Annotated in this window: 42 protein-coding genes (1 of these 42 running past the window's edge); 34 read left to right on the forward strand and 8 right to left on the reverse strand. The window is 29.8% G+C overall.

Annotated elements, in window-relative coordinates:
* On the reverse strand, window positions 1-1,290 hold the 5' portion of the coding sequence (locus AALI31_RS06425) for an aldehyde dehydrogenase family protein (protein WP_489885705.1). It extends 99 nt beyond the left edge of the window; only the first 1,290 of its 1,389 coding nucleotides appear in the window; the start codon lies at window positions 1,288-1,290; its stop codon lies beyond the left edge, outside the window.
* Window positions 1,291-1,424: 134 nt separating this feature from the next.
* On the opposite strand from AALI31_RS06425, the gene AALI31_RS06430 reads away from it, so the two are divergent.
* The 7 genes from AALI31_RS06430 (at window position 1,425) to AALI31_RS06460 (ending at window position 8,322) form a co-directional block, all read left to right on the forward strand.
* Window positions 1,425-3,230 (forward strand): glycoside hydrolase family 10-like protein, encoded by a 1,806-nt coding sequence (locus tag AALI31_RS06430; protein ID WP_489885706.1) that lies wholly within the window; start codon window positions 1,425-1,427, stop codon window positions 3,228-3,230.
* Window positions 3,231-3,340: 110 nt separating this feature from the next.
* A complete protein-coding gene (locus AALI31_RS06435) occupies window positions 3,341-3,523 on the forward strand; it encodes a hypothetical protein (protein ID WP_489885707.1) in 183 nt (60 codons plus the stop codon).
* A 2-nt stretch (window positions 3,524-3,525) separates the two neighbouring features.
* Entirely contained in the window at window positions 3,526-4,008 is a 483-nt protein-coding gene (locus AALI31_RS06440; protein ID WP_489885708.1) for a hypothetical protein, read from the forward strand.
* A gap of 177 nt (window positions 4,009-4,185) precedes the next feature.
* A complete protein-coding gene (gene nagB, locus AALI31_RS06445) occupies window positions 4,186-4,926 on the forward strand; it encodes a glucosamine-6-phosphate deaminase (protein ID WP_489885709.1) in 741 nt (246 codons plus the stop codon).
* A 92-nt stretch (window positions 4,927-5,018) separates the two neighbouring features.
* On the forward strand, window positions 5,019-5,417 hold the full coding sequence (locus AALI31_RS06450; protein ID WP_489885710.1) for a hypothetical protein: 399 nt from the start codon (window positions 5,019-5,021) through the stop codon (window positions 5,415-5,417).
* 161 nt (window positions 5,418-5,578) lie between these two features.
* Window positions 5,579-6,787, forward strand: coding sequence for an Ig-like domain-containing protein (locus AALI31_RS06455; RefSeq protein ID WP_489885711.1), 1,209 nt, complete (start codon window positions 5,579-5,581; stop codon window positions 6,785-6,787).
* A gap of 44 nt (window positions 6,788-6,831) precedes the next feature.
* Window positions 6,832-8,322, forward strand: coding sequence for a beta-propeller domain-containing protein (locus AALI31_RS06460; protein WP_489885712.1), 1,491 nt, complete (start codon window positions 6,832-6,834; stop codon window positions 8,320-8,322).
* 31 nt (window positions 8,323-8,353) lie between these two features.
* Here AALI31_RS06460 and speE read toward each other — a convergent pair whose 3' ends face one another.
* Together speE and speD are read right to left on the reverse strand one after the other, a co-directional pair.
* Window positions 8,354-9,211 (reverse strand): polyamine aminopropyltransferase, encoded by an 858-nt coding sequence (speE, locus tag AALI31_RS06465; protein WP_489885713.1) that lies wholly within the window; start codon window positions 9,209-9,211, stop codon window positions 8,354-8,356.
* Between the two features lie 18 nt (window positions 9,212-9,229).
* The gene (speD, locus tag AALI31_RS06470; RefSeq protein WP_489885751.1) at window positions 9,230-9,634 is read right to left on the reverse strand and encodes an adenosylmethionine decarboxylase; all 405 of its coding nucleotides are present in this window, start codon (window positions 9,632-9,634) and stop codon (window positions 9,230-9,232) included.
* Window positions 9,635-9,958: 324 nt separating this feature from the next.
* On the opposite strand from speD, the gene AALI31_RS06475 reads away from it, so the two are divergent.
* Both AALI31_RS06475 and AALI31_RS06480 read left to right on the forward strand, forming a co-directional pair.
* Window positions 9,959-10,834, forward strand: a complete 876-nt coding sequence (locus tag AALI31_RS06475) for a tRNA 2-thiocytidine biosynthesis TtcA family protein (protein WP_489885714.1) — start codon at window positions 9,959-9,961, stop codon at window positions 10,832-10,834.
* 812 nt (window positions 10,835-11,646) lie between these two features.
* Window positions 11,647-12,171 (forward strand): TetR/AcrR family transcriptional regulator, encoded by a 525-nt coding sequence (locus tag AALI31_RS06480; RefSeq protein WP_489885715.1) that lies wholly within the window; start codon window positions 11,647-11,649, stop codon window positions 12,169-12,171.
* 9 nt (window positions 12,172-12,180) lie between these two features.
* Here the strand turns inward: AALI31_RS06480 and AALI31_RS06485 are convergent, their stop codons facing one another.
* Window positions 12,181-12,963, reverse strand: coding sequence for a DUF2238 domain-containing protein (locus tag AALI31_RS06485; RefSeq protein ID WP_489885716.1), 783 nt, complete (start codon window positions 12,961-12,963; stop codon window positions 12,181-12,183).
* Between the two features lie 260 nt (window positions 12,964-13,223).
* Here AALI31_RS06485 and AALI31_RS06490 point away from each other — a divergent pair, with 260 nt between their 5' ends.
* From AALI31_RS06490 to AALI31_RS06570, 17 genes are all read left to right on the forward strand, one after another.
* Entirely contained in the window at window positions 13,224-14,873 is a 1,650-nt protein-coding gene (locus tag AALI31_RS06490; protein ID WP_489885717.1) for a glutamine--tRNA ligase/YqeY domain fusion protein, read from the forward strand.
* Window positions 14,874-15,013: 140 nt separating this feature from the next.
* A complete protein-coding gene (locus tag AALI31_RS06495; protein ID WP_489885718.1) occupies window positions 15,014-17,200 on the forward strand; it encodes an N-acetylmuramoyl-L-alanine amidase in 2,187 nt (728 codons plus the stop codon).
* Between the two features lie 166 nt (window positions 17,201-17,366).
* Window positions 17,367-18,431, forward strand: a complete 1,065-nt coding sequence (locus AALI31_RS06500) for a S24 family peptidase (protein ID WP_489885719.1) — start codon at window positions 17,367-17,369, stop codon at window positions 18,429-18,431.
* Window positions 18,432-18,518: 87 nt separating this feature from the next.
* On the forward strand, window positions 18,519-18,692 hold the full coding sequence (locus AALI31_RS06505) for a hypothetical protein (protein WP_489885720.1): 174 nt from the start codon (window positions 18,519-18,521) through the stop codon (window positions 18,690-18,692).
* Between the two features lie 49 nt (window positions 18,693-18,741).
* The gene (locus AALI31_RS06510; protein ID WP_489885721.1) at window positions 18,742-18,927 is read left to right on the forward strand and encodes a DUF4250 domain-containing protein; all 186 of its coding nucleotides are present in this window, start codon (window positions 18,742-18,744) and stop codon (window positions 18,925-18,927) included.
* Window positions 18,928-18,953: 26 nt separating this feature from the next.
* Window positions 18,954-21,182 (forward strand): heavy metal translocating P-type ATPase, encoded by a 2,229-nt coding sequence (locus AALI31_RS06515; RefSeq protein ID WP_489885722.1) that lies wholly within the window; start codon window positions 18,954-18,956, stop codon window positions 21,180-21,182.
* Between the two features lie 51 nt (window positions 21,183-21,233).
* Window positions 21,234-21,431 (forward strand): heavy-metal-associated domain-containing protein, encoded by a 198-nt coding sequence (locus AALI31_RS06520; protein ID WP_489885723.1) that lies wholly within the window; start codon window positions 21,234-21,236, stop codon window positions 21,429-21,431.
* 113 nt (window positions 21,432-21,544) lie between these two features.
* On the forward strand, window positions 21,545-23,737 hold the full coding sequence (locus tag AALI31_RS06525; protein WP_489885724.1) for a molybdenum ABC transporter substrate-binding protein: 2,193 nt from the start codon (window positions 21,545-21,547) through the stop codon (window positions 23,735-23,737).
* Between the two features lie 147 nt (window positions 23,738-23,884).
* On the forward strand, window positions 23,885-24,112 hold the full coding sequence (locus AALI31_RS06530; RefSeq protein WP_489885725.1) for a hypothetical protein: 228 nt from the start codon (window positions 23,885-23,887) through the stop codon (window positions 24,110-24,112).
* A 29-nt stretch (window positions 24,113-24,141) separates the two neighbouring features.
* On the forward strand, window positions 24,142-24,363 hold the full coding sequence (locus AALI31_RS06535) for a hypothetical protein (RefSeq protein WP_489885726.1): 222 nt from the start codon (window positions 24,142-24,144) through the stop codon (window positions 24,361-24,363).
* 167 nt (window positions 24,364-24,530) lie between these two features.
* Window positions 24,531-27,641: an isoleucine--tRNA ligase gene (ileS, locus tag AALI31_RS06540; protein ID WP_489885727.1), complete on the forward strand. Its 3,111-nt coding sequence runs from the start codon at window positions 24,531-24,533 to the stop codon at window positions 27,639-27,641.
* A 44-nt stretch (window positions 27,642-27,685) separates the two neighbouring features.
* Entirely contained in the window at window positions 27,686-28,684 is a 999-nt protein-coding gene (locus tag AALI31_RS06545) for a LacI family DNA-binding transcriptional regulator (protein WP_489885728.1), read from the forward strand.
* 310 nt (window positions 28,685-28,994) lie between these two features.
* The gene (locus AALI31_RS06550) at window positions 28,995-29,567 is read left to right on the forward strand and encodes a nucleoside recognition domain-containing protein (protein ID WP_489885729.1); all 573 of its coding nucleotides are present in this window, start codon (window positions 28,995-28,997) and stop codon (window positions 29,565-29,567) included.
* A 16-nt stretch (window positions 29,568-29,583) separates the two neighbouring features.
* The gene (locus AALI31_RS06555; RefSeq protein WP_489885730.1) at window positions 29,584-30,108 is read left to right on the forward strand and encodes a spore maturation protein; all 525 of its coding nucleotides are present in this window, start codon (window positions 29,584-29,586) and stop codon (window positions 30,106-30,108) included.
* Window positions 30,109-30,192: 84 nt separating this feature from the next.
* Window positions 30,193-30,390: a hypothetical protein gene (locus AALI31_RS06560; RefSeq protein WP_489885731.1), complete on the forward strand. Its 198-nt coding sequence runs from the start codon at window positions 30,193-30,195 to the stop codon at window positions 30,388-30,390.
* A 1-nt stretch (window position 30,391) separates the two neighbouring features.
* On the forward strand, window positions 30,392-31,030 hold the full coding sequence (locus AALI31_RS06565; protein WP_489885732.1) for a hypothetical protein: 639 nt from the start codon (window positions 30,392-30,394) through the stop codon (window positions 31,028-31,030).
* Between the two features lie 15 nt (window positions 31,031-31,045).
* Window positions 31,046-31,174: a hypothetical protein gene (locus AALI31_RS06570; protein ID WP_489885733.1), complete on the forward strand. Its 129-nt coding sequence runs from the start codon at window positions 31,046-31,048 to the stop codon at window positions 31,172-31,174.
* A 26-nt stretch (window positions 31,175-31,200) separates the two neighbouring features.
* Here AALI31_RS06570 and folE read toward each other — a convergent pair whose 3' ends face one another.
* Together folE and AALI31_RS06580 are read right to left on the reverse strand one after the other, a co-directional pair.
* Window positions 31,201-31,713 (reverse strand): GTP cyclohydrolase I, encoded by a 513-nt coding sequence (gene folE / locus AALI31_RS06575; RefSeq protein WP_489885734.1) that lies wholly within the window; start codon window positions 31,711-31,713, stop codon window positions 31,201-31,203.
* Window positions 31,714-31,726: 13 nt separating this feature from the next.
* Window positions 31,727-32,059, reverse strand: a complete 333-nt coding sequence (locus AALI31_RS06580; protein ID WP_489885735.1) for a 6-pyruvoyl trahydropterin synthase family protein — start codon at window positions 32,057-32,059, stop codon at window positions 31,727-31,729.
* 99 nt (window positions 32,060-32,158) lie between these two features.
* On the opposite strand from AALI31_RS06580, the gene AALI31_RS06585 reads away from it, so the two are divergent.
* Both AALI31_RS06585 and lgt read left to right on the forward strand, forming a co-directional pair.
* Window positions 32,159-33,400 (forward strand): aminopeptidase P family protein, encoded by a 1,242-nt coding sequence (locus AALI31_RS06585; protein ID WP_489885736.1) that lies wholly within the window; start codon window positions 32,159-32,161, stop codon window positions 33,398-33,400.
* A 23-nt stretch (window positions 33,401-33,423) separates the two neighbouring features.
* Window positions 33,424-34,227 carry a prolipoprotein diacylglyceryl transferase gene (lgt, locus tag AALI31_RS06590; RefSeq protein WP_489885737.1) on the forward strand — a complete coding sequence of 268 codons (804 nt, stop codon included), beginning with the start codon at window positions 33,424-33,426 and terminating at the stop codon, window positions 34,225-34,227.
* A 190-nt stretch (window positions 34,228-34,417) separates the two neighbouring features.
* Here the strand turns inward: lgt and AALI31_RS06595 are convergent, their stop codons facing one another.
* A complete protein-coding gene (locus tag AALI31_RS06595) occupies window positions 34,418-34,654 on the reverse strand; it encodes a hypothetical protein (RefSeq protein ID WP_489885738.1) in 237 nt (78 codons plus the stop codon).
* A gap of 23 nt (window positions 34,655-34,677) precedes the next feature.
* Window positions 34,678-34,962, reverse strand: coding sequence for a hypothetical protein (locus AALI31_RS06600; RefSeq protein WP_489885739.1), 285 nt, complete (start codon window positions 34,960-34,962; stop codon window positions 34,678-34,680).
* A gap of 232 nt (window positions 34,963-35,194) precedes the next feature.
* Here AALI31_RS06600 and AALI31_RS06605 point away from each other — a divergent pair, with 232 nt between their 5' ends.
* From AALI31_RS06605 to AALI31_RS06630, 6 genes are all read left to right on the forward strand, one after another.
* On the forward strand, window positions 35,195-36,298 hold the full coding sequence (locus AALI31_RS06605; protein ID WP_489885752.1) for a S1 RNA-binding domain-containing protein: 1,104 nt from the start codon (window positions 35,195-35,197) through the stop codon (window positions 36,296-36,298).
* Window positions 36,299-36,314: 16 nt separating this feature from the next.
* On the forward strand, window positions 36,315-37,769 hold the full coding sequence (locus AALI31_RS06610) for an aminoacyl-histidine dipeptidase (protein WP_489885740.1): 1,455 nt from the start codon (window positions 36,315-36,317) through the stop codon (window positions 37,767-37,769).
* Between the two features lie 47 nt (window positions 37,770-37,816).
* Entirely contained in the window at window positions 37,817-38,614 is a 798-nt protein-coding gene (locus AALI31_RS06615; protein ID WP_489885741.1) for a rhomboid family intramembrane serine protease, read from the forward strand.
* 99 nt (window positions 38,615-38,713) lie between these two features.
* Window positions 38,714-39,181, forward strand: a complete 468-nt coding sequence (locus tag AALI31_RS06620) for a TspO/MBR family protein (RefSeq protein ID WP_489885742.1) — start codon at window positions 38,714-38,716, stop codon at window positions 39,179-39,181.
* Between the two features lie 29 nt (window positions 39,182-39,210).
* Complete coding sequence (locus tag AALI31_RS06625) at window positions 39,211-40,377, forward strand: amidohydrolase (RefSeq protein WP_489885743.1); 1,167 nt, start codon at window positions 39,211-39,213, stop codon at window positions 40,375-40,377.
* A gap of 80 nt (window positions 40,378-40,457) precedes the next feature.
* Window positions 40,458-41,486, forward strand: a complete 1,029-nt coding sequence (locus AALI31_RS06630) for an acyltransferase family protein (RefSeq protein WP_489885744.1) — start codon at window positions 40,458-40,460, stop codon at window positions 41,484-41,486.
* The last annotated feature ends 265 nt before the right edge of the window (window positions 41,487-41,751 follow it).

The following is a 41,751-nucleotide window of genomic DNA, read 5'->3' on the forward strand; positions in this document are numbered from 1 at the left end:
ACCTTTCTTATTGGTAAACGTATTAAATGAGTGAATACCATGATAATTTCCGATGCCACTGTTTCTAAATCCTCCAAACGGTATATTTTGTTCTGTCATATGAATAACGGTATCGTTTATACACCCTCCTCCAAAAGGTACATCAAGGCATTTGTTTATGAGGATTTTGTTTTTTGAAAATAAATATAAAGCCAGTGGAGCAGGGGATTGTTTTAAGGAATATATAACGTCATCGATTATTTCATAGGATTTTATGTCCAGTATTGGCCCAAAGATTTCTTGTTCTAGTTCGTGAAGATAAGTCCCATCTGTATCGATTATTGTTGGAGAAATCTTCAAAGTATCTTTATCATAATTTCCCCCGTAAATTACTCTGGACTTTAGGGTATCTATTATTTTTACAAGTCTATTAAAGTGTTCTTCATTTATTATTTTTGAGTAGTGTGGGAAGTTTAATACATTTTTGGAATACATGTTAGTCGTGGTTTCAGTTATCAATTCTATGAATCTATCCTTTATACTTTTGTGGACTAAAATGTAGTCTGGGGCTAAACATGTCTGACCTGCATTTAAAAATTTACCATGTACGATTCTCTTGCAACATAGCTTTAGATTTGCATCTTTGTGAACTATACATGGATTCTTTCCACCGAGTTCCAGAGTTACTGGAATAAGTTTTTCTCCTGCCTTTGAATATAAGTATTTCCCAAAATTTGAATTTCCAGTTGCAAATATGTGATCGAAATCTAGGGAAAGTAGAAAATCTAGAGTATCTTTATCACCGTCAACACATTTTACGTAGCATCTTTCAAATGTATCAAATAATATTTTTTCTATCACTTTATTCGTATTCTTAGATAAAGGATGAAGTTTAAGGATGCAAGTGTTTCCAGAAGCTAAGGCACCTATTAAAGGAAGTAATGATAAGAGTATTGGGTAATTCCAAGAAGATATTATTAGGCATACTCCGAAAGGTTTTTTGTATATGTAGCCTTTGCTTTTAAAATTTATTAAAGAGGTCCTAACCCTTTTTGGTTTGCATAGGGATTTTAAATTTTTGATGAAAAAATTTATCTCTTTTATACACGGACCAATCTCACATGACAAAGTATCTTCATGTGATTTTTCCAAATCCTCGTAAAGGGCAGTATATAATTCATTTTGGTTTTTTATCAATGAGTTTTTTAATTTACACAGTTGGAGCAATCTAAAACCAACTGGCATGGTTGCATCTGAATAAAAGAATTCTTTTTGAGATTTTAATATGTCTTCTAAGCTCAAAATGAACACCTCACATTTTCTTGTAGTTTTATTTAATTTTACTTTATACCCAAAACAATTGAAAGATATTGTTAATCTGAATAATTGTTATCGATTTAGAAAAAACTAAGTTTACGAATTTTTGTCATTGATTGGAGAGAATTATGAAGAACGTATTTAAAAAATGTATAGTGGGTGTTTTAGTATTTTTTATTTTAATGTTTAATTGTACATATGCTTTGGGAAATTTCAATGAGGTAGATGATTCTTACGAAGACATTCTATATAAGTTTGATAAAATAAGCGATAATGGGGATGTAATTTATGATAAACATAATCCTATTACGGTTAATGGTAAAAAGATAAAATTAAAAAAACATTATGATTCTAACAAAGAAATGTTTAGAGGAACTTGGGTATCGACTATTTCAAATATAAACTTTCCTAAAAATAGAGGAGCTTCTTTTGAGGAGCTTGTAGAGGAGTTTAACTCTATTTTAGATAGGGTTAAAGAGTTGAATTTAAATGCAATATTTTTTCAAGTTAGCCCAGAGCTAGATGCTTTTTATAAATCTGATTTTAGACCTTGGTCTAAATATTTAACTGGGCAACAGGGACTCGAGCCTAAATACTTAAAAGAAGGGAAGGATTTTTTAAAATATGCGATAAGTGAAACAAGAAAGAGAGGAATCGAATTTCATGCTTGGTTTAATCCGTATAGGGTAACTAAGGAACCGAATTTAGGTAAGAGCAAAGATGAAATAATAAATATGCTTTCTGAGGATAACTTTGCAAAGCAAAATAGAGAATGCGTTTATTTATTCTCAGGAAAATTGTTTTTAGACCCTGGGTCTAGAAAAGTTATAGAATTTATAAAAAATACAATACATGAATTTATATGTAATTATGATGTTGATGGAATACATTTTGATGATTATTTTTATCCTTATGGGACTCAAACAGTGAATGGAGTTAATTATAAATTTGGAGATATGGGTGAAGATATCAATACTTTTAAATCTGATTCCAGAGGCATAGGGGATATAAACGATTGGAGGAGAGATAATGTAAATCTCTTGGTAAAGGAAGTAAGTTCAATAATATCGCATTTTAATTACCTTAATGAAAAGAGTGTGCAGTGGGGGATATCTCCATTTGGAATTTACGCACATAAGGGAGATGAGATAAAGAATGGAGTGAAAACGGGGAATCTATCTATAGGTTCTAATACTCCAAATGGATCCCTCTCTAGTTATAGGGATATTTACGCAGATACATTAAATTGGATCGATAATGAGTTGATAGATTATGTAGTTCCACAAGTGTATTGGACCTTTGGAAGGGAAGAGGCACCTTATGAAGAACTTATAAATTTTTGGAATGAGGTTGTTGGGGATAAGAGATGTCATCTTTATATAGGTCACGGAAACTACAATATCCGAGAGAGCAAAGATAAAAATTGGAAGAATCCTTATGAGATTTCTAATCAAGTTAAGTTTAATTCAGAGTATGAAAGCATACTAGGAAGTGCTTTCTTTAGTGTTGAGGATTTGTATACTCACAATGACGGAAACGTTGGAGATAGTTATAAAAAATATATAAAGCATCTGGAGGAAAATATTTTAAATCATAAGGCTCTTATTCCTCCTAAAAGTTGGTTGGATTTAAAAGATACATCAGAAGTTTCCGATTTTAAAGTTTTGAGTAGTGAGGGTAAATATTATTTATTTTTTAGAGACAAGATAGGAAATGATAGTAAATTTTATGTTGTGTATGGTTTCAACAATGAGAAAGATATAAATTTAGAGGATGGCAAAAATATTTTGGGGGTTTACGGAAGAGATTATAGTACGGAAAACCAAAATGTTATTTTAGAAAATTTATCTAAGGATATAAAAGTTTTTGTTGTTACGATTAAAGATTTTTCTGGTGTAGAAACTGATGGAGTTAAATATGTTTTCAAAATTTGAAATTAATGGTAGAATATGTTTCACAATAAATTAAACTTTTATTAATGATTTAGTAAGAAATATAATTTGTTATTAATAAGTTCTATTTTTGGAAGCATAGAAACTATAAAATGAGAAATGAAACAAACTTGTTTTTAAAGAATGTTCGTAGCGGATTAGGTATTATGTTAATGTCGTTGAGAGTGGGGTTGGCATTTGGAAATTCTGAAGACGTAAAAGCTGTTGGTGTTAAATCAGGTGTAACAACTGGAGGAGGATCAGGGAATACTGGTCCACACATACTAGCACTTTAAGTTTGAGAGTTGGAAGTGGAGGAGGTCTTACGATAGTAGGAGGATCATCTTCTGGAGGAGGATCGGGAAATGCTGGTCCACAAACTAGCACTTTAAGTTTGAGAGTTGGAAGTGGAGGAGGTCTTACGATAGTAGGAGGATCATCTTCTGGAGGAGGATTGGGAAATGCTGGTCCACAAACTAGCACTTTAAGTTTGAGAGTTGGAAGTGGGGGAGGTCTTACGATAGTAGGAGGATCATCTTCTGGAGGAGGATCAGGAAATGATGTTCCACAAACTAGTAGGTTAAGTTTATGGGTGCAGCGAGGAGGAGGACTTGATCTAAATACAGGGGGAGGTTCTTTTACAGGAGGAGCTCCTCTGACCGTAGATTCAGTGACTTTAAACACAAATGGTAGACCTGGTGGACCTGCAGGTGTTGTAGGGATGAAATTAGGAGGTCCTGGTAAACCTCTTGAATTAACGATTGGTGATAAATGGAGTTAGGTCAATTTAAATTTGTAGTCAAGCGATTTTGAAATATTGATATTGAGTTTTGTGATTTTATATTCAATAAGTATTTGAACTGTGGATTCTCAAAAAGATTCAGCTCCTTATTAAAAACGTAATACTGTGATAAAATACAACTTGAAATAAAATTATTGAGTTATTAAGGAGGAAGCTATGAGGGTTATAGTTTTAGAAAATTCTGATGAGGTTTGTAAGAAGGCTAGTGATATTATAGGAGAGACTATCGATAACAAGAAAGACGCATTTCTAGGATTAGCAACTGGTGGAAGTGCCGAGAAGGTTTATGATTATTTAGTTAGGGATTATGAAAGTGGAAGATTAGATTTTTCTGGGTGCTCTACCATTAACTTAGATGAATATGTTGGACTTTCTTCATCTCATCCACAGAGTTATAGAAGGTATATGGATGATAGATTTTTCAACCGAATTAATATAGATAAGAAAAATACTTATGTACCGATTACGACTGGTGATATAAAAAGCGAAATCTTAAGAATTAGGAAATTGATAGAGGAAAAAGGAGGTACAGATATACAGTTATTAGGCGTTGGAGGTAATGGTCACATCGCTTTTAATGAACCAGGTGATAAGTTAAATGCAAATGTAAGTGTTGTAGATTTAAATGAAGAAACTATAAAAGCGAATTCTAGATATTTCGATAGTATAGATGATGTACCTAAGCAAGCAGTGAGTTTAGGTATAGGAGATATTTTAAAATCTAAAAAGATAGTTTTAGTAGCTTTTGGAGAGGAAAAGAAACGTGCTATATCAGAACTACTCACAAATGATTACATCACTACTAAGTATCCTTGTACTTTTCTTAAAGCTCATAAGGATGTAACGATAATAATTGATAAAATTATAGCACATGGAATTAATTTATTAGGCTCGTAGGATATTAATAAAAATATTTTTAGAAATATGGTTTAAACTTTCTGGAAGTGTAAATAATTAACATATAAATATTTATTGGGGGTTAATTTTAAATGTTTTTATCATTATTTACAGATAGGGAGAGAGAGTTATTTTATACGCTCGCTTTGCATTTGGTTGAAAGTGATGGTGTAATGACAGGAGAGGAAGAAACCCTTCTCGAAAGTTTTAAATTCGAGAGTAATGGTCAGATCCTGGAAAAGGTAAATGAAACTCCTAATGAAATTATAAATGAGCTTAGTTCAAGTGGGGCTAAGATAAGGAACTGTATTTTGCTCGAGCTTGTGTCTATTGCATTGGTAGATAATCGTTATACTGAAAATGAAAGATCCATAATTTCAAAAGTTGTAGAGAATTTTGGCATCTCAGATGATAAGTTTGAGGAGATTTTTGATTGGGTCGTAGGAATTAAGGAAATGTATTCTAAAATTGTAGAATTAGTTGAGATATAAGGATAGCTTATTGCTATCTTTTTTCTTTTTTGCAAATATTTATATAAAAATTATAGTTAATTACTCATAAATTACTAAAATTTGAGCAAAATAGAATTAAGATGAAATGGACAATTAAGGATTTTCTAGATATTTTACAAATTTGGAGGGAAAGATAATTTATGGGTGTTTTTATAAAGAGAAAAATTACATTTGGAGTATTTGTTATTTTAAATCTTATTTTAGGATTTGTATTTGCCCTTAAAGTTTTAGCCATAGAAGCTTTTGATGTGGATAAATCTTTTGATTTAGAAAGGTTTTCATTTCAGGAAGTGGTCGATTCAGTAAGAGAAGGTGTGGATTTGCAAGGAAGTATCTTAATAGATAGGATAACTAATAATAAAAATACAATTACTGGAAGAAGTATTAAAAACTCCATTATTAAACTTTCAATAGGTGGTACGGAGTATGTATCAAGTACAAATGATGATGGGAGTTTTACTCTATTGCTAGAAGAAGGATTGTTAGTTGATGTGGATCAAATAAATATATGTGTTTACAATCATCTGCAAGAGGAATTATCGAATGAATCTTTTATAGTACATGATGTACTACCTCCTGTAGACCCTATAATAGATAAAGTGGTTGACAATTCAGATAAAACTATAACAGGTTTTGGTGAGCCTAATTCTTTTGTGAAGATATACATTTTAGATAAGGAATTCACTGGCTGCGTTTCTCAAAGTGGAAATTTTGAAATAGATGTTCAGGATTCTTTGGAACATGCTGATAGCTTTAGAATAGTTTCGTATGATTATTTTAACAATTGCTCTAACTTTATTACTAAACCAGTAAATGATGTGATACCACCTAATAAACCAGATATAAGCATTGTCAATTGTAACAATAATTTTGTACATGGATCTGGGGAAGCTAATTGTGATGTGGTTGTAAGTTTTGATAGCAGTAAGTATAAGTCTAAGATAGATGATAATGGGAGCTTTTATATTTATGATGATGAGGGGTATATGAGTGACACTGACCTTATAAAAGTAAGAGTTGTGGATTCATATGGCAATAATTCAGAAGAAGTATTGCTCAAAGTACAAAAACAAAATGTTGGAAAGGTGGTTTTGAAAGGAGTGGACATGGACAATAAAACCATTAGAGATGCTATGATAAAGGTAAGGGAAGTTGGGGATTATTATTCTGGTAATGATGATAAGGTTTTTAATTTAAGCAGTGATGGGAATTTACTCATTGATGATTTGCCATTTGGAAATTATGAACTTACTATAAGATATAGGACAGATGAACATAGGCTTGAGGAGAATGTGTTAAATATAAATTTGAACGAGGATAATTCAGAGATTGAGATTTTAATAGATTAAATTTTCATATTTGTAGATGGAACTTAGAGGAAGTGATTGTGCATATGCGTGTAAGGTATTTATTTTTCATAATTTTATTTACATCCATATTTTTGAGGTGTTACCACGGTACATATTCATATGCTTATGAGTCGAAGAAGCAAAAGAGTGTTTGTGTTTTTGATGATGGGTACATTTATAGATTCGGGGACTCAGAGATAAATATTGTAGAGATTAACGATTGTAGTGATATGAAGGTCAAGAATATAGTTTTGGAGGAGATTCTAAGTGATTGCAATATTTATGTAAGTGGGAATAATCTTTTTTTAAGTGGAATGAAGAGCGAAGGGGACGAAAGCTTTTTAATCATATCCATCTATGACATATGTGATAAACAAAATCCTGTTAAAACAAATGAATTTCAGGTAAGAAGCGATTATTATATTTCTAAAAATAGGGATAGCTTTATTTATTTAGCTGCTTACGAAGGAGAGAAGAGCAACATTATTTGTCTAGATTTAAGTGAGAATAGAGTTCACTTAAAGACTCAAGAGTTTTATAGTGAAAAGCCGAGCTTGATATATACATCTTCTGATGATTTATACATTATATGTGGGGACGATGTGGCAGACAGGGAATTTACTACAATTTATAAATTTCATGCAAATAAAGACATACTAACTTATGTTGATAAGGTATCTTTAGATGGGGAAGTTTTAAGTGAGAAATTTATTGATGAGTATTTAGACAATTTAAGAATCTTTGCTTTATCCGGTAGTGAAGGAAGTAAAATGTATGTATTTGATGAGGATCTAAAGCTTATAAACTGTGTAGATAAGCTTTTTAATGTTGAAAGTGTGAGTAATGTATACTTTGATGAAAACATGTTTTATATTTCTGGTTTTTCAAAGAAGGGATATTTTATATCTTATAATTTAGATGATTTAACTGAGGTTTCTAAAATAGAGTTACCGGTTTGTATAAATCACATTTATGGATTGGACGAAAATAGGATAATCATAGTAGGAAATGAAACTAGGTTTAATACGTATAAAAATTTATACACTGATAAAGTTTATGAACTAATGAAAAATATAGGATTAAAGATCTTGCTTTTAGAAGATGTTAAAACAAGCGATATGAAAATTTCAAGTTACTATTTAATCAAAGGCAAGTATGTTTACTCCTCTTCGTTTTTAGATGAAAGCCAGCTAATATATTTAAAAGATGAAGAGAGTTTAGTATTGCCTATTGATATTAGTGATTATAGTACAGAAGTTGATATGGGTAGTGCTATGGAGGTAAGCTATAGTTTTTATGAAAATTTAATATCTAATTTTAAGAAAATATTCAATGGGATTTATATTCTTAATTTTAGTAAGCATAATGGAATAGATTTAAATTCTACTATTAATAATTATAAAAACTTTAATTCTACGGAGCCTGAAGAAGTATATTATACTCACGTATACGATGGGAACATATTTATGTTTACAAGCAATCAGGTGAAGGCATTTGATTTAGAGGGTATGTTCTTGGGAGTGGCGACTTTTTAAAAAATAAAGGGGAGACTTAAGTGTCTTCCCTTTAGGTGTTTTTTGAAGAATTTATAATTTCTTTAACATAATTTGGTAACGCAAAGCTTGCGATATGAATTTCGGCATTGTAATATTTTGTTTTTATATTATTCTTATTCCATAAAGATAAGGATTCATTTATAGGATTAATAGATTTGGATGCAAATCCAAATAACCAATGTCCAGATGGATAGGTTGGTATGAAGGCTTGATAATATTCAAGTATAGGAAATATTTTATTTATTTTAGAACAAGACCTGGACAATTCCTTTATATTAAATGGATAATAAGGACTTTCACTTTGGTTTATGAGAATACCATCTTTTCTCAATACCATATAACAATTTTTATAAAACTCGACACTGAACAATCCTTCTCCTGGTCCTATAGGATCGGTAGAATCTACTATTATGAGATCATAACATTCATCATTTAAACTTTTAACAAAACTTATACCATCTTCAAAAATCAGTGTTACCCTAGAATCGGTTTTAAGAGACTTAGAAACATTAGGAAAGAATTTTAAAGAAGCATTTACCACTTCCTGATCTATTTCTACCATAGTGATTGATTCAATTGATTTATATTTACAAAGTTCACGTACAGTTCCTCCATCTCCGGCACCGATAACTAATACATTCTTGATATTTGGATTACAAGCCATTGGAATGTGAGTTATCATATCATGATATATAAATTCGTCCTTTTCAGTAATCATCATTATATTATCAATAACCAGGTAATTTCCAAATAAACTATTGTTAAAAACATCTATTGTTTGGAAAGAACTTTTCTTATGAAATAAGTGTTTATCTATTTTATATGAAATTTTAACGGTTTCATCATATTTCTCTGTGAACCAATCCATTAATTATCCTCCATTATTTTAATCATTAGGTTTATGTGTTATGGTTGATATATCTAAATTAGCATGTTTTGAGATTTTCTGAGTAAGTCCTCTTGGAATCTCAGTAGACTCGCTTAAATCGGCTAAAAGTTTTTCTTCAAGATAGTCAAATCCTATCCAAGGATCTATATTTCCACAGGTAAACAAATCGACAGCAGCGTAGCCGTATTCAGGCCATGTGTGTATAGTTAAATGCGACTCGGAGATGATAACTGCACCGCTTACACCATAAGGGTTAAAGTGATGGAAGCAACTTTCAACTATTGTAGCTCCCATTTTAATAGCAGCTTCTTTCATGTGAGTTTCTATAAACTTTGGATCTTTTAATAGATCATTATTACAATTATAGTATTCAACTAAAATATGACGACCTAATGCGTTAATAATGTGCACTTCACACCCTCCCTTAAACAATAAAAGTTTACTTGAAAAATACCTAAAGTTTAGTATAATTAAACTCTATAACATAAAAATTTAAGTCACTATAATATTTAACCAGAGCCAATTAAATACAATAATGACTTATAAAACTCAATCGACAGTATAGTGCAACAAACTTTAACTTGCAACACATCTGACTTAAAATATATAATAAATTCATTTGGTAGTCAATATAAAAACGGACTATTTGTAAATTAATATTAGTAAAATTCATTTTCATGTACATATTGGGTAAATTTTGTTTAACTAACATTAGGAGGAAATATTATGGATGGAGAGGAGACCATTGCTTCTCATTGTGAATCGCATGTTCCTTATGAAGGAAAAAAATCTTTAAAGGATATTGAAAGTAGCATAATAAAAAGATATAGAAAAAGGATTTGGACGAAGTTTACAAGATCGATAAATGAGTATGGTCTAATTAATGATGGAGATAAAATAGCTGTTGCTATTTCTGGAGGTAAGGATTCCCTTCTCATGGCTAAGTTATTTCAGGAACTTAAAAAGCATGGGAAGAACAATTTTGAACTTGAATTTATATCAATGGATCCAGGATATCATGTTCACATAAGGAAGCTTTTGGAGGAAAATTGCGACTATTTGAATATTCCGGTAAAGATTTTTGATTCAGGCGTTTTTTTAATTGTGGATAAAATAGCTAAGGAATATCCTTGCTATATGTGTGCACGTATGAGAAGAGGGTTTTTGTATGATAAAGCAAGGAAACTCGGGTGTAATAAATTGGCTCTAGGTCATCATTTTAATGATGTTATTGAGACAACCCTTTTGAATATTTTTTACTCGGGTAATTTTAAAACTATGCTCCCGAAACTAAGGGCAGATAATTTTGAAGATATTGAATTAATTAGACCAATGTACTATATAGAGGAGCAATCGATTGTTGCATTTATAAAAAATTCTGGTATACTCGCTTTAAATTGTGCTTGTATGGTTGCTGCTAAAAGAATAGGTAATAAAAGATATGAAATAAAGGATCTGATAGTTGAAATGAAGAAAAAATACAAACATATAGATAAGTCTATCTTTTCAGCAGCCTGTAATGTAAATATGGATGGTATACTTGGTTGGGTAAAAGATGGCAAGAAAATTTCGTATTTAGATGAATATATCAAACATATATAAATCAATTATGAGATTTGTTGATGCAGGAAGTTTTATGTAAGAATAAATAAGCGAACAGTATTTACATATCCGAACTACATCAAGGTCTTCAGTGTAGACTCCAGGGTTTTTGATACATAATGAGTTAAATTATAAATTGGAAGAGAATTGCTTTTACTTGGGTCGTTATCTATCAGAGTTGTGTGTGTAAGATGTGAATTTATACTGACTTCTAAGATTTCTTGCCATTTGCTTTAGTTTTTTTGATATCTTTTGCTGAGGACTCCGATTATGGTAAATCAAATAGAAGAGTGAATAGAAAAATGAAGTAAGCCATTTCTAGTATAATCTCTTGAATAAATAGCAGTCCTTTAGATGCATATCTTGATATTGCAGTCATTTTATAATCGAGTGGTACGTCCAACAACTCTTTTCGATAAAATCTTCCTTTGTTTGTAACAAAGGAAGATTACGATATAGAATTCACCATAGTTACTAGGTTCTTTTAATTAAAAAAAGTATTAAATTATGAAGAAAACAGATTATTATAAAGTATATTAAATTATTGTTCTGCAATAGAAGTTTGTTAAAAGTTTTAAAAAATGGTAAAGTTATTTCTAAAATACTAAAATAGTTATATAATAGTGTAATGTATAGAGATATTTTTACAAATTATAATTCATAATCAAATTTAAGGATATGAAGTTCTTTGTTTTAAGAAAGTATTCGTTTTAATTTGTAATATTATCTAATGTTGGAAAGAAATACGTAGAGAAAGTTATTCTAAGAGAAAGGAGATAACTATTTAAAGATTTTTAAATAGTTTGTGCGGGATGCCTAAATCGGTTTTATGTGACAAAAAGGAAATTTATGAAAGAGTCAAGAGTTTGTTTCTCGTGAATGGTTACTCAGGTGTTGATATAAAAACTATTGCATGTGAGTGTAAAATGGCCGTTGGAACTTTCTATAATTATTATGAAAATAAGGAAGAGATTTTTTGTGAAGTTATAAATGATAGTTGGAATTTATTTTTTGAAACGCTTAAGAGGAAGAAAGTGTTGGAGGAATTCATAGAAACTCTTTACTTCTATATCAGAGACAATAAAGGATTTGGATTAACATTTAAAAGTATACCGATTGATAAAGCAGTTAATGTAAATAAGTTATATGACAAAATAGTAGATGATGTATCTGGATATATTGTAAATTTTATAAATGATGATTATAAAAACATAGGAAGAAGAATTGTTTTATCATTGTTTATGTCAGTAATATTATTTACAAACTCCTGTGAATTTAACGATCAAGATAATTTAAAATTTATCAACAGTTTGTTTTTGAGTTATCAAAAACAATAAAACAGGCTTTTATTTAGCCTGTTTTTTATTTTTTAAGAAATAATATACAAAGCAAAATCCTACAGCTCCAATTGTGTTTGCAATAATATCAGACATAGTATCTAACAAACTATTGTTTTGTGTGTTTAAATTTAATAGTGCGTCAATTGTGAATTCGTATATTTCCCACATGGTTCCACAGGTAATTGAAAAACAAAACATTAGTAAGATTACAAGTGAAGGACAAGAAGAGAAGATATTTTGATTTAATTTAGATGTGAAATACCTTGTAAATGGTAGTGCTAGTACTGATGACACAATACCAAATACTAAATGCAGAAAAAAATCATATTCATATATGATGTAGTAAAATTTTAATGTAGTACCTAAGAATATACATATAAAAATATGAAACTGAAGTATGTTTATCTCCATATTTTTAAATTCTAGAGGGAGAATCCTAACGGATACAATGCTTAGAGTCGTTGCTAAGATAAGTGATAATCCACCATATAATAACTGTACGTTTGCCACAAGTAAGGGAATCACTATTAATATTATCGACAATACTAAATTTATAGATTCTGGAATCGTGAAGGAAGATTTTTTGTAGGAGAATACTAATATTCTTGAGATTATTACGAAAAAAGCAAAGATAAAAAGTAAAATAGAAGGTATGAAATAGAAAATGATCTGCTTACTCGTTAAGTTTTCATAATGTGTGTATTGTAAAAGTATTTTTCCCATTATCATAGAGAATACTGATAAAATAATGGGAACTATAGTTATTAAATTAATTGTAAATTTTTTCATTTAACTCCTCCTATGTCGTAATATGATCCAAATATTTAAAGACTACATTATAAATTAGGAACAATTTTCTTGCAATAACTATTTTGGTTTGGGAGTTAGATTGTTAAAGGTATTATTGAAAAAGTGTGTGTGGTATTTTAAGTTATTTAAAAATTAAATAATTTATGATAGAATGTTGCTTAGTATCTGATGAGGTTTAAATTCATATTTTAAGTATTTTTTATATAACTTAAACAGTAAGGGTTAGAGGAGGATTTTATATGCAAGATAAGCTTAAACCATCTAATTTTATAAGAAATATTGTATTAAATGATATTAAATCTGGAAAGCACAATTCAATAGTAACTCGGTTTCCTCCAGAACCTAATGGGTATTTACATATTGGTCATGCAAAATCTCTAGAAATAAATTTTGCTTTAGCTAGGGAATTTGGAGGAAAGTTTAATTTGAGGTTTGATGATACAAATCCGTTAAAAGAGGATATTGAGTATATCGAATCTATAAAGGAAGATATTAAGTGGCTTGGATATGTATGGGATAATATCATGTATGCGTCAGATTATTTTGAAATTATGTATGATAGAGCAGAGCTGCTGATAAATAAAGGGTTAGCTTATGTTTGTGACTTAACTGGAGAGGAGATTAAGAGGTTTAGGGGTACGCTTCAGGAACCTGGAGTTGCATCTCCATATAGAAATAGGAAAGTTGAGGATAATTTACGCTTATTTAGAGATATGAGAGATGGTAAATTTAGAGATGGAGAAAAGGTTCTAAGGGCAAAAATAGATATGTCTTCCAGTAATATTAATATGAGAGATCCTATTATTTATAGAATATCTCATGTGTCTCATCATAATACGGGGATTAGATGGTGTGTTTATCCTATGTATGATTTTGCACACCCTCTAGAGGATGCTATTGAGGGTATTACTCATTCCATATGTACACTAGAGTTTGAGGATCATAGACCTTTGTATGATTGGTTTGTTCATAACTGTGAAATGAAAAATACACCGAGACAGATTGAGTTTGCAAGATTAAGTTTAACCAATACTGTAATGAGTAAAAGGAAATTAAAGTCGTTAGTTGATTCTGGAATTGTTGATGGATGGGATGATCCACGCATGCCCACTATAGCAGGGTTTAGAAGGAGAGGATTTACTCCTGAATCTATTAGGAATTTCTGCAGTGCTATCGGTGTGGCCAAATCAAATAGCATAGTTGATTATCAAATGCTCGAATATTTTTTGAGAGAGGATCTAAATCCAAAGTGTAGTAGGATTATGGCGGTCATAGATCCTATAAGAGTCGTTATAACAAATTATAAAGAGGGCGAGGTTGAGGAGTTATTCATTGAAAATAATAAGGATGATGAGTCTATGGGCAGAAGAAGAATAACTTTTTCAAAATACATCTATATAGATAGGGAAGATTTTATGGAAAATCCTCCTTCAAAGTATTTTAGATTATTTAAAGGAAACGAGGTTAGACTTAAAGGAGCGTATTTTATAAAATGCCATGATGTTATAAAAGATAAAGATGGAAATATTTTAGAAATTCATTGCACTTATGATCCAGAGACTAAGAGTGGAAGTGGGTTTTCTGGACGGAAGGTAAAGGGGACTATACACTTTGTTGATTCTACTAGTGCTATAAAAGCCCAGTTTAGACTGTTTGAGCCACTTATTTTGGAAAATTGTGGTGATGAGTTTTTAAATAACGTAAACGAGAATTCTCTAAGAGTATTTAATGGATTCATAGAGGACAATGCTAAAGGTAGTAATGCTTATGATAAATATCAAGTATTTAGGCATGGATATTTTTCGGTTGATCCTAAGTATACAACAGATGATTTGTTGGTATTTAACAGAGTAGCGTCACTTAAAAGCTCTTTTAAAATTAATAATTAGATTTTGCAAAAGTAACTTTTAGAAGTATACTTTTTTCAAAACTGTAAAACATATATGAGATTAATTTCTTTATGTAGGTGATTGGTTTGAAAAAAATTCTTGAGTTGCTTTTGCTTTTTTTATGTGTATCAATCTATACAATGTTTTGTTCTCAAAGTGTCTTATGCAAAGAAATTAAATATGAGATGAGAGGAATACATCTGAATTTAAATGATTTTGATTTTATTTCCAGCGAGTTTAGTGTAGAGGAATTTAAAAATTATATTGTAAATAGCTATAACTTGGCCAAGGAAAATGGATTTAACACTATATTTGTAGATATGTCTGGATTTATTGATTTGTACACCACAGAAAAATTTAACGAGAAGCATGAAAATTTAGTTTCTTACATCGTCAAAGAGGGATTTAAACGTTGCTTGGATATACATGCATGTTTTTCAGACTTTTCATTAAAGGATTTAGGAGATGAAAACAATATAGAAATGTATTTAGCATCATTACCTGAAGGAGCATTTATAAAGGATAATATAGAGTGGATAGTTAAATTCGATGATAGGTATTATTTAGATTTAGGTATCCGTGAAGTTAGAGATCATTTTATCAATTTGATAGTGGATTTGTCAAATAAATTCAAGTTTGACGGAGTTTATTTGGATAATATAGGATATCCTGAGAATATTAACAAGTATGTTTTTAATGATTCTTATGGTTATGTAAATTACAATGAAGATAAACTTTCTAAGGAAGTTTGGAGACGACAAAATGTAAATGATTTCTTAAAAATATTAGGTGAGAAATTTAAAAGTTATAAAAATGAGCTCAAATTTGGCGTAGGTGCTAATTATATTTGGAGAACAATTGAAGATGATGTAAATGGAATAAACTACAAAGGGTATTCTGATTATGATAAGGGATCATTTGATTCTCTAAATATTGGAAAAATGAATTATGTAAATTACATGGTTATTAAAATAGGGGATGACATAAAAAATAAAGATGATATTGAAGATATTGTTTGTTGGTGGGAAAAAAAATTTAGGACTTATTCAGTTGATGTGTTTATACAAGGTGATGAAAATATAAGAGATGTTATAGAAAAAGTGCGGGAGAATTTTTTTGTTAACGGCTTTATGGTTAAAAATTATGACAATATACATAGCATAGCTGATTTATTGTATAAAAAATCTATGATTCCAAGATATAAATCTTTTGATAGTTATTACACAGTTAGTGATATACATATTGTTCCAAAACTGCGAGGAGAAGATTTAGAGTTTAGTATTTTGAATGATGGATTTGAAAATACCAAAGGGTTTGTTGTATATAAGTTTCCTTACGATAATTTAGACTTGACAGATGGGAATTATATAGATTCAATAATTCCAAGTCAGGGAAAGTTAACAAAATTGAATTTTAAAAAAAGTGATGGAGTTTATGCAATTACTAAATTTAATTATAATTCCATTGAGAGTATGGTTAATTCAGTGTTTGTTGTGGGGGATGATATCGGTTTAGTGGAAGGAAAACTTTTACCAAATAAAGTGAAAGTTGTTAATGAAGAGGTAGAAATAAATCTAAGTTCTAGTATCAAGGGCAATGAATTTAAATTTTCAGTTGAGAAGGATGGAGAAATTCTTATTCATAATGAATTTTCAAGTGAAGTAACTTTTAAGTTTGTGCCTGAAAAGAGTGGAATTTATAGAATAAATATTTCTGTTGTTAACAAGGATAATAATAGTAATGTTGTGAACTCTTATTTAAATATTGAAGTTAAGGATTATTACGATGTGGTTTTAGATGCAGGTCATGGTGGGGATGAGTATGGTGCAAGAACCCAAGATGGAGTTTTAGAGAAGGATATTAATCTATCTATATGTAACCATGTTACAAATCTTTTCAAAGATGTGAAGAAAATTAACGTTAAAAATGTAAGGGTAAATGATATAAAAATTGATCTAAGTGATAGAGTTAAAATTTGCTCGTTCCTAGGAGGGGATATATTTTTATCCATACATCAAAATGCTTTTGACAATGAAAGTGTTAATGGAGTTGAAACATATTACTATATAAAAGAGAGTTTTAGTCGTAGGTTAAGTGAAATTGTGCAAAATAATTTAGTTAGCGAGACGAACGCTTTTGATAGGGGAATTAAAAATTCGAATTTTGTCGTTTTACGAGAGAATATAGTACCATCTATCCTTATAGAGTGTGGATTTATAACAAATATTCATGAATTAGATAATTTAATTGAAGAGGAGTACCAAAAGAGTATTTCTAAGGGAATATTTAATGCTGTTAATAGATTTTTAGAGTTAGAGGAGATTTGAGGAGTATTTTTATTAATACTCCTTTTGTATTACTTTACGAAAAATTTAAATTATTTTGTCATAATTTGAAATAATAAAATATACTTTTTTGTTTACAGGCATTATAATACTTAATTAAGTGGTGAAATTAATCAAAGACGATATGGCACAAAAGGAGTTTTCATAAATGGTAGTAGTTTCATTAGATATGTTTTTAAACAACACTCAAGATGCGTTTGTTAAATATAAAAATGATAAGTTCTGTTTAATTAAAGGAAATAGAGATTCTGGAAAAACGATTTCTGCAATTTTTAAAGCATTGTACTTGAAAAGGAATTATTGTTTTGATAGAAATGATAAAATACTATTTATAACTTCTGAGTTAGAAAGTAGAAATGTAGTAGATATTTTTAACTACATAAACAAAAGTGATTTATATATTTCGATAATTCCCTCAGACGATATTGAGGTGCACATACTTACATATAGTCAGTTTATGAAATATAAAATGGGATACTTTTATACTCATGTAATAATTGATAGAATAGAAGATCTTTCTACTGAAGATGTTAAACACGTATTTTCGTTCTTTAAAAATACATCTTACTCAAAAGTGTATTTGATACAAGATTCTACGGAAAATATTCAAGGTGTTTTGGAATCTTTAGAATACCTGAGAGAGATGATAAAATTAAGAGAAGGAATATTTGGTTTTAGGTATGTTATAGATTATGGTGACAGAGATGAGTTCACTCAGATATCTATGATGCCAGATATCAAATATCTAAATTACCTATACAAAGAGTATATAGATTTTGATACGAAGGATTTAAAAGGATATTATGTGAAAGATAATCAGTTATATGTAGATAGAGGTACCTTTTTATACAACGTTAGTAATGAAAGCATGGAGGTTGATTCGATATTTGATAACTTCGTAAATGAAAATTCTATTTGCGTTTTGAGAGATTGGGTTAAATGCGATATAAGCTCTTTAAAGTTCGTGGAAATAAGCGATGAAGGAATGGGGAAGTATGATTTGTCTAGAGGGGATATTGTTTTGATTGACACGTCAGTCATAACGAATAATCAAGATGTTGTTGTAATACTTAGACATGGACGTCCGTACGCTAGAAAAATTATGCAATCCGGTAATAGTGTAAAATTCGTATCAGATGAGAGCATATTTAGTGATATATACCTTGATGATGATGTTAGCATTTTAGGTAAAGTTGTTGGATACATAAGATGAATTTTAGATTTAAATAATAATTAATATTAATATTTAGATATTTGTGGTATAATTGTCCAAAAATTTAGAAAGTTTGAGGTGTTTCTAATGAAGTATTTTAAATTGGGATTGTTGGCTGTGACTGTTTCGCTTGTGGCTTTGGTTATTGCTCTTGATAAAAAATACAATAAGGAATGTGGTTCGGATTGTTGTGATGACAAAGGTGAAAGCTCAGAGAAGGATTTTTCAGAAGGAATTGTTGTTGAGGAGTCTGTGTTGTAAGATTATAATTGGTATTTAAATTTTTGAAAAATTTTAGGTTGGTGATAGTGTGGATATACTAAAGATGGATAAGAATATGTTCTTGAGCATTGTTAATATGAAACTTAGAGACGAGTTTAAAGATGATGAGGATTTGTGTTCTTATTATGGCATTGAAATTAGAGAATTTTACAATAGGTTAAGTGAGTTTTGTCTTGCTTATGACAAAGGTACAAACCAGATTAAAAATCTGTAGTAGTTAATTTATGAAGGGAGGTTATTATGAAAATAACTTTAAAGATAAAGGGAATGACCTGTGCTTCATGTTCTTCGTCTATTGAGAAAGCTCTTTCGAGAAAATCGGGAATCAATGGTGTAAGTGTAAACCTCGCAACTGAAAAATTAAGAGCTGATTTTGATAGTGAGGTTATATCTGTTGATGAAATCAAAAACTTAGTTTCAAAACTCGGGTATATTGCAGAAGATTACATAAATAACGATGATTATTCTGATCAAAATATCAATATGAAAAATTTACTGGTGAGATTTATAATCTCACTAGTTTTTACATTGCCACTTTTGTACGTTTCCATGGGACATATGTTTTCATATAAGGTAATCGATTTCTTAGATCATATGAAAGAACCTGTGAACTTTACAATTTTTCAATTTGTATTTGCCGTCCCAGTGCTTGTTATGGGTATACCCTTCTTCAAAAGAGGTATTAAAAGTTTGATTACACTTAGACCTAATATGGATTCTTTAATTACAATTGGTGTATTTTCATCTTTTTTCTATTCTGTTTATGAAAGTGTGAGGGTAATTAATGGCACTTATACTTCTGCTATGAATTTATACTACGAATCTTCAGCTACTATTTTAACTTTAATTACTTTTGGAAAATACTTAGAAGCATTCACGAAAGGAAAAACTTCTAAATCAATAAAGAAATTAGTCGATCTTGCACCAAAGGTCGCTTTAGTCGAGAAGGGAGGAAAAGAGGTAGAGGTTAAAATAGAAGAAGTTAAGATAGGGGATGTCTTAATAATAAAGTCTGGGGAAAAATTTCCTGTGGATGGTAAGATAATTTATGGATCTTGCATAGTTGATGAGTCTATGATTACAGGGGAGAGTATTGGAGTTTCAAAATGTGTAGATGATAATGTAATTGGTGCTAGTATAAATAAAAATGGATTTGTAAAATGCGTTGCTACTAAGGTTGGGGACGACACTGTACTTTCCCAAATAATAAATCTTGTAGAGGAGGCTCAGAACTCTAAATCTAAGTTTTCTAAATTAGCAGATAAGGTATCTTATTATTTTGTTCCTTCAATAATTTCTATAGCTATTATTTCATTTTTATTTTGGATGTTATATGGAAATGGTTTTGAATTTTCTATCACTATATTTGTTTCAGTACTTGTGATTGCTTGTCCTTGTGCTTTAGGATTAGCAACTCCTACGTCTATTATGGTGGCAACAGGTATGGGAGCTGAAAATGGGATACTTATAAAATCTGGAGAAGTATTAGAGATTGCTCATAAAGTTGATGTCGTTGTACTGGATAAAACCGGAACCATAACTGAAGGTAGACCAAGTATTACAGATTTGTTTATAAATGAGAGTGTGTTTAAAGATGAGGAAGAGTTTTTAAGATATCTCTCTAGTATAGAAAAATATTCAGAACATCCCTTAGGAGAGGCCATTTTTAAATATAGCTCAGATAAAAATATAGAAATTTTTGACATAGAAAATTTTAAAACTCTTGAAGGAATGGGAGTAAGTGCTAATGTTAATTCTAGGAAAGTACTTGTTGGGAATAAAAGACTTTTAGATGTTAATGACATTGATATAAAAGAATTTAAAAACGTTGGAGATATTCTTGCGAATTCGGGTAAGACTCCTATGTATGTTGTTGTAGACGGAAAGCTTGGTGGGGTTATAGCGGCTGAAGATTTGGTAAAAGAAAATTCAAAAGATGCAATTCATAGATTAAAATCCATGGGCAAAAGGGTAATTATGTTGACAGGAGATAATTCTAAGACAGCAAGTAGTATAGCGAGTAAGGTAGGAATAGATGAGGTTATATCAGAAGTTCTACCTAAGGATAAGTCTTCTGAAATAGATAAATTAAAGAAAAATGGAAATATTGTTTCAATGGTTGGAGATGGAATAAATGATGCTCCTGCACTTATGAATTCTCATGTGGGAATTGCAATAGGATCAGGAACTGATATTGCTATAGAATCTGCCTCTGTTATTTTAATGAAGAATGATTTAATGGATATACCGAAGATGTTTATGATTTCTAAGAACGCAGTTAGAAATATAAAGCAAAATTTGTTTTGGGCTTTTTTGTATAACATAATTGGAGTTCCATTTGCTATGGGAGTATTTTATTTATTCGGAGGGACATTATTAAATCCTATGATAGCAGCTCTTGCTATGAGCTTTAGTTCTGTATCTGTCGTTCTTAATTCCATAAGACTTAAATTTATAAAAATATGTTGAGGATTTAAGTAAAATAGGAAGAACGGTTTTAAAAAATATTTGAGGTGAGTTATGAGAAAAATATTTATAAATGGAATGAATTGTGGTCATTGTGAAACCAAAGTTAGAAATGCATTATATAGCATAGGTGCTTCTGACATACAAATTGATTTGGAAAATAAAATAGTAACCTTTGAATGTAGTAGACCTGATGAAGACATAATTGAGGTTATAGGAGATTATGGATTTGATATAGACAAAATTGAATAGAGGATTTTTAAGAAACTGATAAGTTTATAAGGATTTTTCTTGTAAATTGTCAGTTTTTTTGTATTTTATAAGGAATTTTATTGGTGTAGAATTATGTTTAGGGGGGTTAGGATATGGGGAATTTTATAAAATCTAAAAAGGTTTTTTACATAATTGGTATTTTAGTTTTTGTTATGTTCTTTTTGGCTATAGGAGTTTTGCAAATTTTCCTTAAAGATAAGAGCTTGAGGATGACCAATGGTACTATAAATGAAATTAAAGAAAATACAAGTTTGATTGAAAGGGTGTATCTTGATTGGTGGTCATCGTCTTTAAATAAAGTTTCTTCCCAAGGGGTTAAGAATGTTTATGAATTTAAAAATACATATAAGAATTTAAATATTGTTGTTAGAGATGAAAATGTTTTGAGGGATACGATTTTAAATGAGATAATTATAGATGGACAACCTATGTTTGAGTATAATTACGAAATCGTTGAAAGTAATAACGGTAAAAGTATATTTAAAATTTCCTTAGATCAATTTAGCAAGAATAATTCTACCAATATAACTAAACTTTTGAGTATTTACAATAGATATGATAACGTTTTTTACAATATAGAAGTTGATTCGTTTCAATTTAGATTTAACATTTCTAAGGATTTGAGTTTTATATATTTGAATTTTGAAAATTACATATTGGATTTCTATGATAAAGAATTTAAAATTGAATCTAATTACTACAGTGAAAATAACCAAAACTTCATTTACAATTTTGGGCATGTAAATAAAAACGTAAGGCTTCCCATAGTAAATGATTTGAAGGTTTCAACATCCATGCAAGTCATAAATACTTTCTTTAACGAGAATACAAATTTTACACTATATAATAGGTTTGGCAATCCTATTGCAACCTTCGGGATTTTAAGTTCGAGTGAACTTAAAATTTTAAATAGCTACAATCTATCAAACGTTTATGACATTGAGCTTAAAGATCAAGTATTTTTATTCGATTCTGATAACAACGAAGATAATATTTTCAAAATCGAAAAAAGAGAAAATGGATCTGTAGATATATTAAATTTAATAGATAACTATAGTTTATACTTTGATGATAACACTATGAAAGCATATAAGGTATATAACGATAATAAAAATCCCGAAAAGGAATTTATTAATTTTAAGATGTACAGAGATTTAAGAAATGGGGACTATGTATTTACTCCCAATAAAGATTTAGATTCATATAAGTTTTATGCTTTTAACGACAATAAATTTCTGTCATACAATGAGGTCACAAATAAGTTCGAAGATAATGATACGGGAGATACATTTATAATTAATCCACAAAACAGAATTTTCAATATTGAAAATGGGATTTTCTTAGGGAGAGATAATAAGGATGCAAAAAATTATTCTTTTACAGGGGAATTGGAGTATGGTGATGCGGATATTTTTAAACTCAATAATATGAATTCTTCAATATTCTTAAAGGCTGATTATGATGATATCAAAAATCAAATAATGGCAGGGAATTACATCCAAGTTTTATTGAAGAACAAGGAAACGGGGAATTTCTTAAGCGTAAATTCCAAAACCAATGAAGCCACAAATGAAAATCTTTATAACGATTCTTATTTAGATGGGGGATTTAGTTATAAAACAGCCATTAACAATTTGAGTAATTTCGTATTTGAAATACGTACATATAGCAGTGAGACTTTAGATTTTAATCTATACAGTAAAGTTAAACAAACTTCTTTGAATGCTGGAGATGGTCTTTTTACCAATAGATTAATATTTGATAAAAGTGATGATAATAAGGTGAAATTCACTCTTGAAAAGAGTGAGGGAAGAGATACGGAATTTAAAATTAAGGATAACTATGGAAGTTATTTATCTTTTGATAAATCCGATAACTTTGCACAGGTAACATACTCGGGGTTCTTGCAGAAATTCTTCATGGGAAATGATCTTTTAGATACTTTTGAGATTTACATCACAGATTTTGAAACTCTGGAAGAGGTAAACTCAGGAGAATATATTTCATTTTCCTCAAGACATAAAGGGAGTAATGTATTTTCGATAAAAGTTTCTTCAAAGAGTAAGGGAGAGAGTGAAATATACATAGATGAATATGCAATAATCAGAAATAAAGAAATGATGTTTTTGAGTGGTGACAATTTGATGAAAGAGATGGTAATTACTAAAGATTATAAAACCGTAAAGGGAATTGATAGTTCTTTAATATCGAGGAGGGATTCAGAGTATTTAGGATATAGGTTTAAGATTTTGAATGAGATAGGTGGAGCAATTTCTAAAAATTAAGATTAATGAAAAGTTACAATAAAGTTTAAAAAGTGTTGTGTTTGAATATGAACTAATATATAATAATGTTAACACATTGTAAAGTGACGTAATAGTGGTATTGGTCATAAGGTGAAATTTTTTTTGTAATTTTAGGAGGTGTGTTGTGTGTTTGTACCTGGTAGAGGTCTTGGCGTTGGTACAGCTATCATTGTTGGAACTGTAGGGTTAGCTACAGTTGCTGGTCTTGCAGCTGGAATTGGAGTTGAAGAAAGTAAGTCTGCTGTAACTAAGAATAAGCTGAGTACATTACAAGATGAAATAAATTTAGCTAAACAGGTTAAGGACGAAATAAATATAATTCCACCTGGTGGAAAGGGATTTATAAATAGGTAGTAAGAGTTTTGGTTTAAAGGAGGTAGATTATGAAGTTTCGTAACTTGATTTTAGGTGGGACAGTTGCGACAATTGGTGCTATGGGAATATCTCTTGCGGTTATATCTAGTGAAAATTCGCAAAGGACTAAGCTGATAGATGATAAGAAAAAAGAGCTTAGTGAGGCACTTTATCCTGTTGTACCAAGTGAGTCAAGGATATTAAGTTCTCCAGCTGGTCCCGCTCTTCCATCACCTGGATATGAAAATTAATAATTGAACATAATACGTTGTCGTTTTTTATGTGACAGGAGAGATATAATTGACAATTCCAGTTTATGAATTTATAATTTTAAAAAACGAGTATATGAAATACTTCACTTTTAATGTTAGAGTGAAGTATTTTTAATTTACATAAACTAATTTTTGGTGGAGGAGATATGTATAAAAAGGTCGATTCAAATACTTCCATGGCTGATATAGATGAACGTATACTGGACTTTTGGGAAAAAAATGACATAATAAACAAAAACCTTAAACTAAATGATGATGGTGATTATTTCGGTTTTTACGATGGACCACCAACAGCAAATGGTAAACCCCATATAGGACATGTTATAACTAGGGTCATTAAGGATATAATCCCTAGGTATAAGGTAATGAAGGGATATAAAGTTTTGAGAAAGGCTGGGTGGGATACTCACGGTCTTCCTGTTGAGCTTGAGATCGAAAAGAAGTTATCCATATCTGGAAAAAAGCAAATTGAAGAATTCGGAATAAGCAAATTTGTAAACGAGTGTAAGGACAATGTCTTCAAATATGTAGAGGTTTGGAGAGAGATGTCTAAGAAAATTGGGTATTGGGTAGATATGGATGATCCATATGTTACGTATCACAATAGCTACATTGAGTCCATTTGGTGGGCGTTTAAGCAGATGTGGGAAAAAGGTTTGCTATACAAAGGACATAAGATTCTTCCTTATTGCTCAAGGTGTGGAACTGGTCTTTCTTCTCATGAAGTTGCTCAAGGGTATAAGGATGTTAAGGATAATTCTGCTGTTGTTAAATTTAAAGTTAAGTCCAGTGATAATAGGTACATATTGGCGTGGACAACAACTCCTTGGACTCTTCCTTCGAATACAGCTCTTGCTGTTAATAAATCTTTCATTTATGTTGAGGCTAAGGTTGGAGATGAGATTTTTATCTTGGCTAAAGACTTAATTAAAGTTTTGGGAGATGTAGATTTCGAAATCATTAAAGAGTTTAAGGGAGAAGAAATCTTAAACTTAGAATACGAGCAGTTGTTTTCTTACATAATACCAGAAGGAAAAGGATTTTATGTTGTCCATGGTGACCATGTGACTCTATCGGATGGAACGGGTATTGTACATACTGCACCTGCTTTTGGTGAAGATGATAATAAAATCGGTAAAGAGTATAAATTACCTTTTATAAATCCAGTGAATCTGCAGGGGAAATTTACTGATGAGGTAAGCGACTTTAAAGGTAGATTTGTTAGAGATTGCGATTTAGATATAATCAAGTTGTTAGAAGAAAGAAATCGTTTATTTAAGTCGGAAAAATATAATCACTCTTATCCATTTTGTTGGAGGTGTCATACTGCTCTTCTTTATTATCCAAAGGATAGTTGGTTTGTTAAGACTACCTCAATTAAGGAAAATCTTTTAAGAAATAATGATAAAGTTTCTTGGTATCCGGACAACATACGAACTGGTAGGTTTGGAAAGTTTTTAGAAAACGTTATAGATTGGAGTGTTTCAAGGGATAGGTATTGGGGAACCCCTCTTCCTATATGGGAATGTGAATGTCTTCATAGGGAATGTATCGGATCTATAGAAGAGCTGAAGCAGAAGGGAATAAATGTACCAGATGATATTGAGCTCCACAAGCCATTTATAGATGATGTAAAATTGAAATGCGAAAAATGTGGGAAGGAAATGGTTAGAACAAAAGAAGTGGTAGACTGTTGGTTTGACTCTGGAAGCATGCCATTTGCACAATATCATTATCCTTTTGAAAATAAGGAATTGTTCGAAAAAAATTTTCCAGCACAGTTTATATCTGAGGCAGTGGATCAGACTAGGGGCTGGTTCTATACGTTAATGGCTATATCTACAGCCATTTTTGATAAAAATCCTTTTGAAAATTGTATAGTCTTAGGGCACATACTCGATAAGCATGGGAAGAAAATGTCGAAACATTTGGGAAATGTTGTAGATCCAAATGAAGTGATAAATTCTCTAGGTGCTGATGCAGTTAGATGGCATTTTTATACTTCGAGTTATCCTTGGATTCCATCTAGATTTTCAGAAGATGACGTGAAAGAAGTGCATAAGAGGTTTTTATTGACTTATTGGAACGTGTATTCGTTTTATGTTCTCTACGCTAATTTAGATGAATTTGATCCGACAAAACATGAAGGTTTTGAGGTCAAAAATGTTATGGATAGATGGATATTATCCAAATTAAGTACCCTTATTGAAGAGGTGGATTCACTTTTAGATTCCTATAAAATAACAAATGCTGCATATAAAATTGAAGGCTTTGTAGATGAACTTTCAAATTGGTATGTTAGGAGAAATAGATCCAGATATTGGGCAAATGGATTTGGGGAAGATAAGGTTAGTGCATTTATGACATTGTATACGGTGCTTGTGGATTTATCAAAATTGTTATCTCCATTTATTCCTTTTGTAACTGAAGAAATTTACCAAAACCTTGTTGTAAATATAGATGATAAGAAACCAGAGAGTATTCATTTGTGTAAGTTTCCAAAATGCAATTATGATTTTACAGATAAAGAACTTGAGAAAAATATGGACTTGGCTTATAAAATTGTAAAGCTTGGAAGAAGTGCAAGAAGTAGTGTGAATATAAAAAATCGCCAGCCTCTTAAAAAGATATTGGTTAGTGGAAGAGATTTGGAGGGTTATTATCACTCGATTATAAAAGAGGAATTAAATGTAAAGGAAATAGAGTTTAATGCCGACATAAGTCGATATGTTAGTTTCGATATAAAACCAAATCTTCCTGTGCTTGGGAAAGAATATGGAAGATACATACCATCTATAAGAAAATTTTTATCTGAGAGTAATCAAATGGATTTGGCTCTTAAGATTAATTCGGGAGAAAGTGTTGAGATCAATTTAGGAGATAGAATTGTTTCACTCGATAAAGATAACCTTTTGATTAATATGAGTGGTCTTGAAGGGTATGCTTTCTCAGGTGAGGGATCTGTTGGAGTAATCCTTGATACGGATATAACAAATGAGCTTAGGGAAGAAGGATTTGTAAGAGAGATCATAAGTAAAATACAAAATTTGAGAAAACAAAAACAACTTGAAGTTAGTGATAAAATAAATATTTATATAAAAGATAGTGAGAACTTAGTCGATATTATTAGAAAGTATAAAAATAACATACAAAGAGAAACTTTAACGTTCAATATATATTTTGAGGATAATGATTTAAGCTATACTCATCTCAACGTAAATGGTGAATTGCTCGCCATATGTATACTGAAAGTATAAAATATTATAGAAGGGGCAGTTACTTATTGTAGCAAGGTATGGTTATGTCTATTTCAATTAAAGATGTTGCCAAGGAAGCAAAAGTTTCTATTGCGACTGTATCTAGAGTTTTAAATGGGATTGAAGTTGTTAATGAAGATACTCAAAAGAGAGTTAGGGAAGCTGTTGAGAAGTTAGGCTATAGACCGAATATAATAGCTAGAAGTTTAAAAACACAAAGAACGAGGACAGTTGGGATATTGATTCCTGATATTTCGAATTCGTTGTATCCAGAGATAGTTCGAGGAATAGAAGATGTTGCTAATATATATAATTACAATATAATTTTATGTAATTCTGATCTTAATGTAAGCAAGGAGAAGGAATATATATATGTACTGAGAGAAAAAATGGTTGATGGATTGCTATTTATGAGTAATTCCTTAGATGAGGATATTCTTGAGACTTTGCAAAAGTTAAATATGAGAACAGTTTTAATTGAAACAACGGTTGATAACAAAAATATTCCAAATATTAGAATAGATAATGTTGAGGCAGCCAGACAGGCTGTAAGTAAGCTCATTTTAAATGGGAAAGACAAGGTTTTGTATATAGGAGATCATAAAGATTCATTGAATGCATCAGCATACAGGTTCAAGGGATACAATAAGGCATTAAAGGAAAATAATATATCTATTAATGATGATTTGGTTTGCTTTTGTAGGCCGTTTTTGAATAATGGATATGACTATGTTCAAAAAAAGATAAATGATAAAACTAAATTTAACGGAATATTTTGTACCTGTGATGAACTTGCCATGGGGGCCATAAATGCTCTTAGGGATAATGGGGTTAAGGTTCCTGAAGATTGTGAGGTTATAGGATTTAACAATACGTTAATGTCATCTGTGTTTTATCCAAAACTTACAACTGTTGACCCGTCAAGTTATGATTTGGGTTCTATAGGAATGAGGATGCTTTTAAAGATTATTAATAATGAACAAGTTGATAATTTGAATTATATAGTTTCTCATAATTTAATCGAGAGAGAGAGTACTAGCTAATGCAATAGAGGTTGGTTAATATTTCATATTACGGAAGAAATCTGATCATTTTGTGAAATGGTCAGATTTCTTTTTAGTTTTACTACTTTGATTTGGTTTAATTAGATACATATTAATTTTTACCAAGCATTTTAAGGTATTTTAGAAAAAAAGAAGTGATCTCATTATTTTGTAAGTATTCTTTGGAAGTTAATAAACATTGAAATATATTACTGTATTGGGATTTTAGAAGACTATTTTTTTCTTTTTTAACATAAAAAGGAATTAAGAAAAATAAAATTACCTAAAAGATATTGGAGGAGGAGGTTACTTGATAAATTATATTTGGTTTTTTATGATATCATCAGGATTAGTTATTTCAATATTAAATGGGAAAGGGACAGAGATCACTAAAGTGATAACAGAATCTACTTCATCAACGGTAACTTTTGTAATTTCATTAATTGGAATTATGTGTTTATGGTGTGGAGTTATGAAAATAGCTGAAGAGAGTGGATTTACAAATAAATTATCTAAAATACTAAGCCCCATACTTAAAATGTTATTTAAGGAAAAGAATAATGACAAAATTATGGGACCTATTGTCATGAACTTGACCACTAATATGTTAGGACTTGGAAATGCTGCGACACCGTTTGGTATAAAGGCAATGGAGGAACTTGATGCAGTAAATGATAAAAAAGGAATTGCCTCTAATGACATGGCTTTATTTTTAATTTTGAATGCAAATTGCATACAGTTATTTCCAACAACAATTTTATCTATTAGAAGCATTGAAGGTTCTAATAGTCATGGAATTGTTTTAGTAGCTATTGTTATTACAACTTTTTTAACTTGTATAATTTCAATTTTAATATGCAAATTTTTTCAAAAGGTATTTTAGTTTGGAGGTAAAAGGATTGGAAATTATATCTTCCTCCTTTGTTCCAGTTATAATTTTACTAGTTATAACTTATGGAATATTTAAGAAGGTAAAAGTTTATGAGGCATTTATTGAAGGAGCTAAGGAAGGATTAAAAATATGTAAAAATATATTTCCCTATCTTTTGTGTATGCTTCTAGGTATAAAAATTTTTAGAGAGTCAGGAATTTTAAATTATATAATTGATTTTATTTCACCGTTTTCAAATGCGTTAGGAATACCAAAGGAGTTATTACCACAAATTTTTATAAAACCTTTGTCAGGGAGCGGTGCGTTGGGAATCTTTACAGATAATATAAAGAGCTTTGGGGTTGATTCATTTTTAGGAGTTTTATCTTCTGTATTAATGGGATCTACTGAAACCATATTTTACACAATTGCACTTTATTTTGGATCTATCAAAATAAAAAAAATACGCCATACCCTCTGGGCAGCTGTTATATCTGAAATGATAGGTGTAATTATTGCAATAAATATTACAAAAATAATATTTTTTAATTAACATAAAAGTAAATACTTAGCATAAAGTTTTATTAAGGTTTTTTAATATTATACAAAGAAGAATTAATAAGGAGTTGCATTCTTCTTGAAGATAATAAAAGGATTTTTAATGATCGTTGGTTTACTTACATGTTTTGTTGGTGTTGAGCCAGTACAGCAATTTTTAACAAGTGGTAGAAAACTACTTATAACGTTTATTGTAAAAATATTTCAAACGACTTTATCATGTTTCATGGTTGGATATTTTTTATCCTTTGTTATTGAAATGAGTGTGGGAGTTTGATATGAGTAACAGTGAATTACAAATAATAAGGAATGATGAACTATATGCGTATGAAGAAATAAAAATTAAAAATAGTAAGAGAAAAGTTTATTTTTTGAAGTTTACAATTTTTATCCTTGTAATATTAACCTTATTTGGAGGAATATTTTTCATTAGAGATAGATTTGAAAATATTAAAAGTACAGAGGAGAATTTAAATTTACAAAAACAGAAATTATCAAATGAACGATTGTCAATGGAGAAAACTTTAAAAGAAGAAAGTGATAAACTCTTAAAGTTACAACTTGAATATGAAAACAAAAATAAAGAACTGACGCAAACTTTGGATTCTATAAAGGTCAAAGAAGAAACTTTAAATTCTGAAATTGCAAAGATTGAAGAACTAAAAGATATGTTAATTAAACAGCTTTCTGATGTATATAGTTTAAATATGAGTAAACAGTATGGAACAGATAGTGAAAGCAATGACAGTTTAAATGGAGGGATAGCCAAGGAAGATAATTTTATTCCTTCTATGCAAAGTGGAGTTATTGGAACTGCGAATTCTGAAAATACACAATCAAAAATAAACAGAGTACTTAGTATTGCGAATGCGGATTGGCTTGTAAAATTTGATTCTTTGGGGGAGTTCAATTACTAATAAGGTGGTTTTAGTATGATAAGTTTAAAAGATATAAAAAATGATATAGAACAAGGACTTCAGGAAATGAGCGCAAAGGAAAGGCTTCAGTTTTATGTAACAGTTGGAATTGGTTTGTTCTTTATATTGGCTTTTATATTTTGAAAGGCATGATACTTTGATCATGCCTTTTATTTTTTGTATACGAATTCCGTTTCTGTAAATGAAGTTGTTTTACATATTCCTCTCATTGCCATACACATGTGAGTAGCTCGCACATGTACTTTTACATAATGACAATTTAAATATTTAATTATTGTATTTCCTATTTGCTTAGTTAAATTTTCCTGTACTTGAAGTCGTTTTGAAAAAGCATTCACGATTCTTCCAAATTTTGAAAGTCCGAGTATTTCACAGTCTGGAATATATTCTATATTTACAATACCAAAAAACGGCAATAAGTGGTGCTCACATAGTGAAAAAAATTCTATAGAATTTACCCTCACAATATCTTTTGATGGATTTTCTAATTTGAATTTTTTACTCATTATCTTGTCTATATCCTCATTGTACCCAGATAAAGTTTCCCTAATTGATCTTGAAACTCTCTCAGGAGTATCTATTAGACCATCTCTCATTTCATTTTCGCCAATCTCTCTTAAAATAGTTTTGATAGCATTTTCTAAATTTATATTTTTATCCAAACGTATTCACCCTCTAATCAATTTCATATATTGCTAAGTTATTTTCTGTTTCGTATACTTCAACTTTATAGCAATTTGTGATTTCGTGACAAATCCATTTTGCTAAATTTTCAGCTGTTGGATGGAAATCTAAGACTTGATTTATGTTTTTATGATCGAGCCTATTATGTATTTTAGATTTTATTTCTTTGAAATCTATAACCATGTCATTATCATTTAGTTCTTTACTTTTGCAGTGAATGTATATTACATAGTTATGCCCATGGATGTTGTTGCATGGAGTTTCATATGGAAGGTTTAAGTTATGTGAACATGATAGTAGAATTCTTTTTCTTACATAAAACATTTTGATACCTCCTTTAATTTCATATTATAAAAAAATATTTTAACACATGCTATAATTGTAGTAAGATTTAGTTTGTAGCAAAAATTTGGAGGCAAGCTTATGGAAAATGTTTATTTGAAAAGAAGGCAAAATGTTTCTAGGTATATGAAAAATGGAGATATGTGCATTATATTTTCTGGTAAAGAGGTAAGGCTTAGCAGAGACCAAAATTATGATTTTAATGTTAATAAAAATTTTTTTTACTTAACAGGAATAAGGAACGAGAATTTAATTTTATTTATGATAAAATCGGATAATGTCTTAAAGTCTACCCTATTTATTGAAAATAGAGATGAGAGCAAAATAAAGTGGATAGGAAGGACAATACAGAAAAACGAAGCTGTTATTATCAGTCTTGTTGATGATGTGAAGTATTTAGATGAATTTGATGAATTTTTAAATAAGATATTTTTAGATAATGAAAGTATGACTGTGTATTTTGATTTTGATCGTGATGATCATAATCTTGATGTCTTATACTCTGAAAGTTATGCAAATCAACTTAAATCTAAATACCCTAATTTAATTGTAAAAAATATTTATAAGGCTATATCTGATTTAAGAATGGTAAAAGATGATTTTGAGATTTCCAAAATTAGAGAAGCGATTGATATTACTAGCAGAGGAATTTTTAATATTTTGAAGAATTTAAGACCAGGGCTTTATGAATATCAAATTGAATCTTATTTTGATTTTATGATTAAGTACGAAGGGGCTACTAATAATTCTTTTAAGTCCATAGTGGCTTCAGGAGAAAATGCCACGATACTTCATTATGTAAATAATGATTTTAAAATAAAGGATGGAGATTTGGTACTCTTTGATTTAGGTGCTGAGAAAGATTTTTATAAAGCTGATATTTCTAGGACTTTTCCTGCTAGTGGAAAATTTTCTTCAAGACAAAGAGAGATATATAATATTGTTTTAGATGCTCAGATCAAAGTAATTGAGCATATACGACCTGGTGTTAAACAAAGTGATTTAAATGAAATAGCTAAGGAAAATTTATATTTAGGACTTAAGAGAATTGGTAAGATAAGTAAAAAAGATGAACTTTCTAAGTACTATTTTCATGGGATAGGACATTTGTTAGGTCTTGATACTCACGATGTTGGAGGAAGAGATTTTGTTTATAAAAAAGGAATGGTTGTTACTGTTGAGCCAGGACTTTATATAGAAGATGAGAAAATTGGAATTAGAATAGAAGACAATGTTTTAGTTAAGGAGGATGGTTGTGAGGTTTTGTCCAAAAATATAATCAAGACTGTTGATGATATTGAAGAGTTCATGTCAAAAAAATAAGTAGTTATGTAAATGGGGGTATAATGGATAAAATAGTATTTCCTAATATCGGCATAGAGATGACTGTCAACAAAATAGCATTTTCTATTTTTGGAATAGATATAGCGTGGTATGCTATAATTATAACCTTAGGCATTATTTTGGCTATTATGATTTCATACAGAAATGCAAGAAAGATAAGTCTGAATTTAGAGTTATTTGGAGACGTATTCTTTTACACAATAATATTTGGGATTATTGGAGCTAGACTTTATTATGTAATTTTTAATTTTAATTTATATGAGGACGACCTTTTAAGTATTTTAAATTTGAGACAAGGTGGCATTGCTATATATGGTGCTATAATTTTTGGAGCTATTTCTATAGTTGTATACACAAAGGTTAAAAAACAGAAATTTTTAGATTATTTTGATTGTATATCTCCAGGACTTGCCTTGGCACAAAGCGTAGGGAGATGGGGGAATTTTGTAAATCAAGAAGCCTACGGATATCAAACTAATTCTTTGTTTGCTATGACTATAATGGAAAATGGTAAATATGTAACTGTTCACCCAACTTTTTTATATGAGAGTGTTCTTAATCTTGGAGTGTATATAGTTTTAACTATATTTTTTAATAAATATAGAAAAAATTCTGGTGAAGTTACTTGCTTATACTTGATTTTATATGGTCTTGGAAGATTTTTTATAGAAGGAATGAGGATGGATAGTTTGTATTTAGGAAATTTTAGAATTTCACAAATTGTTTCCGTTGTAGCATTATTCATTGGAATTATAATGTTTATTTACTTGAGATTTTATATTTATGGAGTTGAAGATAAGAAATAGCCCCTAAGGATTTTAAGGGCTATTTCTTACTTTTTACAGGATAACACATTTTATCAACAAACATTTTTAGAATTTATTGAGCTTTACTCTGCTTTTATATTTTTGTGCGATATGTCTAAAAAATTTTGAAAACTATACATATTGAGTCGATGGTTTTAATTACAGTAAAGAACCTTATAATGGAGCAATCTTAAAGAGATGTAGGATTAACTAGAGATATGAATTTAGATAATTTTGAAGAATTTTCTGATAATTTTGATAATAATATTGGCACAGGTTTGTTTGAGGAATTGTTTAATTTAGATGATTCTATTATGAGCATTGATAATCCAATTGCAATCATACCTGTAAATCCTAATACAATTACTCTATTTAGGCTTTTATGGTAATCTAGATCAGTATTTTTATGACAAAAATTTTTCGACATACCCTAAATTCCTCCATTCTATTTTAGTACTTAAATTTTGAATTTTTGGATGTAGAGGTAATACCTTTATGCTTAAATTCATTTGATACTTTAGGGTTCGATAATTTTTTATGTGTTTTACATGTGTCAAACGTTTCATAATAAGACATTGCACTTGCTTCTTTGGATGTTTCAGTTAAAGTATAACCTAAAGAAATACTTGACATACCAGCTAAGGCAAAAGCTATACTTTTATTTAGTTTTGCGTTTTTTTTACTTTTGGTTAATCTCTTATCCTTAAGTTTATAGTCTAGGTTACTTCTTCCCATATATACTCTCCTTAGTATTTTGTGTTATATTTTTAATTGTCGGTTTAGAAGTGAATGTCTTTATCCTAATTATTAAAAATTTTATAACATATAAATACTATCTTAAATTGTTTTAAAATTTTTTCCATAATGTTAGAATGGAATAGTAAGATTTGTTTTAGGGGGTGAAATTGTATTTATACGAAAGTATTTCTATGAATACATTTTGCATATGAATGAGGAAAAAAAATTGATGGAAGACTCTTTAAATTTTAAGAAAATAGAAAAAGGAAGCATATTAAAAGGAAGGGTTATTCATATATCAGATGATGAAATTACTGTTGACCTAAATTATTTGTGTGATGGAATTATAAAAAAGAGCGAACTTGTATCAAGCGAGATAGAAAAATTTTATGAAATAGGCAAGGAAATCGTTGTTTATGTTATTTCTCCAGACTATGAAGGAGGCAATGTTTTATTATCTGAAAAAGAAGCTTATTACTTTGATGTTATGGATGAATTAAATCAGATTTATAAATCTAATAAGGTAGTCAGCGTTTATGTAAAAGAGAATGTTAATGCAGGACTTATATGTGAGTTTAAAGGTATAAGGGGGTTTATACCTAAATCTAAAGTATATAATAATAGGGATAATTTAAATTTTTTCTTGAAGAAGAACTTGGATGTTATATTAATAGAGATTAGTGAAAACAGAATAATATTTTCAAATATTGATGCTGAAGAGGTTAAATCTAAAGAGATTAGAAAGAAATTCATAGATGTTGTCAATGTAGGAGATGAGTTTTCAGCAATTGTGGAAAGTATAAAGGATTTCGGTATATTTATAAATGTTAAAGGAATCACTGGATTTGTACATAAATCAGAGATGAGTTATAAACGAAGGTTTAATGCAAATGATATAGTTAAGGTTTCTGACGAAGTTTCTGTGCGATTACTTAAAGTCGATATAGATAATCAAAAATTATATTTTAGTATGAAAGATTTAAAGTCTGATCCATTTTTGAATTTCGTTAAAGATTTTAAGATTGGGGAGATATATGAGGTTTGCATTGAAAAGATAGTAACATCTGGAATAATTGTTTTATTGAATGACGAGGTCACAGGTTTTATACACATAAGTGAATTTCCAGAAGATATGCAAGATTTAAATAGGAGTTTTATTATTGGAGATAAAATAAAAGCTAAAATTTTAAAAATAGATAGTGATAATAAAAAAATATCTTTAAGTTATTCTAAAGTTTTAGAAAATAATTATGATAATAACGAGTATTTTGAAGAAGAAAAATTTAATACGTTTGGAGAGATTTTCAAGGATATTTTCTTAAAACTAAAATGATAGGAGGAGGCTTGTTGTGAATAAAGTTTTAGATAATATAGATCCGATAGAAGTTTTTGAACATTTTGAAAATATAAGTAAAATTCCACGGCCATCTAAACAAGAAAAGCAGATAAGTGACTATTTGCTGAATTTTGCAAAAGGTTTGAAATTGGAAGTTATACAAGATGAAAATTTAAATGTTTATATGCGAAAACCAGCAACTCCAGGATATGAAAATGGTAAAACAGTAATACTTCAAGCTCATATGGATATGGTTTGTGAGAAGAATGAGGATACAGTACATGACTTTAATAAAGATCCATTAAAATTGAGAGTTATAGATGGTAAGATATATGCAACTAACACTACTCTAGGTGCTGATAATGGAATTGCTTTGGCATACATAATGGCACTAATGGCTTCTAAGGATATATCTCATCCTGAACTTGAGGCTCTTGTGACTGTTGACGAAGAAACGTCAATGAATGGTGCGAAGACATTTGATCCTAGATTTTTTAAAGGAAAGTATTTAATAAATATTGATTCAGTAGATGATTCTAGACTTTTGGTTAGTTGTTCAGGAGGTCTTAGAGTATCCGTCGTGAAGAAAGTAAGCCATGTAGAGATTGAAGGAGAAATTATTACCATAAAGGTTAGAGGGCTTAGGGGTGGTCATTCTGGACTTGATATAAATAAAGAAAGAGGAAATGCAAATAAAATACTTGGAAGAATTTTAATAAATATTGAAAAAAACTATATGGGCATAAACATTGTGTATATTAGTGGTGGAGCCAAGGATAATGCGATTCCAAGAGAGTCTAAGTGTCAAATAGCAGTTGATAGTAAAGATGTGGATAACATAATTTTGTCTATAAAGTCAGTTGAAAGTGTAATAAAAAAGGAACTAGAGAATGAAGAATATTTTAATATAGAAGTTTCTAAAAATGATAAACCACTGAGAAGTGACATGATATCCTCTGATGATTCGAAAAATTTGATAGATTTGATATATTTAATGCCAAGCGGTGTAAAAACTCAGAGTGCTTTTATAAAAGATCTTGTTGTAACATCTAATAATTTTGGAGTTATTTCCTATGATGGAGATAGTGTAATTCTAAAGAATGCGGTTAGGAGTTCTATAGATTCTGCGAAATATAATGTTGTGAGAGAAATAGAGATTTTGAGTCGTAGTTTTAAAGCTGTAACTGAGGAAACTGAATCTTATCCAGGATGGCAGTATGATAAAAATTCTGAAATAAGAGAAATAGCACAAAGAGTTTATAAAAAAATATATGGAAGTGAGATGGGGGTATATGCCATACATGCTGGAATCGAATGTGGGATTATAAAGGGGAAGTTGCCTCACTTAGATATGGTATCTTTTGGTCCTATTATCAAGGATAATCACACTCCTGGTGAATGGGTTTGTATAGAATCTACAAAGAAGGTATGGAACTTTTTGAAGGCAGTATTGTACGAAATAAAATAGTATAATTTAATTATATATAGTATAGTTGGTTTAGGAAGGAGGCTTTTATGAAAGCTTCAGGAGATAATTATAGAAATTTTGGAATTAGGAATTTGATGCTTGTAATAGTTTTTGCAAATATATTGGTTTTTTTGCTTTCCGTGTTTGGAAATACTAATTTATATTTATCGCTTGCCCTTATACCAAGTAAGGTTTTGCAAGGCGAGTTTTGGAGATTGATAAGTTATATTTTTATTCCCCCTACATTTAATCCATTTTTTTTAATGTTTGTTTTGATATTTTATTTTTATATTGGTAGGGAACTTGAAAGTTATTGGGGCGTATTTAAATTTAACTTATACTATTTTTCAGGAGTTGTCATAAATGGTGTAATAGCTATGATATTTAACATATCTATTATTGGAGTTTCAGATCTTAATATGTCGTTATTTTTGGCGTATGCTGTTTTAAATCCCGAACATATTTTATATCTATTTATGGTTTTCCCTATAAAGATGAAATATTTAGCTATAGTTACTTTGACTATACTTGGATATAGGTTTTTTACAGTTAGCCTTTGGCAACTTAAGCTTATAGTTATTGCTCCTATTTTAAATTTTCTAATATTTTTCATTCCTAGTTTTGTGAGAGGAACAAGTAATAACGTAAAGAATAAAAAGAGAAGACAATCATTTGAGTCTAAGGTTTTGAAATTTGATGTTGATGCAGTAGCTAAACACGTCTGTACCGTATGTAAGCGTACCGAGAAACATGATGAAAATTTAGAGTTTAGGTATTGTTCCAAGTGTAATGGAAGCTATGAATATTGTAGTGACCATATTTTTGATCATGAGCATAAAAAATAGTTTTTTAGTTGAAAGTTTTTTGCTTTCAACTATTTTTTTGTATAAATATTATAATAAAGTAATAATATATTAAAAAGAAAAAAAGGACGGTTGAATTACATGAAATCTAAATTTAATAATTTGAAAATATTATTGTTTGCACTAATTTTTAATTATTTAGGAGGATACATATCAAGTTTACTCTCAGGAGATATGAAAAGCGTGTATTCTTCTTTAGAGAAACCTTGGTTTGCACCACCAGGTTTTATATTTCCATTGGTTTGGGCAATTTTATATTTTTTACTTGCTTATGCCTTGTTCCTAGATTATAGAAACGGTGGAAGGAACATTTTAACATACGTAATTGCTATGATCGTGAATTTTTTGTGGAGTTATATATTTTTCGCACAAAAATTATACGGAATTGCTTTTTTGATAGTAGTAATTTTAATTTTATTTTGTATTTATCTAGGGGTTAGATATTTTAAGAATTCAAAGTTTGCATCCATAATAATGCTCATATATTTAACTTGGCTTATTTATGCTGGACTTTTAACTTATTTCGTATGGATGTATAATGAGATGTAATATATTTTTATTTTGGAGGTTAATTAGAATTGTTAATTAGAAATGGTAAAATTTATACTATGAGTAATTTAGGTGTTTTAGACGGAGGAGATATAAAAATAAAAAACGGGAAGATAATCGAAGTGGGAAAAAATTTACCTGTTTCAGAAGGAGAAGAGGTTATAGAATTAAGCGGTGAATTTGTGTATCCAGGATTTATAGATGCACATTGCCATATGGGATTATTTGAATGGGGAATGGGATTTGAAGGTTCGGATGGTAATGAAATGACTAACCCAATAACACCGCATATGAGAGCTATAGATGGAATAAACCCTATGGATACTAGTTTTAAAAATGCTAGAGAAGGTGGAGTAACTGTGGTTGTATCCGGACCTGGAAGTGCAAATGTTTGCGGAGGAACTTTTGGTGCGTTTAAAACTTATGGTGATTGTATAGATAAAATGGTTGTTAAAAATCCTGTTGCCATGAAGGTTGCTTTTGGAGAAAATCCTAAGAGGGTTTACAACTCAAAGTCAAAAACTCCTATGACTCGAATGGGAACTGCTGCACTTTTGAGGAATTTAATAGTTGAATCTAAAAATTACTTAAATAAAAAGGAGGATGCTGAATCTAAGAATGAGCTGTTTAAGGAGTTTAATTTAAGTTACGAGGCTATGATACCTGTACTAAAAAAGGAAATTCCTTTGAAAGCTCATTGTCATAGAGCCGATGATATATTGACAGCCGTAAGAATTGCAAAAGAATTTGACTTAGATTTGACACTTGATCATTGTACTGAGGGGCATTTAATAGCTGACTACATAAAGGAATCAGGATATCCAGCTATAGTTGGACCTACTATGACTCATGCTTCAAAAATAGAATTAACTAATAAAACCTTTAAAACTCCAGGGATTTTAATAAATAAAGGTGTAAAAACAGCAATTGTTACAGATCACCCTGTAATAGAACAAGAGTATTTACCAATTTGTGCAGGACTTGCCATGAAAAGTATGAATATGGATGAAATAGATGTCTTGAAATCAATTACTATTCATGCTGCTGAAATCGTAAAGATAGATGATAGGGTTGGGAGTATAGAACCTGGCAAGGATGCAGATATTGTAATATTTGATAAAAGTGCGTTGTTTTCAGATTCAGTTTGTTGTTATACTATAATTGATGGTAATGTAGTTCATAGATTAAAGTTATAATAGCAATAAAAAATGTAATACTAGAATAGTATTACATTTTTTGTATTTTAACTTTCCAATTAATTTAAGGATGATAGAAGTTGAGACGAGTTGATTTTATAGATGTATTTAAGGGATTTGGTATTTTTTTTGTCATACTTGGACATATGCCGATTAGAGCAGAGATGTACTCATATATTTTTTCATTTCAATTAGCTATATTTTATTTCGTTGGTGGATTCTTGTACAGAGATGCACATGTAATTAATTCATTCTGGGATTATATAAGTAGAAAATTTAGAAGAACACTTATTCCATATATCGTATTTTCTCTTATATCTTTAATTGTGTACACATTATATCATGGTTATATGGGAAACGATTACGACATTTTAGATATGTTATCCACGGTAATTACTTCCAAGAGAAACGAAATTTATATAAATGTACCCCTATGGTTTTTAACCTCGTTTTTTACTGTTGAAATCATGTACTATATTTTGAAGTGCTTTTTCAATAATTATGTAATCTGTATCTTAGTAATTATATTTGGATTTATAGGGGTTGTGAATTTGAGAACTACAGGATCTTTAAATACTTTACCTTGGAGTTTCGATGCTTCACTTTACTTTATTATATATTATTTTATGGGTGATTTTTTTTCAAGTCTTTCCACTTACTTAAATAGGGACTTTTCATATTTTTTCAGGAAGCTATTTCTAGTATTTTTAATATCTATTTTAATAAGTGCCATGAATTTACTTGGTTTGATAGAGCATGCCGATATTATATACTACGATCATGGGTTTTTTATAGCTCTAGTATCTTATTTATTTCATATTTTTATAAGTTTATCGGGAGTATTTTCATATTTGTTTTTAGCTTATATTTTTAGATGGGTATATATTTTAAGATTTATCGGAAAGAATTCTATCTATTATTTTGCTTTTCATATGATTATTTATTGTATATTATGTAATCAAGGTTTGACGGAGTATTTTCTCACTAATGTCTTTTCTGATTTGGAGTTAAATTTAGTTGGAATTATATATACTGTGGCATTAATTATTGCTATAACCCCATTAGTTTGGGTGATTAACTTTTTTAAAAAAATAATATATCAAAGATAAATATTTATAAATGTTTATTTTTAAAATGAGCATGATAGAAAATTCGATAAAAATGTGTTGTAAAAGGAGCTGTTTATCTAATTTCTATTTTACACTTTAATTTTTAGGAAGGTATCGTATGGTGTCTTTTTGTTTTTGTGGGAGGTGTGATGGGGATGTATTGGTGTATGGGATATGTCCGGATGGACAAGCATCAAACTTTTGAAAAGGTGTAGAAGGAGTTTGGGAAACACGTGGATGGACAAGCTACTAAACTCGTGGAAGA

This window comes from Anisomitus miae (SeqCode) (genome assembly GCF_054906395.1).

Bases quoted from the DNA above. Each gene is read 5' to 3' on its own strand.
- AALI31_RS06430 (WP_489885706.1), top strand. From the start codon at position 1,425: ATGAAGAACGTATTTAAAAAATGTATAGTGGGTGTTTTAGTATTTTTT.
- AALI31_RS06435 (WP_489885707.1), top strand. From the start codon at position 3,341: ATGAGAAATGAAACAAACTTGTTTTTAAAGAATGTTCGTAGCGGATTA.
- nagB (WP_489885709.1), top strand. From the start codon at position 4,186: ATGAGGGTTATAGTTTTAGAAAATTCTGATGAGGTTTGTAAGAAGGCT.
- AALI31_RS06450 (WP_489885710.1), top strand. From the start codon at position 5,019: ATGTTTTTATCATTATTTACAGATAGGGAGAGAGAGTTATTTTATACG.
- AALI31_RS06455 (WP_489885711.1), top strand. From the start codon at position 5,579: ATGGGTGTTTTTATAAAGAGAAAAATTACATTTGGAGTATTTGTTATT.
- AALI31_RS06460 (WP_489885712.1), top strand. From the start codon at position 6,832: ATGCGTGTAAGGTATTTATTTTTCATAATTTTATTTACATCCATATTT.
- speE (WP_489885713.1), bottom strand. From the start codon at position 9,211: ATGGATTGGTTCACAGAGAAATATGATGAAACCGTTAAAATTTCATAT.
- AALI31_RS06475 (WP_489885714.1), top strand. From the start codon at position 9,959: ATGGATGGAGAGGAGACCATTGCTTCTCATTGTGAATCGCATGTTCCT.
- AALI31_RS06480 (WP_489885715.1), top strand. From the start codon at position 11,647: ATGCCTAAATCGGTTTTATGTGACAAAAAGGAAATTTATGAAAGAGTC.
- AALI31_RS06485 (WP_489885716.1), bottom strand. From the start codon at position 12,963: ATGAAAAAATTTACAATTAATTTAATAACTATAGTTCCCATTATTTTA.
- AALI31_RS06490 (WP_489885717.1), top strand. From the start codon at position 13,224: ATGCAAGATAAGCTTAAACCATCTAATTTTATAAGAAATATTGTATTA.
- AALI31_RS06495 (WP_489885718.1), top strand. From the start codon at position 15,014: ATGTTTTGTTCTCAAAGTGTCTTATGCAAAGAAATTAAATATGAGATG.
- AALI31_RS06500 (WP_489885719.1), top strand. From the start codon at position 17,367: ATGGTAGTAGTTTCATTAGATATGTTTTTAAACAACACTCAAGATGCG.
- AALI31_RS06505 (WP_489885720.1), top strand. From the start codon at position 18,519: ATGAAGTATTTTAAATTGGGATTGTTGGCTGTGACTGTTTCGCTTGTG.
- AALI31_RS06515 (WP_489885722.1), top strand. From the start codon at position 18,954: ATGAAAATAACTTTAAAGATAAAGGGAATGACCTGTGCTTCATGTTCT.
- AALI31_RS06520 (WP_489885723.1), top strand. From the start codon at position 21,234: ATGAGAAAAATATTTATAAATGGAATGAATTGTGGTCATTGTGAAACC.
- AALI31_RS06525 (WP_489885724.1), top strand. From the start codon at position 21,545: ATGGGGAATTTTATAAAATCTAAAAAGGTTTTTTACATAATTGGTATT.
- AALI31_RS06535 (WP_489885726.1), top strand. From the start codon at position 24,142: ATGAAGTTTCGTAACTTGATTTTAGGTGGGACAGTTGCGACAATTGGT.
- ileS (WP_489885727.1), top strand. From the start codon at position 24,531: ATGTATAAAAAGGTCGATTCAAATACTTCCATGGCTGATATAGATGAA.
- AALI31_RS06545 (WP_489885728.1), top strand. From the start codon at position 27,686: ATGTCTATTTCAATTAAAGATGTTGCCAAGGAAGCAAAAGTTTCTATT.
- AALI31_RS06565 (WP_489885732.1), top strand. From the start codon at position 30,392: ATGAGTAACAGTGAATTACAAATAATAAGGAATGATGAACTATATGCG.
- AALI31_RS06570 (WP_489885733.1), top strand. From the start codon at position 31,046: ATGATAAGTTTAAAAGATATAAAAAATGATATAGAACAAGGACTTCAG.
- AALI31_RS06580 (WP_489885735.1), bottom strand. From the start codon at position 32,059: ATGTTTTATGTAAGAAAAAGAATTCTACTATCATGTTCACATAACTTA.
- AALI31_RS06585 (WP_489885736.1), top strand. From the start codon at position 32,159: ATGGAAAATGTTTATTTGAAAAGAAGGCAAAATGTTTCTAGGTATATG.
- lgt (WP_489885737.1), top strand. From the start codon at position 33,424: ATGGATAAAATAGTATTTCCTAATATCGGCATAGAGATGACTGTCAAC.
- AALI31_RS06595 (WP_489885738.1), bottom strand. From the start codon at position 34,654: ATGTCGAAAAATTTTTGTCATAAAAATACTGATCTAGATTACCATAAA.
- AALI31_RS06600 (WP_489885739.1), bottom strand. From the start codon at position 34,962: ATGGGAAGAAGTAACCTAGACTATAAACTTAAGGATAAGAGATTAACC.
- AALI31_RS06605 (WP_489885752.1), top strand. From the start codon at position 35,195: ATGGAAGACTCTTTAAATTTTAAGAAAATAGAAAAAGGAAGCATATTA.
- AALI31_RS06615 (WP_489885741.1), top strand. From the start codon at position 37,817: ATGAAAGCTTCAGGAGATAATTATAGAAATTTTGGAATTAGGAATTTG.
- AALI31_RS06620 (WP_489885742.1), top strand. From the start codon at position 38,714: ATGAAATCTAAATTTAATAATTTGAAAATATTATTGTTTGCACTAATT.